This window comes from Streptomyces sp. B6B3 (genome assembly GCF_039871525.1).
Classification (GTDB): Bacteria; Actinomycetota; Actinomycetes; order Streptomycetales; family Streptomycetaceae; genus Streptomyces.
The window spans coordinates 113,847-168,477 of sequence record NZ_JBDPLU010000011.1 but is presented as its reverse complement, the minus strand read 5'-3'; the positions used below and the strand labels follow the sequence as shown (position 1 = coordinate 168,477).

55 protein-coding genes and 2 pseudogenes (2 of these 57 only partly in view) are annotated in these 54,631 nt (G+C 73.4%); 26 read left to right on the top strand and 31 right to left on the bottom strand.

Annotation, left to right across the window (positions count from 1 at the left end):
• Positions 1 to 1,778 carry the 3' portion of an MMPL family transporter gene (locus ABGB06_RS22975; protein ID WP_347592355.1) on the top strand. 421 nt of this gene lie to the left of the window's left edge, so the window shows 1,778 of its 2,199 coding nt (coding positions 422-2,199); its start codon lies off the left edge, out of view; it ends in the stop codon at positions 1,776 to 1,778.
• A gap of 109 nt (positions 1,779 to 1,887) precedes the next feature.
• Here the strand turns inward: ABGB06_RS22975 and ABGB06_RS22970 are convergent, their stop codons facing one another.
• From ABGB06_RS22970 to ABGB06_RS22960, 3 genes are all read right to left on the bottom strand, one after another.
• Positions 1,888 to 3,024 (bottom strand): aminoglycoside phosphotransferase family protein, encoded by a 1,137-nt coding sequence (locus ABGB06_RS22970; protein WP_347592353.1) that lies wholly within the window; start codon positions 3,022 to 3,024, stop codon positions 1,888 to 1,890.
• A 119-nt stretch (positions 3,025 to 3,143) separates the two neighbouring features.
• On the bottom strand, positions 3,144 to 3,848 hold the full coding sequence (locus ABGB06_RS22965; RefSeq protein ID WP_347592351.1) for an HAD-IA family hydrolase: 705 nt from the start codon (positions 3,846 to 3,848) through the stop codon (positions 3,144 to 3,146).
• Complete coding sequence (locus ABGB06_RS22960) at positions 3,849 to 4,685, bottom strand: winged helix-turn-helix domain-containing protein (protein ID WP_347592350.1); 837 nt, start codon at positions 4,683 to 4,685, stop codon at positions 3,849 to 3,851.
• Between the two features lie 175 nt (positions 4,686 to 4,860).
• Here ABGB06_RS22960 and ABGB06_RS22955 point away from each other — a divergent pair, with 175 nt between their 5' ends.
• Positions 4,861 to 5,046, top strand: a complete 186-nt coding sequence (locus ABGB06_RS22955; protein WP_347592348.1) for a hypothetical protein — start codon at positions 4,861 to 4,863, stop codon at positions 5,044 to 5,046.
• 120 nt (positions 5,047 to 5,166) lie between these two features.
• Here the strand turns inward: ABGB06_RS22955 and ABGB06_RS22950 are convergent, their stop codons facing one another.
• From ABGB06_RS22950 to ABGB06_RS22940, 3 genes are all read right to left on the bottom strand, one after another.
• Entirely contained in the window at positions 5,167 to 6,420 is a 1,254-nt protein-coding gene (locus ABGB06_RS22950) for a GNAT family N-acetyltransferase (RefSeq protein ID WP_347592347.1), read from the bottom strand.
• A 159-nt stretch (positions 6,421 to 6,579) separates the two neighbouring features.
• Positions 6,580 to 7,689: an asparaginase gene (locus ABGB06_RS22945; protein ID WP_347592346.1), complete on the bottom strand. Its 1,110-nt coding sequence runs from the start codon at positions 7,687 to 7,689 to the stop codon at positions 6,580 to 6,582.
• A 41-nt stretch (positions 7,690 to 7,730) separates the two neighbouring features.
• Positions 7,731 to 8,288, bottom strand: a complete 558-nt coding sequence (locus tag ABGB06_RS22940) for an ABC transporter substrate-binding protein (RefSeq protein ID WP_347592344.1) — start codon at positions 8,286 to 8,288, stop codon at positions 7,731 to 7,733.
• Between the two features lie 207 nt (positions 8,289 to 8,495).
• Between ABGB06_RS22940 and dtd the strand changes: the two genes are divergently transcribed.
• A complete protein-coding gene (gene dtd, locus ABGB06_RS22935) occupies positions 8,496 to 8,921 on the top strand; it encodes a D-aminoacyl-tRNA deacylase (RefSeq protein WP_347592342.1) in 426 nt (141 codons plus the stop codon).
• Between the two features lie 29 nt (positions 8,922 to 8,950).
• Here the strand turns inward: dtd and ABGB06_RS22930 are convergent, their stop codons facing one another.
• Entirely contained in the window at positions 8,951 to 9,577 is a 627-nt protein-coding gene (locus ABGB06_RS22930) for a TetR/AcrR family transcriptional regulator (protein ID WP_347592340.1), read from the bottom strand.
• A gap of 123 nt (positions 9,578 to 9,700) precedes the next feature.
• Here ABGB06_RS22930 and ABGB06_RS22925 point away from each other — a divergent pair, with 123 nt between their 5' ends.
• Positions 9,701 to 10,735: an aldo/keto reductase gene (locus ABGB06_RS22925; RefSeq protein ID WP_347592533.1), complete on the top strand. Its 1,035-nt coding sequence runs from the start codon at positions 9,701 to 9,703 to the stop codon at positions 10,733 to 10,735.
• 22 nt (positions 10,736 to 10,757) lie between these two features.
• On the opposite strand, the gene ABGB06_RS22920 is transcribed toward ABGB06_RS22925, so the two are convergent.
• The 3 genes from ABGB06_RS22920 to ABGB06_RS22910 form a co-directional block, all read right to left on the bottom strand.
• A complete protein-coding gene (locus tag ABGB06_RS22920) occupies positions 10,758 to 11,996 on the bottom strand; it encodes an endonuclease/exonuclease/phosphatase family protein (protein WP_347592338.1) in 1,239 nt (412 codons plus the stop codon).
• A gap of 96 nt (positions 11,997 to 12,092) precedes the next feature.
• On the bottom strand, positions 12,093 to 13,364 hold the full coding sequence (locus ABGB06_RS22915) for a phospholipase D-like domain-containing protein (RefSeq protein ID WP_347592336.1): 1,272 nt from the start codon (positions 13,362 to 13,364) through the stop codon (positions 12,093 to 12,095).
• 63 nt (positions 13,365 to 13,427) lie between these two features.
• Positions 13,428 to 14,426 (bottom strand): hypothetical protein, encoded by a 999-nt coding sequence (locus tag ABGB06_RS22910; protein WP_347592334.1) that lies wholly within the window; start codon positions 14,424 to 14,426, stop codon positions 13,428 to 13,430.
• Between the two features lie 215 nt (positions 14,427 to 14,641).
• On the opposite strand from ABGB06_RS22910, the gene ABGB06_RS22905 reads away from it, so the two are divergent.
• Together ABGB06_RS22905 and ABGB06_RS22900 are read left to right on the top strand one after the other, a co-directional pair.
• The gene (locus ABGB06_RS22905; RefSeq protein ID WP_347592332.1) at positions 14,642 to 15,394 is read left to right on the top strand and encodes a PIG-L family deacetylase; all 753 of its coding nucleotides are present in this window, start codon (positions 14,642 to 14,644) and stop codon (positions 15,392 to 15,394) included.
• Positions 15,387 to 15,986, top strand: a complete 600-nt coding sequence (locus tag ABGB06_RS22900; RefSeq protein ID WP_347592330.1) for an AAA family ATPase — start codon at positions 15,387 to 15,389, stop codon at positions 15,984 to 15,986. The genes ABGB06_RS22905 and ABGB06_RS22900 overlap by 8 nt, the downstream gene beginning before the upstream one ends.
• Before the next feature lie 224 nt (positions 15,987 to 16,210).
• Here ABGB06_RS22900 and ABGB06_RS22895 read toward each other — a convergent pair whose 3' ends face one another.
• The gene (locus tag ABGB06_RS22895) at positions 16,211 to 17,233 is read right to left on the bottom strand and encodes a glycine cleavage T C-terminal barrel domain-containing protein (protein WP_347592328.1); all 1,023 of its coding nucleotides are present in this window, start codon (positions 17,231 to 17,233) and stop codon (positions 16,211 to 16,213) included.
• 174 nt (positions 17,234 to 17,407) lie between these two features.
• On the opposite strand from ABGB06_RS22895, the gene lanL reads away from it, so the two are divergent.
• Both lanL and ABGB06_RS22885 read left to right on the top strand, forming a co-directional pair.
• On the top strand, positions 17,408 to 20,281 hold the full coding sequence (gene lanL, locus ABGB06_RS22890) for a class IV lanthionine synthetase LanL (protein ID WP_347592326.1): 2,874 nt from the start codon (positions 17,408 to 17,410) through the stop codon (positions 20,279 to 20,281).
• Complete coding sequence (locus ABGB06_RS22885; RefSeq protein ID WP_347592324.1) at positions 20,278 to 20,418, top strand: hypothetical protein; 141 nt, start codon at positions 20,278 to 20,280, stop codon at positions 20,416 to 20,418. The genes lanL and ABGB06_RS22885 overlap by 4 nt, the downstream gene beginning before the upstream one ends.
• A gap of 91 nt (positions 20,419 to 20,509) precedes the next feature.
• Here ABGB06_RS22885 and ABGB06_RS22880 read toward each other — a convergent pair whose 3' ends face one another.
• The 5 genes from ABGB06_RS22880 to ABGB06_RS22860 all read right to left on the bottom strand — a co-directional run bounded on the left by ABGB06_RS22880 (position 20,510) and on the right by ABGB06_RS22860 (position 25,050).
• Entirely contained in the window at positions 20,510 to 20,971 is a 462-nt protein-coding gene (locus ABGB06_RS22880) for a Fur family transcriptional regulator (protein WP_347592322.1), read from the bottom strand.
• Positions 20,972 to 21,072: 101 nt separating this feature from the next.
• Complete coding sequence (locus ABGB06_RS22875; RefSeq protein WP_347592531.1) at positions 21,073 to 22,194, bottom strand: ABC transporter permease; 1,122 nt, start codon at positions 22,192 to 22,194, stop codon at positions 21,073 to 21,075.
• 446 nt (positions 22,195 to 22,640) lie between these two features.
• Positions 22,641 to 23,405, bottom strand: a complete 765-nt coding sequence (locus ABGB06_RS22870) for an ABC transporter ATP-binding protein (RefSeq protein WP_347592320.1) — start codon at positions 23,403 to 23,405, stop codon at positions 22,641 to 22,643.
• Positions 23,402 to 24,523, bottom strand: a complete 1,122-nt coding sequence (locus ABGB06_RS22865) for a peptidoglycan-binding protein (protein WP_347592318.1) — start codon at positions 24,521 to 24,523, stop codon at positions 23,402 to 23,404. Before ABGB06_RS22865 ends, ABGB06_RS22870 begins: the two co-directional genes overlap by 4 nt.
• Entirely contained in the window at positions 24,520 to 25,050 is a 531-nt protein-coding gene (locus ABGB06_RS22860) for a hypothetical protein (RefSeq protein ID WP_347592316.1), read from the bottom strand. The genes ABGB06_RS22865 and ABGB06_RS22860 overlap by 4 nt, the downstream gene beginning before the upstream one ends.
• Positions 25,051 to 25,226: 176 nt before the next feature.
• On the opposite strand from ABGB06_RS22860, the gene ABGB06_RS22855 reads away from it, so the two are divergent.
• Complete coding sequence (locus ABGB06_RS22855; protein ID WP_347592314.1) at positions 25,227 to 25,991, top strand: SDR family oxidoreductase; 765 nt, start codon at positions 25,227 to 25,229, stop codon at positions 25,989 to 25,991.
• 16 nt (positions 25,992 to 26,007) lie between these two features.
• On the opposite strand, the gene ABGB06_RS22850 is transcribed toward ABGB06_RS22855, so the two are convergent.
• The 3 genes from ABGB06_RS22850 to ABGB06_RS22840 form a co-directional block, all read right to left on the bottom strand.
• The gene (locus ABGB06_RS22850) at positions 26,008 to 27,585 is read right to left on the bottom strand and encodes a HAMP domain-containing sensor histidine kinase (RefSeq protein ID WP_347592312.1); all 1,578 of its coding nucleotides are present in this window, start codon (positions 27,583 to 27,585) and stop codon (positions 26,008 to 26,010) included.
• A complete protein-coding gene (locus ABGB06_RS22845) occupies positions 27,582 to 28,301 on the bottom strand; it encodes a response regulator transcription factor (protein ID WP_347592310.1) in 720 nt (239 codons plus the stop codon). Before ABGB06_RS22845 ends, ABGB06_RS22850 begins: the two co-directional genes overlap by 4 nt.
• A gap of 100 nt (positions 28,302 to 28,401) precedes the next feature.
• Positions 28,402 to 28,962: an FABP family protein gene (locus ABGB06_RS22840; protein WP_347592308.1), complete on the bottom strand. Its 561-nt coding sequence runs from the start codon at positions 28,960 to 28,962 to the stop codon at positions 28,402 to 28,404.
• 349 nt (positions 28,963 to 29,311) lie between these two features.
• Here ABGB06_RS22840 and ABGB06_RS22835 point away from each other — a divergent pair, with 349 nt between their 5' ends.
• Positions 29,312 to 29,674: a DsrE family protein gene (locus ABGB06_RS22835; RefSeq protein WP_347592306.1), complete on the top strand. Its 363-nt coding sequence runs from the start codon at positions 29,312 to 29,314 to the stop codon at positions 29,672 to 29,674.
• 209 nt (positions 29,675 to 29,883) lie between these two features.
• Here the strand turns inward: ABGB06_RS22835 and ABGB06_RS22830 are convergent, their stop codons facing one another.
• The 6 genes from ABGB06_RS22830 to ABGB06_RS22805 form a co-directional block, all read right to left on the bottom strand.
• Positions 29,884 to 30,171: a DUF1416 domain-containing protein gene (locus ABGB06_RS22830; protein ID WP_347592304.1), complete on the bottom strand. Its 288-nt coding sequence runs from the start codon at positions 30,169 to 30,171 to the stop codon at positions 29,884 to 29,886.
• Between the two features lie 31 nt (positions 30,172 to 30,202).
• Positions 30,203 to 31,042, bottom strand: coding sequence for a sulfurtransferase (locus ABGB06_RS22825; protein ID WP_347592302.1), 840 nt, complete (start codon positions 31,040 to 31,042; stop codon positions 30,203 to 30,205).
• Positions 31,043 to 31,169: 127 nt separating this feature from the next.
• Entirely contained in the window at positions 31,170 to 31,277 is a 108-nt protein-coding gene (locus ABGB06_RS22820; RefSeq protein WP_347592300.1) for a putative leader peptide, read from the bottom strand.
• Positions 31,278 to 31,448: 171 nt separating this feature from the next.
• Entirely contained in the window at positions 31,449 to 32,162 is a 714-nt protein-coding gene (locus tag ABGB06_RS22815; RefSeq protein WP_347592298.1) for a DUF2993 domain-containing protein, read from the bottom strand.
• Positions 32,163 to 32,287: 125 nt separating this feature from the next.
• Positions 32,288 to 33,244, bottom strand: a complete 957-nt coding sequence (locus tag ABGB06_RS22810; RefSeq protein WP_347592296.1) for a hypothetical protein — start codon at positions 33,242 to 33,244, stop codon at positions 32,288 to 32,290.
• Between the two features lie 102 nt (positions 33,245 to 33,346).
• A complete protein-coding gene (locus ABGB06_RS22805) occupies positions 33,347 to 33,658 on the bottom strand; it encodes a MoaD/ThiS family protein (RefSeq protein WP_347592294.1) in 312 nt (103 codons plus the stop codon).
• A gap of 237 nt (positions 33,659 to 33,895) precedes the next feature.
• Here ABGB06_RS22805 and ABGB06_RS22800 point away from each other — a divergent pair, with 237 nt between their 5' ends.
• The 5 genes from ABGB06_RS22800 (at position 33,896) to ABGB06_RS22780 (ending at position 39,293) form a co-directional block, all read left to right on the top strand.
• Positions 33,896 to 34,648 carry a response regulator transcription factor gene (locus ABGB06_RS22800; protein ID WP_347592292.1) on the top strand — a complete coding sequence of 251 codons (753 nt, stop codon included), beginning with the start codon at positions 33,896 to 33,898 and terminating at the stop codon, positions 34,646 to 34,648.
• A 145-nt stretch (positions 34,649 to 34,793) separates the two neighbouring features.
• Positions 34,794 to 35,852 carry a LacI family DNA-binding transcriptional regulator gene (locus ABGB06_RS22795; RefSeq protein WP_347592290.1) on the top strand — a complete coding sequence of 353 codons (1,059 nt, stop codon included), beginning with the start codon at positions 34,794 to 34,796 and terminating at the stop codon, positions 35,850 to 35,852.
• Positions 35,853 to 36,086: 234 nt separating this feature from the next.
• Positions 36,087 to 37,058 (top strand): trypsin-like peptidase domain-containing protein, encoded by a 972-nt coding sequence (locus tag ABGB06_RS22790; protein ID WP_347592288.1) that lies wholly within the window; start codon positions 36,087 to 36,089, stop codon positions 37,056 to 37,058.
• A 22-nt stretch (positions 37,059 to 37,080) separates the two neighbouring features.
• Positions 37,081 to 37,794 carry a response regulator transcription factor gene (locus tag ABGB06_RS22785; RefSeq protein WP_347592285.1) on the top strand — a complete coding sequence of 238 codons (714 nt, stop codon included), beginning with the start codon at positions 37,081 to 37,083 and terminating at the stop codon, positions 37,792 to 37,794.
• Positions 37,791 to 39,293, top strand: a complete 1,503-nt coding sequence (locus ABGB06_RS22780; protein ID WP_347592283.1) for a HAMP domain-containing sensor histidine kinase — start codon at positions 37,791 to 37,793, stop codon at positions 39,291 to 39,293. Before ABGB06_RS22785 ends, ABGB06_RS22780 begins: the two co-directional genes overlap by 4 nt.
• A 26-nt stretch (positions 39,294 to 39,319) precedes the next feature.
• Here the strand turns inward: ABGB06_RS22780 and soxR are convergent, their stop codons facing one another.
• Positions 39,320 to 39,856, bottom strand: a complete 537-nt coding sequence (gene soxR / locus ABGB06_RS22775; protein WP_347592281.1) for a redox-sensitive transcriptional activator SoxR — start codon at positions 39,854 to 39,856, stop codon at positions 39,320 to 39,322.
• Positions 39,857 to 39,952: 96 nt separating this feature from the next.
• Between soxR and ABGB06_RS22770 the strand changes: the two genes are divergently transcribed.
• From ABGB06_RS22770 to ABGB06_RS22750, 5 genes are all read left to right on the top strand, one after another.
• Entirely contained in the window at positions 39,953 to 40,804 is an 852-nt protein-coding gene (locus ABGB06_RS22770) for a metallophosphoesterase (RefSeq protein ID WP_347592278.1), read from the top strand.
• Positions 40,805 to 41,094: 290 nt separating this feature from the next.
• On the top strand, positions 41,095 to 41,874 hold the full coding sequence (locus ABGB06_RS22765; RefSeq protein WP_347592276.1) for a 4'-phosphopantetheinyl transferase superfamily protein: 780 nt from the start codon (positions 41,095 to 41,097) through the stop codon (positions 41,872 to 41,874).
• A gap of 13 nt (positions 41,875 to 41,887) precedes the next feature.
• Complete coding sequence (locus ABGB06_RS22760; protein ID WP_347592274.1) at positions 41,888 to 42,889, top strand: DJ-1/PfpI family protein; 1,002 nt, start codon at positions 41,888 to 41,890, stop codon at positions 42,887 to 42,889.
• The gene (locus ABGB06_RS22755) at positions 42,886 to 43,635 is read left to right on the top strand and encodes a DJ-1/PfpI family protein (RefSeq protein ID WP_347592272.1); all 750 of its coding nucleotides are present in this window, start codon (positions 42,886 to 42,888) and stop codon (positions 43,633 to 43,635) included. The genes ABGB06_RS22760 and ABGB06_RS22755 overlap by 4 nt, the downstream gene beginning before the upstream one ends.
• Positions 43,636 to 43,650: 15 nt before the next feature.
• Positions 43,651 to 43,836: a hypothetical protein gene (locus ABGB06_RS22750; protein ID WP_347592270.1), complete on the top strand. Its 186-nt coding sequence runs from the start codon at positions 43,651 to 43,653 to the stop codon at positions 43,834 to 43,836.
• Positions 43,837 to 43,878: 42 nt separating this feature from the next.
• Here the strand turns inward: ABGB06_RS22750 and ABGB06_RS22745 are convergent, their stop codons facing one another.
• From ABGB06_RS22745 to ABGB06_RS22735, 3 genes and pseudogenes are all read right to left on the bottom strand, one after another.
• Positions 43,879 to 44,577, bottom strand: a complete 699-nt coding sequence (locus ABGB06_RS22745; protein ID WP_347592268.1) for an Abi family protein — start codon at positions 44,575 to 44,577, stop codon at positions 43,879 to 43,881.
• Positions 44,578 to 44,741: 164 nt separating this feature from the next.
• Positions 44,742 to 44,930 carry a DUF397 domain-containing protein gene (locus ABGB06_RS22740; RefSeq protein WP_347592266.1) on the bottom strand — a complete coding sequence of 63 codons (189 nt, stop codon included), beginning with the start codon at positions 44,928 to 44,930 and terminating at the stop codon, positions 44,742 to 44,744.
• Positions 44,927 to 45,768 (bottom strand): annotated as a pseudogene (locus ABGB06_RS22735) (helix-turn-helix transcriptional regulator). Before ABGB06_RS22735 ends, ABGB06_RS22740 begins: the two are co-directional and overlap by 4 nt.
• 130 nt (positions 45,769 to 45,898) lie before the next feature.
• Here ABGB06_RS22735 and ABGB06_RS22730 point away from each other — a divergent pair.
• From ABGB06_RS22730 to ABGB06_RS22720, 3 genes are all read left to right on the top strand, one after another.
• Positions 45,899 to 46,147 carry a hypothetical protein gene (locus ABGB06_RS22730; protein WP_347592264.1) on the top strand — a complete coding sequence of 83 codons (249 nt, stop codon included), beginning with the start codon at positions 45,899 to 45,901 and terminating at the stop codon, positions 46,145 to 46,147.
• 89 nt (positions 46,148 to 46,236) lie between these two features.
• On the top strand, positions 46,237 to 47,913 hold the full coding sequence (locus ABGB06_RS22725; RefSeq protein ID WP_347592262.1) for a serine/threonine-protein kinase: 1,677 nt from the start codon (positions 46,237 to 46,239) through the stop codon (positions 47,911 to 47,913).
• A gap of 2 nt (positions 47,914 to 47,915) precedes the next feature.
• Entirely contained in the window at positions 47,916 to 49,082 is a 1,167-nt protein-coding gene (locus ABGB06_RS22720; RefSeq protein WP_347592260.1) for an FHA domain-containing protein, read from the top strand.
• On the opposite strand, the gene ABGB06_RS22715 is transcribed toward ABGB06_RS22720, so the two are convergent.
• Positions 49,039 to 49,797 (bottom strand): aminoglycoside adenylyltransferase domain-containing protein, encoded by a 759-nt coding sequence (locus ABGB06_RS22715; RefSeq protein WP_347592258.1) that lies wholly within the window; start codon positions 49,795 to 49,797, stop codon positions 49,039 to 49,041. The two genes, ABGB06_RS22720 and ABGB06_RS22715, sit on opposite strands and share 44 nt — an antisense overlap.
• Before the next feature lie 89 nt (positions 49,798 to 49,886).
• Entirely contained in the window at positions 49,887 to 51,671 is a 1,785-nt protein-coding gene (locus ABGB06_RS22710; RefSeq protein ID WP_347592256.1) for a bifunctional metallophosphatase/5'-nucleotidase, read from the bottom strand.
• A 158-nt stretch (positions 51,672 to 51,829) separates the two neighbouring features.
• Between ABGB06_RS22710 and mshD the strand changes: the two genes are divergently transcribed.
• The 3 genes and pseudogenes from mshD to ABGB06_RS22695 form a co-directional block, all read left to right on the top strand.
• On the top strand, positions 51,830 to 52,729 hold the full coding sequence (gene mshD, locus ABGB06_RS22705) for a mycothiol synthase (RefSeq protein ID WP_347592254.1): 900 nt from the start codon (positions 51,830 to 51,832) through the stop codon (positions 52,727 to 52,729).
• A gap of 72 nt (positions 52,730 to 52,801) precedes the next feature.
• A pseudogene (locus ABGB06_RS22700) lies at positions 52,802 to 52,951 on the top strand (helix-turn-helix domain-containing protein); the annotation flags it as partial.
• On the top strand, positions 52,937 to 54,631 hold the 5' portion of the coding sequence (locus ABGB06_RS22695) for an RNA degradosome polyphosphate kinase (RefSeq protein WP_347592529.1). 735 nt of this gene lie beyond the right edge of the window; only the first 1,695 of its 2,430 coding nucleotides appear in the window; its start codon is at positions 52,937 to 52,939; the stop codon falls past the right edge of the window. The pseudogene ABGB06_RS22700 and the gene ABGB06_RS22695, both read left to right, overlap by 15 nt.

Sequence of the window (54,631 nt, the reverse complement as noted above, 5' to 3'; positions counted from 1 at the left end):
ACGCCACGGTCGTGCTGGACGTGCCGGCCGAGCAGATGGCGCTGGAGGAGACGCAGCGGATCCACGACACCGCGCGCGAGGCGGCCGGCGACGGGCTCGACGTGCAGCTGGGCGGCGACGCGGCCCGCAGCCTCGCCGAGGACGAGGGCGGCGCCGCCGAGGGCATCGGCGTGCTCGCCGCGCTGGTGGTGCTCGTGCTGATGTTCGGCACCCTGATAGCCGCCGGGCTGCCGGTGATCACCGCGATCTTCGCGGTCGGCGGGGCGATCTCGCTCACCGTGCTGGCGTCCCACGTCTTCACCATCGCCGACTACACGCCGTACGTGATGACCCTGGTCGGGCTCGGCGTGGGCATCGACTACGCGCTGCTGATCTTCGCCCGCTACCGCTCGGAACTGGTCGCGGGCGCGGCCCCGGAGCAGGCCACCCGGGCGGCGCTGGACGCCGCGGGGCGCACGGTGTTCTTCTCCGGGTGCACGGTGATCGTCGCGCTCCTCGGCCTGGTGGCGCTGGGCATCGGCGCGCTCCAGGGCATGGCCGTCGCGGTCGCCGTGACGGTGCTGGTGACCATGGTCGCCACGCTCACCCTGCTGCCCGCCCTGCTCGGGCTGTTCGGCCGGCGCTTCGCGCGTCAGTTCACCGCCAGGGCGGCGAAGCGGGCGGCGAAGGGCCGGGCGCCGGCGGGCGAGGTGTGGCGGCGCTGGGGCGGCGTGGTGCAGCGGCACCCGCTGGCCGCGCTGGTGGTGTCGGTGGTCGCGCTGCTCGCGCTGGCCGCGCCGGCGCTCGGCATGCGGCTCGGGTTCGCCGACGCGGGCAACGACCCGGCCGATTCCACCAGCCGGCAGGCGTACGACCTGCTGGCCGAGGGCTTCGGGCCCGGCTTCAACGGCCCGCTGGTCGTCGTCGCCGACGGCGGGGACAGCGGCGCCGAGGGGGCGGCCGCCGCGGCCGCCGGGACACTGAACGGCACGCCGGGCGTGGCCGCGGCCACCGAGCCGATTCCGACCGAGGGCGGCGAGATCGCCACGGTCATCGTCTTCCCCGAGTCCGCCCCGCAGGACGAGGCCACCTCCGACCTGGTCGCCTCGCTGCGCGACGACGTGCTGCCCGGGCTGTCGGAGCAGACCGGTGCCGAGTACCTGGTCGGCGGCTCGACGGCGGCGTCGCAGGACTTCGCCGACACGGTCGCCGAGCGGATGCCGCTCTTCGTGATCCTGGTCGTCGGCGTGTCGATGCTGCTGCTGGTCCTGGTGTTCCGCTCGGTGCTGATCCCGCTGAAGGCGGCGGCGTTGAACCTGCTGAGCATCGGTGCCGCGCTGGGCGCCATGACCCTGGTGTTCCAGGAGGGGCTGTTCGGGGTGCAGGCCGGGCCCGTCGAGTCGTTCCTGCCGGTGATGATCTTCGCCATCGTGTTCGGGCTGTCCATGGACTACGAGATCTTCCTGGTCTCCCGGATCCACGAGGAGTGGTCGCGGACCAGGGACCACGCGCTGGCGGTGCGCGAGGGCCTCGGGCACACGGGGTCGGTGATCACCGCGGCGGGCGCGATCATGGTGATGGTCTTCGGGGCGTTCATGATGAGCAGCGAGCGGATGCTGCAGCAGATGGGCTTCGGCATGGCGGTCGCGATCTTCGTGGACGCGGTGGTGATCCGCTGCCTGATCGTGCCGGCGGCGATGCAGCTGATGGGACGCCGCGCCTGGTGGCTGCCGGGCTGGCTCGGCCGGCTGCTGCCCAGGGTGGAACTGGAACGCCACGAACGCCACGAACGCCGCTGACGCGGCGAGTCTCACGGGGCGGCTCCCGTCGACGCGGAGCCGGCCCGTGCGGGCCGTGGTCGTTCTGGTTCCGGGGCCGGGCATCGGCCGGGGTGCCCGGCCCCGGTCGTCAGTCCCTGGCGGCCCGTGGGTGGGGCATCGGCGGCAACCCGCGGGACCTGGACAGCCGCTCGGGCCTCTTCCGCACGGTGTACGTGGGGTGTTCGCGGTGTAGCGCCGCGTAGGCCCGTTCAACGGATCTGGGGCTGGGCATTCGGCCCAGCCCCAGAGGTTCCGCCGCCGCCCGGAGTACCGAGCAGACGACCCGCGCCGTGCGCGCCAGCTGCTCCGGCAAGCGCGCGGGCGGGGTCCTGCGTACCTCGAACCCCTGCCGGATGACGTCGGTGAACACCGACTGCACCCGCTTGTACGCCAGATACCGTGGCAGGTCGCGGTCGAGGCCGCGGGCGGCGCCGGGCAGCCGCTGGTCCATCATCTCGGCCCAGCGGGTCACCATCCGGAACTCCTGCGCCCGCGGATAGCGCATCAGGTGCAGGTGGGTCGCCAGGTCGTAGACCGGGTCCCCCAGCATGGCCAGCTCCCAGTCGATCGTCCACAGCGCGCCGTCCGTCTGCGCGACGATCAGGTTGTCCCGGTGCAGGTCGCCGTGCAGCAGGCAGAACGGGCGGTCGGTCAGCCGGTCGGCCGCCCGGGCCAGCACGCCGTCCGCGGCCAGCACGCCCGGGTCGATCCGCAGCGCGGCGAACAGGCGGTGCAACTCCGGCCGGTGCACCGCGTAGACGTGCCGCCGGGTGAAGCGCACCAGGCCGTGCATGAACTCCCCGCCGTGCCGCGGCCGGCCGGGCCGCGGACAGCTGTGGACCAGCTCCAGCGCGGACGGCGGTATCGTCGCCAACCCGCCGAAGCGCTCGACGAGCTGGTCCAGATGGAGGTCGCTCAGCGGGGCACCGGGGGGTCGGAGCGCGGAGAGCACCTCGCCCTCGATGTAGCCGTGCACCAGTAAGTCCTCGGTACCCAGCCGGTAGACGGGGGGAATGCGGTCGACGCCCAGCAGGGCGAGTTCAACGAGCAGGTCCTCCTCACTGTCGAAACAACGCGGGTCGAAGCGGTGGACGCCGGACCGGGGACGACCTGCCTTCAGCGGCCCCAGGGCCGCGAGGTCGCCGGTCGGACGCAGGATGTGCCAGACGCGATGGTTCCCGCGCAGAGTCGGGGCGGTCGTCGTCCGGGTTCGCAGTTGGCTCATGGCGGTAGGCTCCCGGGCAGCGGTGGAATGAACGATGGACGTGGGCGAGTGGGGATCGCGCGGGTAGGAGCACGGTAACGCCCCATTCGCCCGTCTGCCGATGGCTCATTTGGTTCATTTCACTCGGGAGCCGGCGTGACGAGCGCGGTGAGCACCTCCTCCAGGGAGCGCACGAGATGCTCCGCGCCGGCCGCGCGGAAGGCGTCGGCGCCGGCCTGGTTCGGCGCGTAGCCGAGAAAGGCGACCCCCGCGGCGCGTGCCGCGACGAAGTCGGTGGTCGCGTCCCCGATCATCAGGGCGCGTTCCGCCGGCGTGCGCGTCGAGCGCAGGGCGCGCAACACGCAGTCGGGATTCGGCTTGAGTTGGGACAGGTCGCCGGTGCGGCCGTGGATGCGCCCGCCGACGAAGCCGGCGAGCTGGTGCTGGTTGAGGTAGCGCTCCACGGCCTGGGGCGAGTTGTTGGTGACGACGGCGACCTGCCGGCCGCGCGCGGTCAGGGAGGCGATGAGCGCGGCGGCGTACGGGGTTGGCTGCGCGGTGGTGGCGGCGGCGATCTCCTCGCGGGTGAGCGCCGCCTCCAGCCGTTGCACGACGCCCCAGCCGGGGCGTCTCGCCGCGATGCCGAGCAGCACCCGCTGCGGGTCGGGTGAGGCCTGTAACTCCTCGTTCATCAACCGCGACAGCCCGAGATCCGCCTCGAGGCCGGTGGCCAACTGGCGCAGCCGGCCCGCCACCGCGTCCGCGGGGCGCGCCGCGAACAGGTGGCAGACCGGGCCGTCGAAGTCGAAGAGAACACAGTGGGCGTTACCGATGAGTCCCCTCATCTAACCGAGTGTGAGCGGTTCCGCGAGCGTTGACCAGAGGGACTCGAACCAGGCCTGGGTCTCCTCGACGAACGCGGCCCCCTGATCCTGGAAGATCTTCGAGCTCAGGCCGAGCACGTCGTAGATCTCCAGCTGCTCCTGCTCGTACTCCACGGTGCGCGGCACGACCTGGTAGTACGCCGTCAGCACCTCGCTCCCGTTGAGCAGGTAGAGCTTCTGCACCGGGGTGATCGGGACGCAGCGGATCTCCACGTGCACCTTGGGCACGAGGCGCATCTCGGCGAGCGACGTCAGCTGGTGGCGCAGTGAGGTGGCGAACGTGCGGATGAGCTGCCGCAGGCGTGCGCGGGGGCGGTTGTCGTCGGGGTCCGAGACGAGGCGGGGGAAGGCGAGCGGCGCGTCCGGGCTGGGGAGCAGCAGCCGGACGGTGATGGAACGCGGGGTCAGCTCGCCCGCCGAGATGGCTATCAGCGGGCCCGCCAGGGCCGAGGCCAGCGTCTCGGTGGTGAGGGTGAAGGCGTCGATGGACACGTCCGCGGCCTGGAAGGCCACGGCGATCCGGTCGGCGACCTCCAACCCCGCCGGGCGTGGTCCCTCCTGCGCGGGGTGGGTCACCACGGCCGGGGCACCGCGGCCGCGAGCGCTGAGATAGCCCTCGCGCTCCAGGATGCCCAGCGCCTGCCGTACCACGGTGCGATTGACCCCGAACTGCTCCGCCAGCACGCGTTGGGTGGGCAGCTTGCCGTGTCGTGGCAGCTCACCGGAGCGTATCCGGCCGCGCAGCACCCCCGCGATGCGGTCGGGAGAGGGTGGTTCCGGTGCGGTCTCCTGACTCACGGCTCAACACCCTACAACTTTCGGCCAGATGCGGAAGTTTAGTGTCCGGGCGTTTGCCCACCGTAGCCAACTGGGGATGACCGTCATATAGTTGGTGAACAACTTGGCCAACTACGAGGAAGTTCTAAAAGTTGACCGAGGCGCCACAGCGAGAGGGGAGAGGAGGAGAAGGACCATGCTGGTTTCCACGATCGTCATCGCCGCCCTGGGCATCACGGTGGAGCGAGCGGTGGAAATCCAGTTCGGGCTGCCGGGCCTCATAGGCCTGCTGATCCTGCGCATCGGCATGCGCAAGCGCAACACCAGTTGCACCTGCGTGGGGGCTACGGTGCTGGTGATGCTTGCGCTCAGCGTCATCTGACGCCGAGCGCACTGCGGAGAAGCGAGAACAGCTGACGGAGCTGAGCACCCCTGACTGGGGCTGACAGGGCGAACAGCGGAGAACGGCGGGAGAACAGCGCGGAACGGGCGGAACCAGGGCCTAGAACATGTCGGGGCACCACGGTCGGCGCCCGGTGTGCAGCAGCAGGTCGGCGCGGGCGATCGCGCCGGCGGTCTCCTCGTCCAGCGCACCGAGTGCCGCCAACCGTGCGGCGGAGACGTCGCCAAGGTAGAGCCGACCGAGCATGCCGGTGTCCAGCGTGAGATCGGCGCTCCGGGTGGAGGTCGGCGTACAACTCGCGCCCTCGGGGGAGGCGGCCAGCAGGTAGCGGCCGCCGGCCAGACCCAGTGGATCGCGCACCTCGAGCACCAACTCCCCGGCGGCGGCGTAGCCCCGGGCGGACAGCATCCGGGGCACGTCCAGCGGACGCAGCCAGAGGAAGTCCGCCTGGTCGGTCAACGCCGCCGCCCGGGGATTCGGCAACAGCTCGGGCAGCAGGTCGTCGGGGGCCCGGCGGCCTGACCGGACGGCGGTCACCCAGTCGATGGAGCACAGGAAACACCACAGCGCCCGCTCGGCGGCGGGGCCGGTCGCCACGAGGTCGTGCACCGTCGCGGTGCCGGCCGGCTGGTGGTGCTCCCAGGCCCCGTCCGAGGTGAACATCGCCAGGCCCTGCGGGACGCCGTCCGCGTCCCGGTAGAGCACGTGGAACCCCTCCTCCGTCCCCGGGGCGTTCGGGGGGATGCGCGTCGCGCCCGTCGCCTGCTCCCACCACAGCGTGTTGCGGTCGATCACGCCGGGCCGCAGCCGCCGGAACCGGTCGTGCAGTTCGGGCCCCACCTTGCGCGCCTCGGCGCCGTCCACGAACTCCAGACTGCCCTCCTCGGGTGCCGCCCAGCGCGGGTCCAGACCGGTCCGGGGGATGTCCACCCGCCACTGGCTGAACGAGGTGGCGGCCCCGAACCCGTACCGCGAGTAGATCCGGTACTCGGCGGCCAGCAGCGTGGACACCACGTCGCCGCGCTCCCTGGCCTCGGTGAGGTCGGCGGTGATCAGCCGGGTGAGCAGCCCGCGCCGGCGGTGCGTCGCCGCGACCGACACGTTGGCCACCGCGTTCGACGGCAGCAGCGCCCCGCCGACCGCGGTCACCTCCTGGTCGAAGCTGCGGTAGTTGGCGACGCAGCGGTCACCCTCGAAGATCCCCCGGGCGCGCCGCAGGTCCACCTTGGCGCGGCGCAGCTCCAACTCCTCCTCGGAGAGGTCGGGCGGGCGCAGGAACCCGATGGCGGAGCCGCGGAGCCACGCCTCGGTGGCCGCGGGATCGTCGGAGACGAGACGCATCTGCAAGACCATGACCAGAGGCTAACCACGGGCCGTGACGAGGGGCCAGAGATTTTCCCTTTTATTCCTGCGGAACACCGCATGCTGTCACGCTCGGTCAGATCAGGGCCAGCGCGTGGCCGGAATAGGACCCCGTTCGGTCGCCGCCCGCGCGCGGTCAGGTCGGGCCGATCAGATCGTGGCCCGGACCTCGCCGACCCGGGCGGCGCCGCCGCCGGGACCGGCGGCCGGAGAAGCGCCGGAACTGCCCCCGTACACCGGAACGTCGGCGAGCGGCGCGAGCGCCGCGGGCGCCACGCCCAGGGCGGTCAACGCCGCCGCCACCACCGGCCCCCTGGCCCGTGCCGAGCCGTCCTCCAGCTTGAACGCCACGGCCCGCCCGTCCGGCAGGGCCACCGCCTGCACGCCCTCCGCGCCGGCCTTGGACAGCGCGCCGGGCACGGCCCGCATCAGCAGCGTGTCCGGCTGCCCGGTGCCGGCCACGTACTCCGGGTGCGCGCGCATCGCGTCGGCCACCCGGCGCGCCGGGCTGCCGGGCGCCGCCCGTACCAGCCCACGGAAGGCGCGCGCGAGCCCGGTCAACGAGAACCCGAGGAGGGGCGCGCCGCAGCCGTCCACGCCGATGTGCGCCACCGGCTCGCCGGTGGCCGCCTCGACGGTCGCCAGGACGAGCCGCTGGAACGGATGCCCGGGGTCGGTGTAGCCCGCGGTGGGCCAGCCGCCGGCGACGCAGGCGGCCAGCATGCCGGCGTGCTTCCCTGAGCAGTTCATCGCGATCCGGGTGCGGCCCCGGCCCGACGCGAGCTGCGCCTCCAGCGTCGCGCCGTCCAGGGGCAGCGCCGGCGGGCACACCAGGTCCTCCTCGCCGAGCCCGTGCGCGGCCAGCACCTCGGCCACCAGACCCTGGTGGAACGGCTCCCCGCTGTGGCTCGCCGAGGCCAGCGCCAGCCGCTCGTCGGCGAGCCGCGCGCCGGCCGCGAGCATCGCGGCGGCCTGCATCGGCTTGTTGCTGGAGCGCGGGAAGACCGGCGAGACGACGTCGCCCAGCGCGCGTTCCACCGAGCCGTCCGGGCCCAGCACCACGAGCGAGCCGCGGTGCCGGCTCTCCACGAAGCCGGAGCGCACCACCTCCGCGAGCACCGGCGGCGCCGCGCCCGGCGTCTCCCGGGCCTCGGCGGGCGTCTCGGCGGGCGTCTCGGTGGTGATCTCGGTGGTGATCTGGGTGGTGATCTGGGTGGGCCCGCCGGTCTCGGGCGTCGGGGGTATCCGCGCGTCTGGCATGGGTGGTGCCTCTTCCGTTCGCTGCCCGGCAGGGCCGTCGGTCAGGTCAGCAGGTCGTCGACCTGGGCCTCGCCCTCACGGTACCGGCGGGCGATCTCCGTGCCGCAGCCGTCCGCCGTCCGGTGCAGCGCCTGCCGGCTGCGGGAGACCTGCGCCTCGTAGCGCGCCAGCCGGGCCAGCGCGGCGCGCAACTCGTCGTCGTCCAGCGCGGTGAGGTCCGACAGCTCGACCTTGGCGAGCATCTCCTCGCCCAGCCGCCGGTACTCCTCGCTCACCGGCGGCCGGAGGGTCACGTGGCGGGCCGAGGAACGGCGCCGCGAGGGCCCGTCGGCGAGGATGAGCGGCAGTTGGTCGAGCAGTCCGGCGTCCGGCGCGGCCCGCCGGCGCCGCTCGGCCTCCAGGATGTCGATGCGTCCCTGGAGCAGTCGCCGCAGGTAGCTGAGGTCGGCCTCCTCGCGCTGCGCGGACTGGTGCAACGCGCGCAGCTCCGGCAGGCTCAGTGACCGGAGCTCGGGCCCCGACGCGTCGGTCGGTGGCGTGTCCCCGCGACGAGCGCCGACGCGGGCGGGCGTGCCTGGGCCGGAACTCGGTGTGATCATGCGGTTTTTGTCCCCTCATCCCCTGATCGATGGCCGTTCAGCACGGTTCGCGCGCTTCGGCCGGATTCTGAGTCGTGGCCAGGTACGTACCCCGTGCCACGCATCGTGTCACTGCGCGATGGGGGCGCGCAGCGGCTTCGCCCCCATCCGGCGGCCCGCCGGCTCCCGCCTCCCGGGCTGGGCAAACGTTCCGGCATGATGGCCGGCATGCGAGCGGTGGTGCAGCGGGTGGACGGCGCGGCCGTCACGGTCGGGGGCGAAACGGTCGGGGAGATCGTGGGCCAAGGCTTGTGTGTGCTGGTAGGGGCCACGCACACCGACACGGAGGAGACCGCCGCCCGGCTGGCGCGCAAGCTGTGGTCCCTGCGGGTGCTGGAGGGTGAGAAGTCGTGCTCGGACGTGGGCGCGCCGCTCCTCGTCGTCTCGCAGTTCACTCTCTACGGTGACGCCCGCAAGGGTCGCCGGCCCACCTGGAACGCCGCGGCCCCCGGCGAGATCGCCGAACCGCTCGTGGAGGCGGTGTGCCGGCACCTGCGCGCGCTGGGGGCACGCGTCGAGACGGGGCGCTTCGGCGCCAGCATGCGGGTGAGCCTCACCAACGACGGCCCGTTCACGGTGCTGCTGGAGGTCTGACCTGGCGCCGGCGACCCCGGCGACGGGTTTCACGCCGCGGGGTCGCCGTCCCGCACGTACGCGCCCGCGCGGGCCGCGGCCACCGCGGCCGCGGCGGCGCGGTCGGCGGCCGCTTCGTCCAGCGGGTCGCCGCTGACCAGTAGTCGGTAGTAGAGCGGCGCCGAGACGGCCCTGACCACCTCGTGCGGATCGGTGCCCGCGGGCAGTTCGCCGCGCTCCACGGCCTCCGTCACGCACGGCGCCCACTCCCGGATGCGGACGTCGTAGAAGCGGCGCAGCGCCTCGGCGGTGCGGTCGTCGCAGGTGGCCGCGGCGATCACCGCCAGGAACAGCGGTCCCTGGCGCCGGTCGGTCAGGGTGCGCTGGACGAGCCGGGCGTTCTCCCCGAGGTCGCCGAGCAGCGTTCCGGTCCTGGCGCGGGGCAGGGACTGCTCCGCCATGTCGTCGAGCAGGTCCGCGACCAGCTGCGTCGTGGTGCCCCACCGGCGGTAGACGGTGGTCCTGCCGACCTCGGCGCGGCGCGCGACGTCGGCCAGGTCGAGCCCGCCGAACCCCCGTTCGGCCAGCGCGTCGCCGGCCGCCCGCAGCACGGCCGCCCGCACCCGAGCGGTGCGCCCGCCGGGCCGCGTCATCCCGTAAGGGGACTCTGGTTCCATTAACGGCTCCTCCTCATGCTACGCTCGCCATCATCTTAACGGAACATCCGTACCGTTAGTGGTCTTCCTGGGGAGACCGGAAGCGGCACCGGAAGAAGCAGAAGGGGACCCCTCATGGAACAGATGGAGTACCGCAGGCTGGGCGCCTCCGGCCTCCGCGTGCCGGCGCTGAGCTTCGGCGCCGGCACCTTCGGCGGCCGCGGCCCGCTCTTCGGGGCCTGGGGGAACACGGACGCGGCCGAGGCGCGCCGCCTGGTGGACGTCTGCCTGGACGCCGGGGTGACGCTCTTCGACACCGCGGACGTCTACTCGGACGGCGCCTCCGAGGAGGTGCTGGGCCAGGCGATCAGGGGCCGTCGGGACCGGGTGCTGCTGTCCACGAAGGCGGGCCTGCCGACCGGCGAGGGACCGGGCGACGCCGGCACCTCGCGGGCCCGGCTGATCGCCGCGACCGAGGCCGCGCTGCGCCGGCTCGGCACCGACCGCATCGACCTCTTCCAACTGCACGCCTTCGACGCGGGCACCCCGGTCGAGGAGGCGCTGGCCACCCTCGACGACCTGGTGCGGGCGGGGAAGATCCGTTACGTCGGCGTCTCCAACTTCGCCGGCTGGCAGCTGATGAAGTCGCTGGCCGTCGCCGAGCGCTACGGCCACCCGCGGTACGTCGCGCACCAGGTGTACTACTCGCTGGTCGGCCGGGACTACGAGTGGGAGCTGATGCCGCTCGGCCTGGACCAGGGCGTCGGCGCGCTCGTCTGGAGCCCCCTGGGCTGGGGCCGGCTCACCGGCCGGCTGGGGCGCGGGCGCCCGGCCCCGGCCGGCAGCCGGCTGCGCCGGACCGCCGACTTCGGACCGCCCGTCGCCGACGAGGACCTGTTCCGGGTGACCGACGCCCTGGCGGAGATCGCCGCCGAGACCGGCCGGACCGTGCCGCAGATCGCGCTCAACTGGCTGCTGCGGCGGCCCACCGTGTCCTCCGTCATCGTCGGCGCCAGGAACGAGGAGCAGCTCCGGCAGAACCTCGGCGCCGTCGGCTGGTCGCTGACCGACGAGCAGGCCGCCCGGCTCGACGCGGCCAGCGCCCGCACGCCGCCGTACCCGTACTTCCCCTACGCCCGCCAGGAGGGTTTCGCCCGGCTGAACCCGGCCGCGGTCTGACGCCGCGGCCGGGGCCGGCCGGTCACCAGTCGCGCTGCCGGCAGTCCTTCTCCTCGCCGCCCGCGTACAGGCAGACCCGCACGCTGGGTGGCTGGGACAGGGTGCCGGCCGGCACCGTGAAGGTGCCGCACTGGTCGGCGTAGGCCGGGTCCGCGCCGGTGACCGCCAGGTCGCCGCCGGCCCCGTCGCGGAGGTAGGCGCGCACGCCCCAGCCGTCCGGCTTGTTGTCGCAGACCCGGAGCGTGGCGCCGCCGTCGTCGAAGGCGGAGAGGTGCGCCCAGCCGGCGAGCCCTTCGGCGCCGGCCAGCACGGACCCGGTCTCCACGGGCGTCGCGTCCGGGATGGCGAGGTCGACGACGACCGGCAGATGGTCGGACGCGCCGGTCCGCACGGTGTGCGCCGCGGTGACGTCGAATCCCGAGGTGGCGTAGACGTAGTCGATGCGCGCGTCCTCGGTGTCGCCCGGGTACGTGATCGCGTCCTCGCCGATGTTCGGCGCCACCTCGGTCCAGGCGTCGTACCAGCCCTCCCCGGCGGTCCAGAACCGGATCTCGTCGTCGGGCCGGAGGTTGAAGTCGCCGGTGAGGAGCATCGGCGTGGTCAGCAGCGAGGCCGGCAGCTTGTCCAGCGCGTTCCGCGCCTGCTCCTGCCGGCGGTCCACGGACGGTTCGCTGAGCCCCGGGGACAGGTGCGTGGTGTAGACCCGCACGTCGGTGCCGCCGACGTCGATCCGCGCGCCGCCCATGCTGCGGCGCACCGGCGAGGCCGCGGTGTCCAGCGGGCAGTCGCGGTCGGCCGGGCTGGCCGCGTCGTACGGCGGCAGCGGGTGGGTGAGCCGCTCCTCGATCGGGAACCGGCTGAGGATCAGGTTCCCGGCCACGCCGCCGTAGGCGTTCCGGTCGCTGCAGGCGAAGTGCGCGTCCCAGCCCGGAAGCGCGTCCAGCAGCAGCTGCCACTGGTTCTCCCCGCCGACGTCGGTGTTGTCGTGCAGCTCCTGGAGGGTCACGACGTCGGGGTCCTCCGCCTGGATCACCTCGATGATCCGGTCGAAGTCGATGACCCCGTCGGTGCCCTGGCCGCCCTGCACGTTCCAGTCGAGCACCCGCAGCGGCGTCGCCAGCGCCGCCGGCCCGGATGCCGCCGCCCGGGGCGCCGCCGCCGATGTCGGCGCCGCACCGCCCGCGTCGCCCGCTCCCGCCGCCAGCACCGCCAGCGTGCCCGCCAGCGCGGTCAGCAACGCCCTGCCCCGCCTGCCTGCCATGGGTTCCCCTTACCGCCTCGTGTCCTGGTGCTGCGTCCGGTCAACTCGTCGGTACCGACGGCAGCGTGGGGCAGGGCGCCGTGCCGGTCAAGGGCGTCAGGCGGCCCCGCACGAATCACGCAGGTCGTAGAACCACGCCAGGTAGGTGTCGTGGAAGTCCCGTCCGATGATGCGCAGTTGCGAGTCGTCGGAGTTCTCGAGGGTGGTGAGGTTGGCGCTGCCCGTGTAGACCCGGGGGTCGAAGTCGTCGCCGTACCAGCCGTCGGTCAGCATGACCTTGGCGTGCGGGCGCACCTGGTGGCCGGCCGCCACCTCGTGGGTGCACGGCGTGAGCTGCAGGGACTTGCCGTTGCTCGCGGTGTTGTCGAGCACGCCGAGCACCTCGGACTCGATGCCGCTGGAGGCGTACACGACGTCGATCCAGCAGTTCTCGCCGCGCAGCCTGATGAGCTCCTCGGCGACCTGCTGCCGGTTCTTGGTCCACGAGGAGATGACCAGCCGGATGTCCGTCTGGCGCGTGGTGCCCGTCTCGTCCTGGTACGAGCAGTCGATGTCGCGCAGCACGTTGACGATCGGATCACCCGTGTCCCGGTCCCGCGGGTAGAACAGGCCCTTGTAGGCGCCGCCGGTCTCCGAGGCCCAGAAGTAGTCGGGGTCGACGCCGGTCTTCCGGCCGGCGTTCAGGTCGGCGAAGTAGGTGCGGTAGTCGTCGTAGATCGCCGCGTCGGTGAGGGTGAAGGCGTCGTTGTAGGAGTTGAAGAGGTACCAGTCCGTCAGGTTCGACGAGCTCTGATAGACGACGTCCTGGTAGCTCGACCCGTCGGCGAACTCGACGGCGGAGAACGTCGCGAACTTGTTGTGCGAGTAGTTGTTCGCGATGCAGCCGCGGTCCGTGCCGCACCGCACCACCCACGAGGCGGCGGAGTCGGAGTCGCCCAGCGCGGCGTCGAGGCGCTCGTGCACCGGCTCGTTCTTCGACGTGGAGTCCAGGATGATCCGCACGTCCACCCCGCGGTCGTGGGCCGCGAGCAGGCTGTTCACCACCTGCTGCGGCACGCCGCTCGCGCCGTCCACGAACTCGAACATGGCGAACTCGATCAGCTCGCCGGACGGCGTCGCGTCGATCAGGCCGATCAACTGGTCGAAGACGGCGCGCTGGGCCGCCGTCGGCGCGCCGCTCGCCGGCCCGGCGGACGGATCGTTGAACACGGCGCCGTTCATTACGGGTTGGGCGAGCGTCTCCGGTTGGGCGGCCGGGGCCCGGTCGGGGGTGTCCCCGGCCGCGGGCCGGCCCGCGGCCAGGCCGGCGAGGAGCAGGCAGAGCGCGAGCAGCACGGGCGGCAGCGCCCTTCGTGCGGTCGTCGTCACGGGCGGACTCCGTTCGAAGTGGGGGTGTGGGGTGGTTCGTTCGGAGTGGTGCGAGGGCTTCGGTCAGCCGAGGATCCGGAAGACGCCGATGTCGTCGGCGAGCGCGCCCTCGGACGTGGTCTGGTTCAGCGACGCCTCCACGCCCACCCAGCCGTGGAAGTCGCCGTTGTCGTCGATCACCTGGATCATCGGCTTGACGTGCGAGTTGCCGGTGTAGCACCACTCGTCGCGGCCGTCGGCCAGCGCCCGCACCCAGTGCCACAGCGTGTCCCTGCGGTGCCCGGTGGGCTCCCTTGCCGGCGCCACGTAGTACTGGCTCGGGTTGGCGGACTCGGCGCCGAGGCACTGCCCGCCGTCGCAGACGTTCCAGTCCTGGATCCAGAACGGGTTGCCGTCGCCGTGGTCGATGTACGGCTCCGACTGCTCGGTCGTGGTCTTCCAGAGGTCGTAGCGGTGCACGAGCGCGGAGTGGTCGAGGGCCGCGATCTCGGACATCGGCACCCGGGCGCTCCAGGCGGCGTTGCTGCCGTTGCCGTAGCCGTGGGTGGCGCCGAAGTTGTTGTCGCCCAGCTCCGTGGTGACCAGCGCGCCGTCGGCGGACGGGGTCAGCGTCCACTCCTCGTACAGGCCGCCGTCCCAGGTGATCCGGACGGTGTCGCCGGTCACGGTGTACTCGCCGTGCAGCGTTTCGGAGGCGCCGGTCGACTGGTAGCCGTTCGCGGTCTGCACGACGCAGTCGCGCGAGGTGCACCCGGCGGCCTGGATGCCGATGGACGAGCGGGTGACCCGCTCCCGTTGGGTCCAGTGCCAGTGCTGCTCGCTGACCGTGCCGTCGGTGGCGAAGGTGTACTGGCCGAGCCTCCCCCAGTTCTGCGTGGACGTGGTCCGCAGGCCGCCCACCGCCATGGCGTAGTTGGCCTTGCCGAGGGGGAGTTCCGCGGCGCTCGCGGCCGGGACGGCGCCCGGCGCCAGCGGCATCAGCAGCAGGGCGGCCAGCAGCGGAACGAGGATTCGGAGGGAAGGCGGAAGCGACCGGAACGAGCAGACGTGCAACAAACGCATGCTTCCTCCCGCGAGTTGCAAAGAAAAGGCGCGCCGAACCTACGGCGTGCGCCGGCGTGGCGCAACGGTGCCGAACGCTCCGCCTTGTTCCCGACACCCGCGCGTGGCTGGTTGTTCAACCGGCGCTCGTGCAGGTCCACGCGCCGCTCCGGCCAGCCGCCGCTCGACCCAGTTGACTATTCCTTGACTCTCGTGCGAGAACGAAGGGCGTGACGGTGACCGACATGAGTCTGCTGTGCGTGCACGCGCATCCGGACGACGAGGCGTTGTGGACGGGCGGGTTGCTGGCCAGGTCCGCGGAGGCCGGCGGCCGGACCGGGGTGGTGACCTGCACCTGGGCCGAGGGCACCCGGCGGGCCGCCGAGCTGGAGCGATCGCTGGACATCCTCGGCGCGGGGAAGCCGCGGCTGCTCGGCTACGCGGACGCCCGGGTGCCGGAGTCGGCGCCCGGCAGCCCGCGGTTCTGCGACGCGCCGTTGGAGGAGTCGGTCGGCCGGCTGGTCGCGCACCTCAGGGAGTTCCGCCCGGACGCGGTGATCACCTATGACGGGTACGGCGGTTACGGCCATCCCGATCACGTGCACGCGCACCGGGTGACGCTGGCCGCGGTGGAGGCGGCCGGGTACGCGCAGCTCTACCCCGAGGCGGGCGCGCCCTGGCGGCCGCGCGCGCTGTACCTGGCGACCGTGCCCCGCTCCGCCGTGCTGGCGCTGTGGCCGCAGGTCTTCGGCGGGCAGCCGGATCCGGACCAGCCGCTGCCCGGCGTGCCGGACGCGGAGATCAGCACCACGGTGGACGTGCGGAGGTGGCACGAGCGCAAGTGGGCGGCGTTCGCGGCCCACGAGTCCGAGGCCGAACGCGGTGCCGGACCCGCGGTGTTCGCGTCGCTGCCGGAGGAGACCAGACAACGGCTGCTCGGCACCGAGTGGTACATCCGCAGGGGGCATGCTGACGAGCTGCTTGCGTGACCTCAGAGGCACCGCTGCCGGCCCTCCGGTGCCGCCACCGGTGCTGCGCTTCCCCGCCGGCCATCGGGTGGTGATATCCGGGCTGCCGGGCAGCGGCAAGTCCACCCTGATGCGGCGGACCACGGCCAAGGAGGGCGTGTTAACGCTGCTCGACTCCCAGGAGGTGCGGGACGGCTTCGCCCGCCGGCTGCCGCGCTGGCTGCCGTACGCCGCCTACCGCCCCGCCGTGCGGTTCGCCCACTACGCGCGGCTGCGGCGGGCGCTGCGCTCGACCGCCGGGGTGCTGCTGCACGACTCGGGTCGGACCGGGGTGGTGCGCCGCTGGCTGGCCAGGGACGCCAGGCGCCGCGGACTGGGTTACCACCTGGTGTTGCTGGACGTGCCGGCGGCGACCGCGCTGGCCGGGCAGACGGAGCGCGGGCGTGGGGTGTCCCGGTACGCCTTCGGCCGGCACCAGCGGGCGCTGGTGCTGCTGCTCGGCGAGGTGGCCGCCGGCCGACTGCCGGCCGGCTGCGCCTCCGTCACCCTGCTCGACCGGGACGCGGCCGAGGCGCTCGGCGAGATCGTCTTCGGCGGGGAACCGCCCGACTGAAGGCGGTCAGCCGGGCGGCGTCGAGGAGTCGACGGGCCCGATTTCCGGAACTTTTCGGCGAACTTCCAAACGCTACGGGCAGGCTAAAAGGACGCCATGAGCACGTCAAGAGCGCTCTCGTCGGTCCCGTCGTCACGACCGGCGGATCCCGTGGCTGACCGGCCCAGACGGGCCACCAGATTCTTCCGGAAGTTCTCCGAAATCTTTCCGGACCGCCGGGTCCGCTACGGGGCGACCACGATCTCCTGAGCCGCCACCGTCTGACCGGCGAGCAGGTCGGCGTCCGCCGGCACGTTGCGCTTCACCAACGCCAGGGCGATCGGCCCGAGCTCGTGGTGCCGGGCGGCCGTGGTGACGAAGCCGAGCTGCCGGCCCTCGGCGCCGTCCGCGGCGAGCCTGACCGGCTCGCCGTGCTCGGGCAGCCGCACCTCGCTGCCGTCCAGGTGCAGGAACACCAGCCGGCGCGGCGGCCGGCCCAGGTTGTGCACCCGGGCCACCGTCTCCTGCCCGCGGTAGCACCCCTTGTGCAGGTGCACGGCGGTGTCCAGCCAGCCCAGCTCGTGCGGGATGGTGCGGTGGTCGGTCTCCCGGCCCAGGCGCGGGCGGCGCGCCTCGACCCGCAGCGCCTCCAGCGCCAGCACCCCGGCGGGGGGCCCGGCCGTCGCCGCGAACGCGGGCAGCTCGGCGCGGGCCAGGAAGGCGTCCCGGCCGTACGGCGTCTCCAGCACGCCTGTGCCGGGCGGCAGCTCGGTGATGGCGCCCGCCGGCAGGTGCACCACGGCGACGTCGGCCGTGCGGTCGGCGACCTCGACGCGGTAGAAGAACCGCATCGACTCCAGGTATCCGATGAGCGGCCCGGCCTGGCCCGGCTCGGTGTGCAGCCACGTCGTCTCGCCGTCGTCGACCAGATGGACGGCGTGCTCGATATGCCCCTTGGCGGAGAGGACCAGCGCCTCGGTGGCCTGCCCGGGCGGCAGCTCCGAGACGTGCTGGGTGAGCAGCAGGTGCAGCCAGGACAGCCGGTCCTGGCCGGTGACGGTGACCACGTCGCGGTGCGACAGGTCCACGAAGCCCTCGCCGCGGGCCAGTGCCCGCTGCTCCCGGAACAGCTCGCCGTAGTGTGCGGCGACGCCCGCGTCCGGTGCCTCGGCGGCGACGGCGCCGGGCAGGAGGTCGAGCAGCGGGCTCACGTAACCGCCGGACGTGCTGTCGGCGGAGCTGCTGGTGTCGCTGGTGTGCGCGGCCATGCGGTCCAGCGTACGTCGGGACCCGGACGGGTCCGATGTCGGTGGGTTTCGGCCGGTGGCGCGCGCCCGACGGGAGGTAGTACGTTCGCGTCGGCCCAGCCCACGCGGCGCCGCCACCTGCCGCGATCCAGATGTCCGGGTGCGTTTGCTCCACTCCTCCACAACGGATCGGCGATGAACCTGCCCAGCGTGTTCGGCACCTGGCGGCGCGACTCCGGGCCGCCCTCGCTCGACGACGACTCCGACCTGATGACGGTGCTCCGCCGGAAGCTCACCGAATGCGACGCGGAGTCCGCCGCCGTGTCGTTCGACGCGATGTGGTGCCACGTGCGTCCCAAGGGCGCCCAGCACCCGGACCAGGGCTGGAAGCTCCACGTGTCCGCCACCGCCGAGGCCGCGCCCGGCACGCTCGAACGCGTCGTCGACGTGCTCCTGCGGGCCTGCTGCGCCTTCAAGTTCGCGAGCACCCTGGACCGGCTGCGCACCCTCAACGCGGCCCACTACCCCCGCGCCGGCGCCGGGAAGTTCGTCACCGTCTACCCCTCGGACGACGCCGAGTTCACGCGGCTGGCCGGGCTGCTGCACGAGGCGACCCTGGGGCGTGCGGGACCGGCCGTCCTGTCCGACCGGCCGTTCGCCGAACGGTCCGTGGTGCACTACCGGTACGGCGGTTTCTCCCCGGCGCGGGTGCTCACCAACGACGGCGAGTACGTCGGCGCGCTCAGCGTCGCGGAATCGTCGGCGGAGTCGGCGGAGTCGGCGGAGTCGGCGGCGTCGGGACATCTCGTCCCGGACGAGCGCAATCCCTGGTTCTCGCCGCCGAGCTGGGCGCGCGATCCCCTGGAGCGGCGGACCGGGCCGGCCACCACCGACGCCGCGCGACCGGCGACCGGGCGGGGCGCGGCCGAGGTCCTGCTCGGCGGCCGGTTCGTCGCCACGGCCGCGATCCGGCAGTCCAACCGGGGCGGCGTCTACCAGGCGTCCGACCGACGCACCGGACACGACGTCGTGGTCAAACAGGCCCGCCGGCACGTGCTGGGGAACTCGGGCACCGACGCCCAGGCGGCGCTGCGACACGAGGCACGGGTGCTCGGCGAGCTCCGCCCCCTGGGGCACACCCCGGCCGTGCTCGCCCTGTTCGAGCAGGGAGACGACCTCTTCCTCGCCCAGCAGCGGATGGCGGGGGTCGTGCTGCGGCGCTGGGTACGGGAGCGCGCGGGCTCCATCGGCCGCACCACCCGGGCCGAACCGGGCGTGCCGCTCGGCGAGGCCCGCGCCGTGCTGGCCCGGCTGGTGGCCCTGCTGCGCGACGTGCACGCCACCGGCTGGGTGTTACGCGACCTGTCGCCCAACAACGTGCTGGTCGAACCCGACGGCATACCGCGCCTCGTCGACCTGGAGTTCGCGGGACGCTCCGGCGGCACGGGCCCGCCGGGCGGCACCCCGGGATACGCGGCGCCGGAGCAGCTCGCCGCCGGGCACGTCTCCCGCGAGGCCGACCTGTTCAGCCTCGGCGGCATCGCGTTCATGCTGGTCACCGGCGTCGACCCGGTGTTCCCACCGGACGCGCCGGTGGCGCGCACCGACGCGGACAAGCGGGCGGCGTGGCTCACCGAGGCGGCCCGCCACGGCGCCGCCGCGGCCGCGCTGGCCGCGCTGGTCACGGGCCTCACCGCCACCGAACCCGGCCGGCGCTGGACCCTCGACCGGGCTGAGGCGTTCCTCGGGGAGACCGCGGCCACGCCGCCGACACGAGCCGCACAGCCGGCACGACCGGCACGACCGGCACAGCCGGCACCGGTGGCGGCGCACCGGCACCAGGACGCGGAACCGGCGCGGTGGTCGGACGCCCTCGCCGACCGCCTGCTGGCGGACGGCCTCGCCCATCTGTGCGCGGAGTTCGACCCGGCGAACCCGGCGACGCAGGGGCTGTGGCCCCGGGCGTGCAGCACCGGGTCGACGGACCCGGCCAACGTGCAGCACGGAGCGGCCGGGGTGCTGAGCGTGCTGGTGCGCGCCCACGGACGCGTCCCGGAACCGCGCCTCACCGAGGTGATCGCGTCGGCGACCGGGTGGCTGCGCCGGCACGTACGGACGGAGCGCACGGTGCTGCCCGGGCTGTACTTCGGACGGTCCGGCACCGCGTGGGCGATGTTCGAGGCCGCCGAACTGCTCGGCGATGCCCGACTCGCCGACGACGCCGTCGCCCTGGCCCTCCGCACCCCGCTGCGCTGGGGCAATCCGGACGTCGCGCACGGGGTGGCGGGCAACGGCCTGGCCCAGCTGCACCTCTGGCGACGGACCGGCGACGCCGCCTTCGCGACCCGCTACCTGGCGTGCGCCGAGGAGCTGGCGGACCGGGCGGTGCGCTCCGGCGGGGCCGTGCACTGGCCGATCCCCGCCGACCTCGACTCGCGGCTGGCCGGCCTCACCCACCTCGGCTTCGCGCACGGCAGCGCCGGAATCGCCGCCTTCCTGCTGGAGGCCGGCCTCGACGGTGGACGGGAGGACTGGCTGGCGCTGGCCGCCGAGACCAGCCGCTACCTGGTGTCCGTTGCGGTCGGCGACACCCCGGAGGCCGCGCTGTGGCCGACGTCGGCGGACGAGGACAACCCCATGGAGCACTGGTGCAGCGGCTCGACCGGCGTCGGCCGCCTGCTGCTGCGGCACTGGGAGGTCAGCGGCGACGCCGCCGCGCTCGACCTCGCCGCCCGGGCCGGCGAGGCGGCCTACCGCCGCCGCTGGCAGGCCGCCCCGGTGCAGTGCCACGGCCTGGCGGGAAACGGCGAGTACCTGCTCGACCTGGCCGCGGCCACCGGCGACGCGCGGCACCGGCGGGCCGCCGAGGAGGTGGCCTGGACGGCCTCCCTGCGCTCCGCCACCCGGGCCGGCCGCACCGTCACCCCCGACGAGACCATGGCCGGCTTCGGCGCCGAGTACGGCGTGGGCCTGGCGGGACAGCTCGACTTCCTGCTGCGCCTGCGCCACGGACTGGACCGGCAGTGGTCGGTTCCGATCGATTCCCCTCGGAGAAAGGAACGCACATGAGCGAGAGCACCCTCGACCTCCAGCTGCTGCCGGAGCTGGAGCCCGCGGTGGACGGCGCCCACATGGCGGTGTCCTGCAACGTGACCTGCCCGTGGGACACCAGCGACTCGATCCCCAGCATGTGCTGCGCCGACTGACCCACGCGGCGCGGAGCCACGACAACGACGGCGTGCGCCCGGACCGCCCGGGCGCACCCCGTTCCGTCCGGCCCGTCCGGCGAGCGGCGGCTCAGGAGTGACCCGGGACGCCCTCGGTGTCGGCGGTGTCCGCGGCGCCGGCGGCGCACTCGCGGCAGCGGCCGTAGATCGCGAAATGCTTCAGGTCGGTGTCGAAGCCGAACGTCTCGCGCAGCCGGGCCGCGAACGGCTCGGCCACGTCCACGTCGGCCTCCAGCACCTTCTCGCAGTCCCGACACATCAGGTGCAGGTGGTGGTGGCGCTCCGCCAGGTGGTACGTGGGCGCGCCGTGGCCGAGGTGGGTGTGCGAGACGAGGCCCAGCTCCTGCAGCAGGTCGAGCGTGCGGTACACCGTCGAGATGTTCACCCCGCCCGCGGTGCGGCGCACCTCGGCGAGCACCGCGTCGGGCGTGGCGTGACCCAGCTTGTCCACAGCCTCAAGCACCAGCTGACGCTGAGGAGTCAGCCGGTAGCCACGGTTGCGCAGATCGGTCTGCCAGTCGGTGCTTACCACACACACAGTGTAGGCGGGCCGCCGGGGACACGGACCCCGTCCGAGGGGAGTGGCGGGGTCCGTGCCGTTGGGAGGCGGCTCCCATCCTGGAGGTCGGGGCGTCAAGCCGCCGTAAGTGCCTCCGTGGGCGACAGCCGGGCGGCGCGCACGGCGGGATAGAAACCCGCCAGCGCCCCGATCGCCGCGGTGGCGCCCAGACCGCCGCCCATCGCCCAGCCGGGCACCATCGTCGGCCAGCCCTGGACGGCCGCGTAGCCGCTGGTCACGCCGATGCCGAGGAGCACGCCGCCGGCGCCGCCGAGCGCGGACAGCAGCAGCGACTCCAGCAGGAACTGCAGGCGGATCTGGCTGCGGGTGGCGCCCAGCGAGCGGCGCAACCCGATCTCGGCGCGGCGCTCCAGCACCGAGATCACCATGGTGTTGGCCACACCGACGCCGCCGACCAGCAGGGCGACCGCGCCGAGCCCGAGCAGCAGCGCGCCCAGCGTGGCGTCCGCCGCCTCCTGCGCCTGGAGCGCGTCGGACGGGCGGGAGACCACGACCTCGTTCGGCGCCGCCGGATTGGCCGTCGGCGCCAGCACCGCCTGCACGTCGGTGACCGAGGGCTCCTCGGCGCGGGCGTAGATCGTGGTCGGATAGCCGTCGAAGCCCAGCAGCTGCTCGGCCACGTCCCAGCCGACCAGCGCGGCGTTGTCCAGTTCGGGGGCCAGCGGGGTGGTGGCGAGGATGCCGACCACCGTGAACCAGCCCTCGCCCAGCCACACCTGGGTGTCCGGGCCCGGCTCGTGCACCCCGAGCCCGGCGGCGGCGTCCGGGCCCAGCACCACGGTGGGGTAGCCGGCGGTGGCCGCGTTCAGCCACTCGCCCTCGGCCGGCGCCACGCCGACGGTGCCGGGCAGGCCGAGCTGGGCGGCGTAGACGCCGATGCCGCCGGTCTCCGTCTCCGGCACCCGGTCGGTGCGGAACACGTGGGTGTCGCCCAGCAGCGCGGTGGCGCTGGCGGACTCCACGGGCGAGATCCGCCCGATCATCTCCAACGCCTCGTCCGGCAGGTGCGCCTCGCCGCCGCCGATGGTCTCGCCGGGGGCGACGGTCAGCAGGTTGGTGCCCAGCGCGTCCAGCTGGCGGTTCAGGTCCTCCCGGCTGGACGTCGAGATGCCGACCACCGCGATCATGGCCGCGATGCCGATGGCGATGCCCAGCGCGGACAGGAACACCCGCATCGGCCGGGCCCGCAGCCCCGAGGCCCCGACCCGCACCGCGTCCCCGGGCCGCAACGCGTGCGCCTTCGGCGGCGCGGACCGGCCCGGAGCCGCGCGCCGCGCCCGGCGCCGCCCCGGCGCGGCGGCGCGGCGGCGCGCCCCGCCCGCCGCGCCCCGGCCCCGCGGCCCGTCCCCTTCCGGCCCGGCCGGCCCGCCAGCCGGACGGGCCCCGCGGTCGTCCCGCGGCTCCGCCGCCATGGGGCCGGCTGGCCCGGCGGCCGGGACTTCGGCCCGCGGAGTCGCACCGTGAGAAGCCGGGCTGTCGCCGGCGGCGCCCGGTTCGGGCGCCGGCGTTCCGGCCGGCGGGGCGTCGTCCTCGGCCGCCTGGCCATCCCGGTGCTGGCCGCCGGGTGCGGCCGCGGGGTCTGGCGCGGCACCGCGCCGGAGGCGCCTGCGGGGGTGGGGCGTCACGACGCGCCTCCCGACCGCTCGCCGGCCCCGACGGCCGTCGGGGCCGGCGCCGCCGAGTCCTCGATGATGCGGCCGTCGCGTAGCCGGACCTGGCGGGGGAGCGCGGCGGCGATGTCCTGGTCGTGGGTGATCACGACCACGGTCGTGCCGGCCGCGTTCAGCTCGTGCAGCAGCCGCATCACCGAGGCGCCGGAGACCGAGTCCAGCGCGCCGGTCGGCTCGTCGGCCAGCAGCAGCGCGGGGTCGCCCAGCACCGCGCGGGCGATCGCGGCGCGTTGCTTCTCGCCGCCCGACAGCTCGTGCGGCCGGTGCCCGAGGCGGTGCCCCAGGCCGACCCGGCGCAGCGCTGCCTCGGCCAGCCGACGCCGCTCCGCGCGGGTGGTGCCGCCGTACAGCAGTCCGTCCGCGACGCTGTCCCGCACCGGGACGCCGGCGGCCAGGTGGAACTGCTGGAAGACGAAGCCGATGGTGGTCGCGCGGACCGCGGACAGCTGCTTGTCGGTCAGCTCGGCCACCTCCCATCCGTCGATCCGGACCGTGCCGGAGGTGGGCCGGTCGAGCGTGCCCATCACGTTCAGCAGCGTGGACTTCCCGGAGCCCGAGGGGCCGACGACAGCCAGCAGCTCGCCGCGCTGGACGGTGAGCGCGGCGTCGGTCAGCGCGGTGACGGCGCCGTAGGAGCGGCCGACGCCGTGCAGTTCGAGCACGGGGAACGCGTCGGTCGTCGATGCGGTCGTCGCGTCGGTCGTCGGGGCGGTCACTCGGGCACCCCCACGACCGTGCCGGCCTCGATGCCGGGCCCCGACACCTCGACCAGGCCGCCGGCGAACATGCCGGTCTCCACCGGGACGTACTCGGTGCCGCCGCCCTCGACGACCTCCAGGCCGTAGCCGCCCTCGCGCAGCGCGACCAGCGCGTTGACCGGAACGGCCAGCACGTCCTCGCGCTCCTCGGCCGCCAGCCGGACCGTGACCGGGGCGGCCTGGTAGTCGCCGAGCGCCTGCTGGTCGGCCACGGAGAGGGTGAGCGGGATGGTGACGGGGGCGGCCTCGCCGCCCTGGGTCGCGTCCTGACCGGTCTCCTCCGCGGTGGCGGCGCCGATCTCGGCGATCACCGCGTCCAGCCGGGTGCCGTCGGGCAGCTCCACCTCGGCCTCCGCGTCCTGGGCCACCAGATGCTCCAGTTCGGCGTCGAGGTCCACGTGGATCCGCCGCTGGGTGCCGGTGACGTCGAGCACCGGACCGGTGGCCGGCGCGCCGGGCGCGATGTGCGCCTGCTGCACCCGCACCGCGCCGTCGGTGACCGCCACCTCCGCCGGGCTCACCGTGCCGGTGGCGACCCGCCCGACGTCCTCCTGCCAGTCCCACACGGCCTCCGCCGTGGCGTCGGTGTACTCGTCGTCCGCGGTGAAGCCGGAGTAGCCGAGCTCGACGAGGTTGTGCTCCAGCAGCTCCACGTCCGTGCCCTCGGCGCCCGGCTCCAGCGTGCGGTAGAACGGCTGCTCGCCGTAGAGCAGGGTCACCGGCCGGGCGTTGACGGTGTAGAGCGGCTCGCCGCGTTTCACCGTGCTGCCGGGGGCCGGCAGCCAGGTGACGGTGCCGCCGCCGGCGCCCGCGGAGTCCCCGGTGGCGTCCGGCTCCGCGGGCGCCGTGGGCGCCTCGACGGTGACCGGGTCGCCGTAGCCGAGCGATCCGGTCACCTCCTCGGTCTGGGTGAGGGTGGTGGTCTGCACCTCCGCGGTGGCGGGTGGCCCCTCCGGCGTCTCGGTGGCCGCGCCGGCGTCGCCGCCGCCGACCCCGCCGAAGCCCTCGGTGGCGAACCCGGCGACGCCGACCGCGGCGATCGCGGCGATCGCGGCCAGGACGACGCGGGTCCTCACTGGCTCCCCCTGCCCATCGAGCCGAGCTCGTCCTGGCAGACCTCCATGGCGTCCTCCGTCGCCGGGTCGTTCAGGTCGAGCGCGTCCGGGCCGAAGCCCTCGGGCCCCGGATCCGGCACGTCGACGCCCTCGGCCCGCATGCACTCGGCGAAGCTCTGCATCGCCGCCAGCTGCTCCTCGGTGGGCTCCTCCTGATCGCTGTACTGCTCGGGCGCCAGGTCGCGGCACGCCTCGAAGCCCTCCATCACCGCCTCGCGGCCCTCCTCGGCGACCACGTCCTCGAACGCGATGGCCCCGGTCTCCGGGTCGGGGTCCGGCACCTCGAGGCCGTTCTCGCGCAGGCAGTCGGCGAACAGCTCGCCCTGCGCCACCGGATCCTCCGCCTCGGCGGACGGATCGGCCGCCTCGCCGCCGTCGACCGACGCCACCTCGTTGCCGCCGTCCGAACCGCCGCAGGCGGTCAGCGTCGCCAGCCCGAGGGCCAGCGGGAGCGCGAGCGCCAGGGCGTGCGCGCGGGTAACCGACATGCGCCGGTGGCGCGTTCTGTTCGCTCCGGTCGCGGGCGCCGGGATGCACGAAGTCGTTGTCCTCATGCCGGGGATGCTGCTGCCCCGACCTCCGGATTCCGTGCATGCCACCTCAAGGGCAGCTGGGAGTCCCGGGGCGCGACGAGCCCCGGCGCACTCTGGGACACAATGGGGCCATGGATCTGGGACTGGCTGAACGGGTGTATGTCGTCACGGGCGGCAGCAAGGGTTTGGGTTTCGCCACGGCCGCCGCGTTGGTGGCCGATGGCGCGCGCGTGGTGCTCGCCTCACGCGACGAGAAGAACATGGCCGAGGCGGTCACCCGCCTCGAGGAGCAGGGTGCGGCCGGGCGCGCCATCGGCATCGCCGCCGACCTGTCCGACCCGGAGGCGGCGGGTCGGCTGGCGGAGGCCACCCTGGCCCGGCACGGGCGGCTGGACGGCGCGCTCATCTCGGTCGGCGGCCCGCCGCCGGCCCGGGCGGCCGACGCCACGGATGAGCAGTGGCGCGACGCGTTCGAGACCGTCTTCCTCGGCGCGGTGCGCGCGGTGCGCACCCTGATCGACTCGATGACCGGCGAGGGCGCCATCGGGCTCGTGCTCTCCACCTCGGTGCGCTCGCCGATCGCCGGCCTCGGCATCTCGAACGGGCTGCGCCCCGGGCTCGCCATGGTCGCCAAGGACATGGCGGACGAGTTCGGGCCGCGCGGCATCCGGGTGTTCGGCCTGATGCCCGGGCGGATCGCCACCGACCGGATGCGGGAGCTGGACGAGGTCGGCGAACCGGCGGCGGTGGCACAGGCGTTGAACTCCATCCCGCTGGGACGGTACGGCGACCCGACCGAGTTCGGGCGCACCGCGGCGTTCATGCTCTCGCCGGCCGCCGGGTACGTCACCGGCTCGGTCATCGCGGTGGACGGCGGCGCGCTGCGCTCGCTGTGAACCGCGCCGTCCGGCGTCAGGGCGCGGCGCCCGCCGCGTCCGCCGCCGGACGCGGGCGGGCGCCGGCGTCCGGCTCCGGCGGGCCGGCGGGCAGCCACACGCGGAACGTGGCGCCGCGCCCCGGCGCGGTGTCCAGCTCGATCCGCCCGCCGTGGGCGGCGGTCAGGGCGGACGCGATGGACAGGCCGAGCCCCAGGCCGGCACCCAGCTCCGCCTCCGGCGCCTCGCGCGCCTCCCGCGCCGTCGCTTCGTGGCCGTCGCCGGCGGCACCGCCGGCCCGGGGCACCCGGTAGCGGCGGTCGAAGACGTGCGGCACGTGCTCCGGCGGGATGCCGGGGCCGGTGTCGCTGACCTCCACCACCGCTCCGGAGGGCGCCGCGCCGGCAGCGGCGGCGGCGCGTCCCACCCGGACCGTGATCGACGCGTCCGGCGGGGTGTGGCGCAGCGCGTTGGCCAGCAGGTTGCTCACCACCTGGCGCAGCCGCAGCGCGTCCCCGAGCACGGTCACCGGCTCGGGCGGCCCGTCGCGTCCGGTCAGCGAGACATCGCGGTCCGGGGCCTGGACGCGCACGGCGCCCACCACGTCGGCGGCGAGCTCCAGCAGGTCCACCGGACCGCGGTCGAGCCGCGGCCGCTGGTCGAGCCGGGCGAGCAGCAGCAGGTCCTCGACCAGCACTCCCATCCGGCGCGCCTCGGCCTCGATGCGGACCAGCGCCTCGTCCCGGTCGCCGCCCCGCCGGCTCAGCTCCGCGAACCCGCGGATCGAGGTCAGCGGCGTGCGCAGCTCGTGCGAGGCGTCGGAGAGGAACCGCCGCAGCCGCCGCTCCGAACGACGCCGGGCGGTCACCTCCGCCTCGACCCGGTCCAGCATCGCGTTCATCGCCTGCCCGAGCCGCCCCGACTCGGTGCGCGGATCGCTGTCGGCGCCCGGCACCCGGCGGGCGAGGTCGCCGGCGGTGATCTCGCCGGCGGTGGCCTCCATCCGGGTCAGCGGCCGCAGCCCCAGCCGGATCATCCAGGCACCCGCCAGGCCGAGCAGCAGCACCACCACGCCGGTCACGACGGCGTCGATGACCAGCAGCCGGTTGAGTGTGCTGTCCACCTCGGCCAGCGAGGCGGCGCTGACCACCAGGCCGCCGTCCGAGCTCTCCCGCACGTGCACCCGCCAGTCGTGCCCACCCACGCCCCGGCCGCCCACCGTGAACGGTCCCTCACCCACCCGGTCGGCGAGCTCCTCGGGGCCGGGCAGCTCCGGATCCGGGGTGGTCGGGGTGGCCGGCAGCGAGGCCAGCAGCTCTCCGGCGTCGTCGAACAGGTACAGCCGGACCTCCTGGCCGAACCGCTCGTTGAGCAGCAGGTTGTCCGCCAGGTCGGTGCGGATCAGATCCGCCAGCTCCGCCGCGTTCAGCCCGTCCCCGGAACCCAGCCGGCCGGCCTCCGACCCGTCCGTGAACTGCGCGTCCACCCGGTCCATCAGGTAGGTGCGCAGCAGCACCAGGCCCGCGGCGTTGGCGGCCAGCAGCCCCAACGAGCAGAGCACCGCGGTGATCAGCACCAGCCGGGTGCGCAGCGTCAGCCGGCGCAGCCCGGTCACCGGGGCGCCGTCCGCAGCACGTAGCCGACGCCGCGCACCGTGTGGATCAGCGGCTCGCGGCCGTCGTCGAGCTTCCGGCGCAGGTAGTACACGTAGCTCTCGACGATGCGCGCGTCCCCGCCGAAGTCGTACGACCAGACCTGGTCCAGGATCTGCGCCTTGCTGAGCACCCGCCCCGCGTTGACCAGCAGGTAGTCGAGCAGCCGGAACTCGGTCGGCGACAGCTCCACCAGCTCCCCGCCGCGCCGCACCTCGTGGGCGTCCTCGTCCAGCTCCAGGTCCGCGTAGCGGAGCACGGTGTCGGGGACCTCGTCTGGCGCGTCCTCGGGCGCCGGCGCGCTGCGGCGCAGGATGGCGCGCACCCGCAGCACGACCTCCTCCAGGCTGAACGGCTTCGTGACGTAGTCGTCGCCGCCCACGCTCAGCCCGGCGATGCGGTCGCTGACCTCGTCCCTGGCGGTCAGGAACAGCACGGGGACGCGGCAGCCGTCGCGGCGCAGCGTGCGGGCCACCTCGAAGCCGTCGAGGTCCTGCAGCATGACGTCGAGCACGATCAGGTCAGGCGCCCGCGCGGCCACCGCGTTCAGCGCGGCCACCCCGCTGGCGGCGCAGCTGACGTCGAAGCCGGTCAGCCGGAAGGTCTGCGCCAGCAGGTCGCGGATGTTGGGCTCGTCATCGACCACCAGCACCCTGGCGGCGGCATCGGCGGGAATCACCCCTCCGTGTCTACCCCGGCAACCTCAAAGTTTCCTGAGAACCCGGAAACCCTGCCACCCGGCAACCCCGCCACCCGGAAACCCCGTCGGCGGGACCTGGTCAGCGGAAGAACGCGATGCCGTCGTCCGGGAGGTCCTTGAGGTCGGCGATCCACTCCCGGGGGTCGACGGCCTTCTTCAGGTGCGCGGACATGTACGGGCGGAGCGGGACGGACGGGGTGGCCTTCTCGCCGACCCACATCAGGTCGCCGTTGACGTAGCCGTAGAGCCGCTTGCCGCCGGTGTACTCGGGGGAGGCGGCGGTGCGGGCCACCGCGTCGGTGGCGAGGTCGAGCTGGGGCTTGCCCTCGGCCAGCTCGCCGTACCAGATTTCGGCCACCCCCTGGTCCCGGATCATCACGGCCTCGATCTGCCGGTCGGCGATGCGCCAGTACCCGACCTCGGACTCCAGCGGACGGACCCGCTCGCCCTCGTCATCCAGCAGCCAGGTGCGCGAGGCGTACTCCAGGAAGTCGCGGCCGTCGTGGCCGAAGGTGACCTGCTGGCCGAAGTTGCACGCCTCCTGGCCCGGAAACTCGGCGACGCCCGCGCCCTGCCAGGTGCCCAGCAGAAACACCAGCGGGGTGAGGCTCGGATGCAGGTCGGACGGGATCTCGATCACCGGCGCCGACCTCCGGCGAAGAAAGCCTCGTGCACGTGGGCGCCTCCAAAACGATGGCTGGGATTGGTTGTGAATTTCGTCCGTGACTGAGTTTAGTCAGCCACCTCGGGGGAGGCTCCCCTGAGGGTGAGTCGCGTGGCCTGCGACTTGCGTCCGGTGTTTGACCGTTTTGTGATCACGGGGACTGAACGCGAAGGGCGCCGCGTGCGTCTAAGCGCGTGGAGAGGAAGTGATCATGAATTGTCCGAATTGTGGTGGGACAATGCTCCAGGGGCCACAGGGCGACTGGGTGTGCGGAAATTGCGGCACCGTTCGTTAGCCCGGTAGCCCGGCCGGTTACGGTGGCGCCATGGCGCAGAAGTTGGTGGTCAAGGTGACGGCGGGGGCGGATGCTCCCGAGCGGTGCTCGCAGGCATTCACGGTGGCGGCGGTCGCCGCCGCGAGTGGTGTGGAGGTCTCGCTGTGGCTGACGGGGGAGTCGGCCTGGTTCGCCCTTCCCGGCCGTGCGGAGGAGTTCGAGTTGCCGCACGCCGCTCCGTTGCCCGAGCTGATCGACGGCATTCTGGCCGGCGGTCGGATCACCCTCTGCACCCAGTGCGCCGCTCGCCGGGGGATCGAGAAGGAGGATGTGACGGACGGGATCCGCATCGCCGGAGCGCAGGTCTTCGTCAGCGAGATCATGCCGGACGGGGTGCGGGCGCTCGTCTACTGAGAGCATCGGCACGGCACAGCCCACGCGTTCGATCGGGGGCGGTCAGGGAAAGCCAGGGGAGACGGCGTTCCGGGGGGCAACGGGGAGAACGGGGAACCCCCAGCACGGCAAGGGGAAAACGCAGGCCGCGCCCCACCGGCGTCGGTCGGGGCGCGGCCTGCGTGCCACTTCGGGCGCGGCCCCCGGGAGTCCGGGGGCCGGCGCCATGCTCACACCGCGATGGTGACCTCGGTCAGCCCACCCTGCTCGGCGACGACCTTGCGGTCCGCGCTGCCGCCGGGCACCAGGGCCCGCACGGTCCAGGTGCCCTCGGCCGCGTAGAAACGGAACTGGCCGGTCGCGGAGGTCGGCACCTCGGCGGTGAACTCGCCGCTGCTGTCCAGCAGCCGGACGTAGCCGGTCACCGGCTCGCCACCCCGGGTCACAGAGCCCTGGATCGTGGTCTCACCGGGCTTGATGGAGGCGGCGTCCGGGCCGCCGGGCTTCGCTCCGCACATGTCGGACTTCCCTCTCTTCGCTGCTGGAGGACTACTTGGCCGGGCCGGTCTCGACCGGCACGCCCACCAGGGAGCCGTACTCGGTCCAGGAACCGTCGTAGTTCTTGACGTTGGGCTGGCCGAGCAGCTCGTGCAGCACGAACCAGGTGTGCGCGGACCGCTCGCCGATCCGGCAGTAGGCGATGGTGTCCTTGCTCAGGTCCACGCCCTCCTCCTGGTACAGCTCCGTGAGCTCCTCGTCGGAGCGGAAGGTGCCGTCGTCGTTCGCCGACTTGGACCAGGGGATGTTCCGGGCGCTCGGCACGTGCCCCGCGACCTGGGACTGCTCCTGCGGCAGGTGCGCCGGGGCGAGCAGCTTGCCGCTGAACTCGTCGGGGGAGCGCACGTCCACCAGGTTCTTCACGCCGATGGCGGCGACGACCTCGTCGCGGAAGGCGCGGATCGAGGTGTCCTGCGGGCTGGCCTGGTACTGGGTCTCGGCGCGGGCCGGCACCTCCTCGACCAGCTCCCGGGCGTCCAGCTCCCACTTCTTCCGGCCGCCGTCGAGCAGCCGCACGTCGGAGTGGCCGTAGAGCTTGAAGTACCAGTAGGCGTAGGCCGCGAACCAGTTGTTGTTGCCGCCGTAGAGGACGACCGTGTCGTCGTTGCCGATGCCCTTGGCGGACAGCAGGCTCTCGAAGCCGGCCTGGTCGATGAAGTCGCGCCGGACCGGGTCCTGCAGCTCCTTCTTCCAGTCGATGCGAACGGCGTTCCTGATGTGGTTCTTCTCGTAGGCGCTGGTGTCCTCGTCGACCTCGACGAGCACCACCTTGTCGTCGTCGAGGTGGTCCTGGACCCAGTCGGCGTCCACCAGGACGTCACTGCGGCTCATGCTGTCTCTCCTTCAGCGATTGGCAGGGGGAAGGGCGTACCGAGGGAAACCGGGCGGGCCGGGGCGACCCGGCGCGCGGGGCGCAGGGTGGTGCCCGCGTGGTGCGCGCGGGGCGGGAGCACGGTCGTCAGCCGCCGCCGTGGCGGCGACAGCGCATGGCGGTGACGCGGCACAGGTCGATGGCCCGCCGCTTGGTCAGTCCCCCGGTGGGGATGCCCGTGGCCCGTCGCATCATGCCGCGATCGTACGGAGACGTGTCCGTTGTGTCATCGGCGTTCCGGGACCTGAGACGCCAGTGTCCGGCATATGAGATCGGCCGCTGATCGGGGCCGAGGGGGGTGCAGGGAGAGGAAGACTGGGGTGCGGAGAGAGGAAAGATGAGGAAAGAGAGGAAGACGAGTGGGGACTAGCCGAGGCCCACGTCCGTGCCGCGGATGTGCACGGTCACCCCGTCCTCGCCCGGCACCAGCGACTCCAGCTCAAGGCCGTCGGGCAGCCCGCTGATCGTCCGGCCCTGCCCCAGCTGGTCCTCGACCATCGCGTCGCCGCCGGGTATCGAGTCCGGCACGTTCTCCTCGATGATCTCCATCCGCACCTGGTCGCCCTCCACCACCAGCTCGCCGGTCACGTCGCCGACGTCGACGTTCTGGCCCATCACGGCGGCCTGCAGGTTGACCCGCAGCAGGTTGTCCCCGGCGTACTCGAAGGTGGCGCCGAAGCCGTTCGCCTCGCTGCCGAGCAGCTCCCCGTACGCCCGGGTCATCTCCTCGTAGTCGATCAGACCGGTGCCGTCGGCCTCGGACGCGACGGCCGAGGAGAAGCCCTCCAGTTCCGTGTCGCGGACCTCGATGTCCAGATCGTGGAGCGTGATGCTCTGGCCGTCCACCTGCGCCTGGTAGCTGTCCACGCCGAGCTGCACCTTGTCGAGGTGCTGGCCCGCCATCTGGGTCAGGAACGGGAAGCCCTCGATCGACACGGAGGGCTCCTCGCTCAGGCCGAGGCTGTCCCGCGCCTTGCTGGCCACCTCGCCCTCGGCGACCCAGACGGCCACCCGGTCCGCGACGATGAGAAGCACGACGAGGACGCCGAAGATGATCAGGCTGATCCGCAGAGCGCGCATAGGACTCAGGTCCCCCCTGGTGAAACGTTCACAATGCGGTGAGAGTAACCCGAGGGTGCCCCGGGCCCCGGCGTGGGAGGGCGGTTGCAGCACGCCCGTTACGCCCGTGACACTCCGGGGGCAGGCTACGCGAGCAGCCGGGCCAGCGGGTAGACGGCCGGTGCGGCGGCGGTCAGCGGCAGCGCGACCCCCGCCGTGAAGTGCACGAACCGGGACGGGAAGTCGTAGCTGGCCACCCGCAGGCCGATCAGCGCGCAGCAGCCGCCGGCCGCGCCCAGCCCCGCGCCCCAGGCGCCGGTCAGCTCGTCCGCGCCCACCGCCTGCGCCGCGACGCCCGCGCCCGCGGCGGCCAGCAGCGCCAGCAGGGTGGACACGCCCGGATCCGGCAGCACTCGGAACACCACCGCGGCCACCACGCACAGCGCCGCCACACCCCAGGCCCCGGTCAACGCGCCCGCGCCCGTCTCCTGCGCGGCGACGCCCACGCCCGCGACCGCCACCAGCGCCAGCAGTGCCCTGGCCATGCCGGGCCAGGGCAGCGCGCGGAACAGCACCGCCGCCGCCACGCCCAGCGCCGTGACCAGCACCGCGGTCTCGGACACCGAGACCGCCGCGAGATGCCCCGCGGCCAGCACGGTCAGCAGGCTGGCGGCGGCCGTCGCGGTCAGCGAGTCGAGCCGCTCGTCGGCCGAGCCGCGGTGCCGCAGCTGGAGCAGCAGCACCAGCAGGAACCACACGCCGAGGGCGCCCAGCAGCGCCTGGCCCACCCGGACCGGGGAGTCCTCGGGCGCCAGCAGCAGCGCGGCGTCCGCGGCCAGGCCGCCCGCGAAGGCCAGCGCGATGCCCTGCCGGGCCGGCCACATGCCGTTCAGCCGGAACCAGCCGGCCGCGGTCACCGCCTGCAGCAGCACGACGCACGGCAGCACGCCCACCCGTCCGAACGGCGCGGTGGCGGCGACCAGCCCGGCCAGGGCGGCGGTGAGCAGGGCGGGCAACGGACCCGGCGGGATGATCGGCGACCGCGCCCGGTGCCGAGCCCTCGGGCCGGGCTGGCCGTTCGCCGCCACCTGCGCGCTACTCATCGCACCCCTCCGTTCCGCACCCACCCACCGTCGCCGGCCTACGCCCGGCCGGCACCCCGGCCGACACGGCGGCAGCCGGCGTCGCGCCGGCGCGTCCGGGGATCACCGGACCCGCCGGGGACGTGCCGCCGCGGCAGCGGCGATCGCGGTTCCCGAGCCGCCCGCGAACGGGGGCAGCACCTCGACCATGCCGCCGTCCGGGAGCTCGACCGTCCCGTGCGGCCGCGAGCCCACCTGCTGGCCGTCGACCAGCAGCGAACAGCGGTCCAGCACCCGCGCGAAGTCGGGCCGGTCGGCGTGCCGCGCCCGCGCGGCGTCCAGCGCCTCGGCCAGCGTGGCGGCGTCGTACGCCTCCTCCGCCGTGCCCGCGGCGGCCTTCGCCGCCGCCCAGTAGCGGATCGTTCCGCCCGCCATCCCGCCAGCCCTTTCGATCAACGGTGTCCCCGGCCTGTCCCCGGCTGTCTCAGGCCGGCCCTAGCCTGCCACGGAACGAGCACGGGCCGCCCCGCTGCGCGAGCCGTAGTGTTTCGGCTATGCTTCTGTGGTTGTAAGGATCCGGGCACAGATGCCACCCCGGGTCCTTTCGTGCTTTCTGGGCAGAGCCGCTCGAAGAGTCCCCCGCGCCAGGACCGAGGAAGGAACGCCCCTCATATGAGCTCGCTGCTTCTCCTGACCAACGCCCTCCAACCGTCGTCGCAGGTGCTGCCCGCACTGGAACTGCTGCTGCACAACGTCCGGGTGGCCCCGGCCGAGGGGCCGGCCCTGGTCGACGCTCCGAGCGCTGACGTCATCCTCATCGACGGCCGCAAGGACCTGCCCCAGGTCCGCTCGCTCTGCCAACTGCTGCGCTCGACCGGTCCCGGCTGCCCGCTGGTCCTCATCGTCACGGAGGGCGGCCTCGCCGCGGTGACCGCCGACTGGGGCGTGGACGACGTGGTGCTGGACACCGCGGGCCCCGCCGAGGTCGAGGCCCGGCTGCGGCTGGCCACCGGCCGCCAGCAGCTGGTCACGGACGACTCGCCGATGGAGATCCGCAACGGCGACCTCTCGGTCGACGAGGCCACCTACAGCGCCAAGCTCAAGGGCCGGGTGCTGGACCTCACCTTCAAGGAGTTCGAGCTGCTGAAGTACCTGGCGCAGCACCCGGGCCGGGTGTTCACCCGGGCGCAGCTGCTCCAGGAGGTCTGGGGCTACGACTACTTCGGCGGCACCCGCACCGTGGACGTCCACGTGCGGCGGCTGCGCGCGAAGCTCGGCCCGGAGCACGAGTCGCTCATCGGCACCGTGCGCAACGTGGGCTACCGCTTCGTGGTGCCAGAGAAGGAGAGGGTCGAGGACGAGCAGGCCCGGGCGATCACCCGCGAGGCCGAGCAGGTGGTCAAGGAGGCCGCGCGCCGCAACTGACCGGTGTGGCCGGGACCTCCGGCCACACCGGAGCGACCACCGGCCGCCCCCGTGCGCCGGTCGGATCCGGCGGATCCCACGGAACGCGTGTCCGGATACCGGTCGGCGTATCCCAGCGGGTGGTTGCGCGCGTAGACTGCGGTCTGTGGCCAAGGTGACGCGGGATGACGTGGCGCGACTGGCGGGTACTTCGACCGCCGTCGTCAGCTATGTCATCAACAACGGCCCGCGCCCGGTCGCCGCGAGCACCCGGGAGCGGGTGCTGGCCGCGATCAAGGAGCTGGGATACCGCCCGGACCGGGTGGCGCAGGCGATGGCCTCGCAGCGGACGGACCTGATAGGGCTGATCGTGCCGGACGCGCGGCAGCCGTTCTTCGCCGAGATGGCGCACGCCGTGGAACAGGCGGCGGCGGAGCGCGGCAAGATGGTCCTCGTTGGGAACTCGGACTACGTCGACGAGCGCGAGGTGCACTACCTGCGCGCCTTCCTCGGCATGCGGGTGTCGGGTCTGGTGCTGATCAGCTCGGGCCCCAGCGAGCACGCCGCCGCCGAGATCGACGTCTGGGACGCGCGGGTGGTGCTGCTGCACCGGCGGCCCGAGGCGGTGAACGACGTCGCGGTCGTCGTCGACGACATCGGCGGCGCCCAGCTCGCCACCCGCCATCTGCTGGACCACGGGCACGCGTACGTGGCCTGTCTGGGCGGCATGGACTCCACGCCCGAGTCGGGCGACCCGGTCACCGACCACGTCACCGGCTGGCGCCGGGCGATGGCGGAGGCCGGGATCGACACCGAGGGCCGGCTCTTCCAGTGCGCCTACAACCGGTACGACGCCTACCGCGTCGCGCTGCGGCTGCTGTCGGGCCCCGACCGGCCGCCGGCCCTGGTGTGCGCGACCGACGACCAGGCGATCGGCGTGCTGCGGGCCGCGCGCGAGCTGCGCATCGACGTGCCGGGGGAGCTGGCGGTGGCCGGTTTCGACGACGTGAAGGAGGCGGCGCTCACCGATCCGCCGCTGACCACGGTCGCCTCGGACCGGGAGGCCCTGGCGCACGCCGCCGTGGACCTGGCGGTCGGCGAGGCGCACGGCGGGCCGGTCGAGCGGGTGCGGCAGTTCCCGGTGACGCTGAAGATCCGCCGCTCCTGCGGCTGCCAGCCGGACAGCTCCGACGTGCCGGCCGGCCACCGCGTCGCCCGGGCCTGAGCCCGCACCCCCGGTCCACCCCTGGCCTCCGGGCCGCGCCCGCATTCGAGCCCCGCCGTCCACACCGTCCCCGCCGTGCACCCTCCTGACCTGCGCCTGGCGTGGATTCTGAGAGGTTTCTGAGAAGCCTGTGCGAGGGCTCATCCGATCGGCCGGGTCGGACCCCACGGTTTTCCACGGGATTCTGAGACGCGTCTCAGACTCCTCTCATCTTCCGAGCCCACAGTCAGTGACATGAGCGAACACCAGGGAGAACACCAGGGATACGCCGGGTTCGACGAACCCCAGCGTCCCCACGGTCAGGTGTACGGGTCCCCGACCCTCGCCGCCGACCCGGTGCCGCCGGTCCCCGCGAGCGCCCCGAGGTCGCACGCCAGGGTCCGGGCGCTCCGGCCGGGGGTGCTGCTCGTCGGAGTGGGTCTGGTCAGCGCCCTCGTGGGCGGCGGCACCGCGGCCCTGCTCGACGAGACGCCGATCAGCGGCGACGCGGACAGCGCCGTCCAGGGCACCAACGCCGCGCTGGGCACCGACGGGACCGTGGCCTCCGTGGCCGCCGCCGTCAGCCCCAGCGTCGTCGAGATCACCACGCCCAACGCCACCGGGTCCGGCGTGGTCCTCAGCGAGGACGGCGACATCCTCACCAACAGCCACGTCGTCTCCGGCGCCGACACCGTCAGGGTGACCTTCAGCGACGGCAGCACGGCGGACGCCACCGTCCAGGGCACCGATCCCGAATCGGACCTGGCGGTGATCGACGCCGAGGGCGTCGACGGGCTGACCCCGGCCACCTTCGGCGACTCCGACGACGTCGTGGTCGGCGACGAGGTCGTGGCCATCGGCTCGCCCGAGGGCCTCACCGGCACCGTGACCAGCGGCATCGTCTCCGCGCTCGACCGGGACGTGACCGTCGACGTCAACCAGGAGCAGAACAGCGGCGGCAACTGGCCGTTCGAGTTCGGCGGCGGGCGCTACAACGGCGACGTCGGCTCCGAGACCACCACCTACCAGGCCATCCAGACCGACGCCTCCCTCAACCCGGGCAACTCCGGGGGCGCGCTGGTCAACATGGACGGCGAGATCATCGGCATCAACTCCGCGATGTACAACCCGACCGACACCGGCAGCAACGGGCTGGGCTTCGCGATCCCCAGCAACACGGTGGCCGACGTGCTGGACGACCTCGGCGCCCAGGCCTCGTGGGCCTGATCCCGGGTGCGAGACTGGCCGCATGACTGACGGCTCGCGGGTGTTGATCGTGGACGACGACCCCGCCGTGCGCGAGGCCCTGCAGCGCAGTCTCGCCTTCGAGGGATACGCCACCGAGACGGCCTCCGACGGCGCCGACGCCCTGGAGCGGATGGCGGCGCACCCCCCGGACGCCGTGGTGCTGGACGTGCTGATGCCCCGGATGGACGGCCTCACCACCGCGCGGCGGGTGCGCGCCGCCGGGAACCGGGTGCCGATCCTCATGCTGACCGCGCGAGACACGGTCGGCGACCGGGTCAGCGGACTGGACGCGGGGGCGGACGACTATCTCGTCAAGCCGTTCGAGCTGGACGAGTTGCTCGCCCGCCTCCGCGCCCTGCTGCGCCGCAGCGGCTACGCCCCCGAGGGCCCCGCGTCCGCCGAGGAGCCGGCCGAGTGGCTGGTCTTCGCCGACCTGCGGATGAACCCCACCACCCGCGAGGTGACCCGCGGCGAGCGCGTCGTGGAGCTCACCAGGACCGAGTTCACGCTGCTCGAGCTGCTCCTCACCCACCCGCGGCAGGTGCTCACCCGCGAGCAGATCCTGCACACCGTCTGGGGCTTCGACTACGAGCCCGCGTCCAACTCCCTGGATGTCTACATCATGTATCTGCGCCGCAAGACCGAGGCGGGCGGCGAGCCGCGGCTGGTCCAGACCGTGCGGGGCGTCGGTTACACGCTGCGCGAGGGCCGATGAGGGCGCCCGCAGTGGAGCGGTTGGGCGGGCGGCTGCCGCTGCGCGGGCGGCTGGCGCTGCTGACGGCGCTCGCCGTCACCGTGGCCGTGGCGGTGTGCGCGGTGGTCGCCTGGTTCCTCGTCCGGGACCAGCTGATCAACTCCCTCGACGAGCAGCTGCGCGAGACGCAGGTCAACGACGGCGACATCGCGGCCATGGTCAACGCGGGCAGGTGCACCGAGGAGCCGGAGGGGCCCGAGGACCAGCCGCAGGGCGCGCCTCCGGTGGTGTCGAACTACGTCATCCAGGTTGTGTTCGCGGACGGCAGCCACTGCGTCCTCCCGCTCTCCGAGACGACGCTGGACGTCACCGAAGCCGACCTGGAGATGACCCAGCAGGCCCAGCAGGCGCCGGTGCCCGGGCCCAGGCCGCACGTGCTGCACGACGCCACCGGGGCCAACGGCGAGGAGTACCGGGTGATGACCTCCCCGCTGCCGGGCAACAACGCGGCGGTGTCCGTCGCGCGCCCGCTGAGCGAGGTGGACGATCCGCTCAGCTCCCTGGCCGTCGTGCTGGCGCTCGTCGCCGCCGCGGGCGCGGTGGGCGCCGCCGGCGTGGGCGTGATGCTGGCGCGCGCTGGGCTGCGCCCGGTGAGCCGGCTCATCCAGACCGCGGAGCACATCGCCCGCACCGAGGACCTCAGCGTCCGGCTGCCGGTGCACGGCTCGGACACGGACGAGATCGCCCGGCTGTCCCGCTCGTTCAACTCCATGACCGCCGCGCTCGCCTCCTCCCGCGACCTCCAGCAGCAGCTGATCGCGGACGCCGGGCACGAGCTGCGCACGCCGCTCACCTCGCTCCGCACCAACATCGAGCTGCTCACCCGCAGCGAGGAGACCGGCCGGCCGCTGCCCGCACAGGACCGGGCGGAGCTGCTCGCCTCGGTGAAGGAGCAGCTGACCGAGCTCGCCGCGCTCATCGGCGACCTCCAGGAGCTGTCCCGCCCGGAGCAGGCCGGCGGCCATCCGGTGGTGGTCGGGCTGCACGAGGTGACCGAGCGGGCGCTGCGCCGGGCCGGACTGCGGGCCCGGGAGCTGCGGATCGACTCGGACCTGGAGCCCTGGTACGTGCGGGCCGAGCCCGCCGCCCTGGAACGCGCGGTGGTGAACCTGCTCGACAACGCGATCAAGTTCAGCCGGGTGGGCGGCGCCGAGGACTCGGCGGTGGCGACGAAACAGCAGGTCGAGGTGGTGCTGCGGGACGGGGTGCTGCGGATCCGCGACCACGGCCCCGGCATCGACCCCGAGGAGCTGCCGCACGTCTTCGAACGCTTCTGGCGTTCGCCCGGCGCGCGCGCCCTGCCGGGCTCCGGGCTCGGCCTGTCCATCGTGGCCAGGACCGTGCGGGCTTGCGGCGGCGACATCGCGCTGCGGCCGGCGGAGGGCGGCGGCACCGAGGCGGTGCTGACCCTGCCGGGCGCCCCCGCACCACCGGCCGAGCCGCCGACCGGCGCCGCGTAGGCGGCCACGCCGACTCCGCTACTCCGCTACTCCGCGCAGTCCTCCAGCAGCCGGCGCGGGCCGCAGCCGTGGTCGCCGCAGATGTCGTAGGGGTTGGCCAGCATGCAGGTGTCCAGCGAGAGGCAGCCGCAGCCGATGCACTCGGTGAGGTTGTCGCGCAGCCGGACCAGCTGGCGGATTCGCGCGTCCAGGTCGCTCTGCCAGGACGCGGAGACCACCGCCCAGTCCTCCCGGTTCGGGGTGCGGCCCTCGGGGAGCCGGTCGAGCGCCGCGCGGATCGCGTTCAGCGGCATGCCGACGTTCTGCGAGACCCGGATGAACGCCACCCGGCGCAGCATGTCGCGCCGGTAGCGGCGCTGGTTGCCCGTGGTGCGGCGGCTGCTGATCAGGCCCTGCTCCTCGTAGAAGCGGAGCGCCGAGGTGGCCACGCCGCTGCGCTGGGCGAGCTGGCCGATGGTGAGCTCCTTGGCGATCTGCCGCGACCCCGTGGTCTGGGTCGCGGTCGAGGTCTGGTTCGAGTTCTCGGTCGATGTCTGGGGCGCGACGGCAGGGGTGCTGTGCATGACCGCCAGCGTAGCCAGAGTTCAAGCTTTCTCGAAGTTGTCGGCCCGAGGTGCGTCCTGAGGTACGTTGAATGCGCCGACGAGAGGGGGAGTTGGGTGCGGACCGGGGGAAGGCTCGTCGCCATCAGCGACCTGCACGTGCGCCACGCGGAGAACCGCCGGATCGTCGAGCGGCTGTATCCGGAGTCGGACGAGGACTGGCTGCTGGTTCCCGGGGACGTCGGCGAGTTCGTCGCGGACGTCGAATGGGCGCTCGGACTGCTCGCCGAGCGGTTCGCCAGGGTGATCTGGGTCCCGGGGAACCACGAGCTGTGGACCGCTCCGGACGATCCCGTCCAACTGCGCGGCGAGCAGCGCTACCGGCATCTGGTGGAGCGCTGCCGGGCGCTCGGCGTGCTGACGCCCGAGGACCCCTACCCGGTCTGGGAGGGGGAGGGCGGCCCCGCCGTCATCGCCCCGCTCTTCGTGCTCTACGACTACACCTTCCGGCCGGCCGGGACGACGACCAAGCGCGAGGCGCTGGCGGTGGCGGAGGAGGCGGGGGTGATGGGGACGGACGAGGTTCTGCTGCACCCCGACCCGTACCCGAGCCGTGACGCCTGGTGCCGGGCCCGCGTCGAGCTGACCGAGAAGCGGCTCGCCGCCGAGCTGCCCGCCGACCTGCCCAGCGTCCTGGTGAACCACTTCCCGCTGGTCCGCGAGCCCACCCGGGTGCTGCGCTATCCGGAGTTCGCGCTGTGGTGCGGCACCGAGGCCACGGCCGACTGGCCGCGCCGCTTCCGGGCCACCTCGGTCGTCTACGGCCACCTGCACATCCCGCGGCTGATGTGGCTCGACGGCATACCGCACGTGGAGGTGTCGCTCGGCTACCCCCGCGAATGGCAGCCCCGCCAACTCCCCCCGGGCCGCCTCGTCCCCATCCTCCCCCGACCGGAGGCCCCCCGATGAGCCCCTCTTCCGAGACACCGGAGCCTCTGGTCCGACCAGCCGCCGGCCGGTCGGACCAGCCCGCCGCCGCGGGGGGAGCCGCGGAGACGGCGCGTCCCCCGGCCGCGCCGAGCGAGGCGACCGGCGACGGCGCCGAGCCGGACCGGCCGGCCTCCTCCGGCCCTCGCGTGGCGGTGGGAAGCGGGGGTGTGTCGCCCGTGGTGCGCGACGTCCGACCGGACGTGCCCGGCGCACCCGTGTCGGCGGGCTCGATGTGGAGGGCCGAGCGTGACGTGCACGGTGGGCCCCCGATGCCCGGCGAGGCGGCCGGCGGCGCCGAGAACGAGAGCGGTGCGGCCTACGCCGTCCTGCCGGACCCGCCGGACCCGCCGGACCCGCCGGACCCGCCCGGCAAGGGCGTCCGCGTCCTCGCCCGGCTGCTGCCCGAGACCGTGGTGGTGGGGGAGGCGTTCGGGGATCCGGCGGAGCCGGTCGTGCTGTTTCCGGAGGAGGAGGCGCACGTGGCGCGGGCGGTCCCGGTGCGCCGGCGGGAGTTCGGCACCGTGCGCGCGCTGGCGCGCACCGCGCTCGCGCGGCTCGGCGGCCCGCGGGTGCCGATGCTGCCGGGGGAGCGCGGCGCGCCGAGCTGGCCGGACGGGTTCGTCGGCAGCCTGACCCACTGCCGCGGGTACCGCGGGGCCGCCGTGGCGCGCGCGGCCGAGATCGCGTCCGTCGGCATCGACGCCGAGCCGAACGAGCCGCTGCCCGATCCGGGCATCCTCGACATGATCTCGTTGCCCCAGGAGCGCCCCCGGCTCGCCGAACTGGCCGCGGCGCGACCCGACGTGTCGTGGGAGCGCCTGCTGTTCAGCGCCAAGGAGAGCGTCTACAAGACGTGGTTCCCGCTCACCCGGCGCTGGTTGGGCTTCGAGGAGGCGGAGCTCGACCTCCGCCCGGACGGCACCTTCACCGCCCGGCTGCTGGTGGCCGGGCCGGTCGTGGACGACGTCCGCGTCGACGCGTTCAGCGGCCGCTGGCTGACCCACGAGGGACTGGTCCTCACGGCGATCGCCCTGCCGCGCGCCGGCTGAGGCGGCCTCGGCCATGGCGGACCGTCGGGTGGTGATCGTCGCCTACCACGACGCGCAGATCCTCGACATCGCCTGCCCCAGCGGCACCCTGGACATCGCCAACCGCTACGGCGCGACGCCCCGTTACGCCATCGAGCTGGCCAGCCTCGACGGCCGGCCGGTGCTCAGCTCCGCCGGCATCGGCCTGGCCGGGGGAAAGCGCCTCGGCGGCATCACGGGCGCGGTGGACACGCTGCTGGTGGTCGGCGGGATCGGGTACGACGGCGCGGCCGTGGAACCACGCCTCCTCGCCCAGGTGCGACGGCTGGCCGAGCGCAGCCGTAGGGTCGCGTCGGTCTGCACCGGCACGTACGTGCTCGCCGCCGCCGGGCTGCTCGACCACCGGCGGGTGACCACGCACTGGCGCTACGCCGACGATCTGGCCGCCCGGCACCCCACCGTGGCCGTCGACCCGGCCCCGCTGTACGTCCGCGACGGGCACGTCTACACGTCGGCCGGGGTGACCAGCGCGCTGGACCTCACGCTGGCGCTGATCGAGGACGACCACGGCCCGACGCTGGCCCGGCGGGTGGCCCGCGAACTGGTCACCTACCTGCACCGGCCGGCGGACCAGGCGCAGATCAGCATGTTCCTGGCCGCCCCGCCGCCCGGCGACCGGCTGGTGCGGGACCTGCTGGGCCACGTCGCCGCGCATCTGGGCGACGACCTCTCGCCGCGCGCGCTGGCCGCCCGGGCCGGCGTGAGCCCGCGGCACCTCACCCGCCTCTTCGCCACCCACCTCGGCACCACACCGGGGCGGGCGGTACGGGCGGCGCGCGCCGAGGGGGCCGCACACCTGGTGCGCGCCAGCGCACTGCCACTGGCCGCGATCGCCCGCCGCTGCGGCTTCGGCTCGGCCGAGACGCTGCGCCAGGCCCTGCTCGACCACTACGGCGTCACCGGGGACACACTCCGCAGGATGCCGGACATGCCCCGGCCGTGGGGTCGGCCGCCCCGGCAGACTCCGCGGGCATGACCACCACCAACGGGACCACCCGCCGCACCGTGCTGGCCGGCGCCGTGGCCGGTGCCGCGCTGGGCGCCGCCGCCGGGGCCGCCCACGCCGCCGAACCCGCCGGCCCGCACGTCGGGATCCTCCTCTACGACCGGTTCAGCCTGCTCGACCCGACCGGGCCCGCCGAGGTGCTCAGCCGGCTGCCCGGCGCCACGGTCACGATGATCGGCGAGCGGCGCGGGCCCGTCCGCACCGACACCGGCGACGTGTCCCTGCTGGCCGACCGGGCCGTGGACGAGGTGCGGCGGCTCGACGTGCTGCTGGTGCCCGGGGGCAGCGAGCGCGGCACGGTCGCCGCCATGGAGAACCCCGTGCTGCTGGACTTCGTCCGCCGGATCGACCGGCACACCCGCTGGACGACGTCCGTCTGCACCGGCTCGCTGGTGCTGGGCGCGGCGGGCCTGCTCCGGGACCGGGCCACCACGTACTGGGCGTCGGCCGGCTACCTGGAGTCGGCCTTCGGCGTGACGTACGTGCCCGAGCGCTACGTCGTCTCCGGCAAGGTCGTCACCAGCGCCGGCGTGTCCGCCGGCATCGACCTGGCCCTGTTCCTGGCCGCCGAACTGTCCGACGAGACGACGGCCCGCGGCATCCAGCTCGCCGTCGAGTACGACCCGCACCCTCCGTTCGACTCCGGCAACGCCGCCGACGCCACCCCCGAACTCAAGGCCCTGGCCCTCCGCCTCCTCGCCGACTCCCAGACCTGAGCCCGCGGATGCGGAATGCTGAAGGCCGTGAACCACATCACCATCGAGGACGAGAACCCGCCGCCTCGCCGCCGCTTCCACTCGACGGGCGCGGGCGACAGCGGCCGCACGGACATCGCGGAGCGTATGGAGGAACTCCTCGCCGGCCTAGCCGAGGGCCGGGACGTTCTCGCCGAGGAGGCCGAGAGGCCCCGAGGGTGAAGGACGCGGCAACCAACGCCGGGATGGCGGGGTCGGCCACGCTCACGGCCGCTCATCCAGCAGAGCCGCGACCCGGCTGTGGTACCGGATGTACCCGGCCAGGTCCGCACTGAGCAGCCCTGCGACCCACACCAGCTCCTCCATCCGCCGCTTCACCGGGGTGGCCAGCAGCGGCTCCCAGTGCGCCGCCCGGTTGCGGAGCTGGTGCAGCTTGCCGATGGCCCTGTCGACCATTGCCCGGTCGGTGCCGGGTGGAAAAGCCTTGTGGAGATGGGGAATCCAAAGTGTCTTCTCGTGTGCGGACGACGACAGGTAACGCCACTGTCCCAGTGACAGGTCGGCGATGATCTTTCCCGGTGGAGCCTGCGTGCCGTGCCGGTCTCGGGCGGCGTCGATCGCTTGTCGCACCTTGTGGTTGATGTCCCTGTGCTGCGTAGAGTGTGGGCCGACCTTCTTGGCGCGCAGCAGCGGCGCCCGCAGGGGGCTGGCGGGATCGTCCAACCAGTGCGCCGCACCGCGCCAGGTGGCGTCCAGCGCCGCAGCGTAGGCGTTGCGGAGGGCCACCTCCAGGTGCCCGAGATCATGGAGCACGGCACAGGTCAGGCTGGTATTCCACTGGTACAGCTCAAGAGCCCGTTCACGGTCGCCGCTGGCCTCGGCCAGGTACACCCCATAGCGCGCCGGGCTGAGCCAGACCTCTACCCAGGGTCCAGCACCAAAAGACCGGAGAGCCTGTGTCATGTGGTCCCGCTCCAGATTGGGGTATAGTCGTTGTTGAAAGCCCCGGTGGACCGCTGATCCTCGTGATCATGTCGCCGGGGCCAAGATGTTTTCGAGGGGCCTACGACGGTGAAGCGCTGCGGGTGGGTGCTCTGACCCCGCCCGCAGCAGGGAGATCGTCAGTCCTATAGCCGCGCCACGAACACCTGCCAGGCGGCCGTGGGGATGATGAGGGCGGGCCCTGGGTTCTTGCTGTCGCGGACGGGGACGGCGTCGGGGGTGTGGTCGGCCACCTCGACGCATGAGCCGTTGCTGCCGCCGCTGTAGCTGCTCTTGCGCCACCGAGCGGTCGACAGGTCATGCTGAGTGGTCATTTCCTGTATTCCTCTGCCACTGATTCGATCAGGGATAGGGACTCCTCGGGCGACAACGCGGTAGCCCTGGCCAGATCGTAATACATCTCGCAGCGAGTGATCAGGGCCGGATCGTCGAGCAGTTGACCGACGTGCGGGCTTTCCACATACGCCACGGGAGGCGCGTCCGTGAACGTCATCAACGTCAGGAATCCCTCCATCAGCGCGTACGCCCCGGCGGCGTACGGGAGAACCTGCACGAGCGCGCGGCGGTCCCGCACGACGCGTGCGATATGGGTGAGCTGCTCGCTCATCGCCGCGCGCCCGCCCACCGGCCGCCGAATCACCGCCTCGTCCAGCACCGCCCAGTACGTCGGCGGTTGGTTTCCGTCCGCCGGTCGGAGAACGCGGGCGCGCGCGACGCGGTTCGCGACCCGTTGTTGATCTCCTCGTCGGCCGTCAGCGGTTCGGCCGCGTGGAACACCGCACGGGCGTACGCCTCGGTCTGCAGCAGCCCCGGTACCAGCAGGGGCGCGAAGTCGCAGATGGTCCGGGCGTGGGTCTCCAACTCGTAGGCGTCGGAGAAGTAGTGGACGTACGGGCTCTTGTTGATCAGCTCGTTCCACATGCGTTCGAAAAAGCCGTCGGTTTGCAGAGCCTGGTCGAAACGCTGCGAGTGGTCCAACTGCGGTTTGCGCGTGGCCTGCTCGAACTGGCTGACGTATCCGGCCGAACAGAAGGCCATCTTGCCCAGCTCGTCCTGGGTGAGACCCGCCGACTCGCGGCGGCGCTTGAGTTCCGCGCCGAAGAAGGGCCAGCCGAGCCGCCAGGGGCCGAAATGGGCGCGCGTATTGGCCATGGAATGACTCCCTGCAACGAAGTTCTTTCACACTCGTGTTGCTTTGCGCATCCCCCTGGTGAGGCTAACGCCCGGTGCCGACGCTGGGGGTGGAAACCGAGAAAGCGATCCGAGAGAGGCGTTTCCCGCCATGGAATTCCAACCCGGAAACGATCCGGAGCCCGCGCCACGGCCCGCGGTGGGCAGCCTCGTCCACGACGGCCGCCGGCAGGCGATCGGCGTCGTCATGGGCCACGTCGGCCCCAACTACCAGCTGCGCCCGCCGAGCGGCGGTCGCGAGTGGGACGCCGCCCCCGGCGATCTCCGCCCGCTCTCGCCCGCGGAGGCGCTCGCCGCCAAGGTCGCCGAGGCCAACCGGCAGAGCCGGCAACCCAGATGACCAGAACACCGGTGGCGCCGGTGACCCGTCACGGAGCAACGATCTGAGTACACTGCCCTGTTGTTCCGGAGCCGGGGGAGGGGCTGTCCATGAGCACGCACGTCGGTTCGGCCTTCGCGTCGCTCGCGCCGGAGGATCCGCCCGAGATCGCGGACTACCGGCTGCTCGCCCGGCTCGGCGAGGGCGGCATGGGCACCGTCTACCTCTCGCACACCCGTGGCGGCCAGCCCGTGGCGCTGAAGCTGATCCGGCGTGAGTACGCCCAGGACGCGGCGTTCCGACGCCGGTTCGCCCAGGAGGTGGCGGCGGCCCGGCGCGTGAAGGGCTACCACCTGGTGCCCGTCGTCGACCACGACACCACCGGTGAACTGCCGTGGCTGGCATCCGAGTTCATACCCGGCGTCACCCTGGCCGAGGCGTTGGAGACGTTCGGGCCGTTGCCGGTTCCCGCCGTGTTCCAGCTCGTGGGCTGCGCGGCCCGGGCGCTGACCGCGATCCACTCGGCCGGGGTGGTGCACCGCGACCTGAAGCCCAGCAACGTCATGCTCGCCGCCGCCGGCCCGTACGTCATCGACTTCGGCATCGCCCGCGCGACCGAGTCCACCGCGCTCACCACCACAGGCGGGCTGATCGGCACGCCGCAGTACATGTCGCCCGAGCACGCGCTCGGCCAGCCGGTGGGCCCGGCCAGCGACCTCTTCTCGCTCGGCCTGATCGCCGCGATCGCCGCGACCGGGCGGCACCCGTACGGCGAGGGCGGCGGGCTGACGGTCGCCACGCAGATCGCCAACACCGCCATGCGGCCCCCCGACCTGTCGGGCTACCCGGAGCGGCTGCGGCCGTTGCTGGAGCGATGCCTGACGGCCGAGCCCTTCGAGCGGATCGCGCCGGTGGAGGCCGCCGAATGGTGCGAGGAGGCGGCCGGGCGCCCGTTGCGCGATGTCGCGGGCTGGCTGCCGGAGCCGCTGAGCGACGCCGTCGCCCAGCGCACCGCGGAGCCCCGCACCCCGCCGACAACGGCACCGCGCGGGACGGACCCGGTTCCGCCGCCGCCCTCCCTTACCCCGCCCCCCGCCGCGCCGCCGGGCCCGACGCGCCAGCAGCCGCCGCCCGAGGCGTCGTCGAACAGGAGGTTCGTGGTGGCGGTCTCGGTGGCGGCGGTCCTCGCGGTGCTGCTCGTCGGCTCCGTCGCGACCGACTGGTTCTCGCCGAACGACTCCGGCGGGGATTCCGAGGCGTCCGACGGCTCGGGCGCGGGCGACGGTGGCGGGGAAGGGGATGAGGACGCGCAGGACACCGGGGACGCGCGGGACACGGAACAGCCCGACGCGTCCTCGTCGCCGAGCGCCGAACCTCCCGAGCCCGAGTACCGGCCCCGTATCGAGAACGAGCCGTTGGAGATCCGCGCCAACCCGTTGGACATTTCTTTTGTGGACTTGGACGTCCCGCAGATGGGTGGGGAGAGCGAGGACAGCGAGGTGTACATCGACACCTACGGCAGCCCCCGTTGGGGCTTCAGCACCCAGACCGGCATCAGCACGTCACGGACGCCCGAGGACTGTCTGCGGGCCTCGCGGACGAACGCGCTGCCCGAGGAGGTGACCTTCGACGAGTTCGAGAACGTGCTCCCCGTCGGGACCCTGCTGTGCACCGAGACCACCGAGGGCGACGTCGCCATGCTGGAGATCACCGACATCTCGCCGGCCATCAGCGAGGACTACCTGCGCGACGTCTCCACCCTCGTCACGGTGTGGGAACAGGGCTGATCATGTCCGCGGACCGGATCGACGGGCTCGACCGGATCGAGGAGCATCTGGCCGGCCCGGAGGAGGCCGACGCGCTGGTGGACCTCTCCAACGTGGTCCGCGACGTCCGGCTCGGGGATCGCCGTCAGCAGCGCTCGCTCGACCGGCTGCGGCTGGTCATCGAGGCGCTCGCGCGCCGCGTCGGCGACCGGGACGTGAAGGTCTACGCGATCGCCGACGGCAGCCTGCGTGCGCCCGCCGGCTATCCCGACCGCGCGCAGCCGCGGTGGCTGGCGCGCTGGATCGACCGAGGGCTGGTGGAACAGGCCGAGGACGCGGACCCGCCGCTGCTGGAACTCGCCGACGTGACCGGGCTGCCGGTCGTCTCCAACGACGACTTCGCCGACTTCCGCGTCGACCACCCGTGGATCCAGGGCGACACCACGCAGTTCCTCGGCTTCGTGCCCATCCTCAAGGGCGCCGGCGTGCTGCTGCGCGAGCGGGACATGGGCGTGCGCTCCCCGGCGCAGATCTCGCGGAAGCTGGAGGAGTCCGACCTCAAGCGCCACGGGCTGCTCGTCGGCCGGAACCGGAGGCCGTTGACCGAGGTCGTGAAGCGCGCCTGGCGCTGCCCCGAGCGCGGCTGTTCGCTGTACGACAGCCGCCGGGGCATCGCCGTGCGCCTGCCGTACGTGCGTCAGGGCGTCCCGTTGTGTGAGCTCCACCGTGCCCCGCTCGTCGACGACGGCCCGCGCACCGGCATCGTGCAGCTGAAGCTGCTCGTGGACGGCGCGTGCGTGCACCGGTTCACGCTCGAAGCGGACGCGACCGTGGAGCTGGGGCGTTCCCCCGACCCGGACGGCATCGCGCTGTACGGCCTGCTCCCGGAGGGCGTGCGGGGGCGGGTGAGCCGGCGACACCTCGCGGCCCGGGTCGAGGAGAACGTCCTCCTCGTGCGGAACCTCAGCGCCGGCGGCACGCGGCTGCGGCACCACGGCGCGCCGGAGTGGAAGCCGCTGGCCGAGGAGTTCGTGCCCTTCCACGTCAACGACGTCGTGGAACTGGTCCCCGGCGTCACCGTGACCCGCAGTGCCCGCCGCTACCCGCCCGAGATCGCGGCTGCCTGGCGCGGCACCGCCCGCCGGCTCACCGGATCGGGCCCGGCCCAGGCGGCCACCGAGTCGTGGTGAGCGTCGCCTCGACGAACGCTGCTGCCTCGTCGGCGCCAGGGCCTGGGGCGCCGGTGCGATGGTGGGACAGGGCGGCGGTCACCGTGGCGTCGCCCGGGTGCCGGGCCAGATACCACGCCGCGCCGTCGATCTTCGAGCACAGCACGCCGTCCTCGGCGAACCGCGCCGCCCGGCAGGCGTTGAGCACGGCGTAGGCGGGGCGGCCGTGGTCGAGGCCCCAGCGCAGCTCGTCCGCCATCGCCGCCAGCACCCGGTCGCGCGGGACCGGGCCGAACACCCGGGCGGGCGGCGGGCCGAGGACCGCGACCGCGTGGGTTCGGCAGACGGCCGCGTGCAGGACGAGGTCGGGGTCGCCGGCGGCGTCCGCGCCGGGCACGATCACGGGCTCGGGCCCTGTCGTGTTGACGTGTACCTCGAACGGGCAGGCGCCGAGGTCGCGCGCGGTCGCCGCCGTGATGACGCTCAGCTCCAGGCCGGTGCCGGGGCAGCGTTCAGCCCGGGTCGCGGCCACGATCGCCTCGCCCAGCCGCCGTTGGTCGGCCGCCGTGCCGGGCTCGCCCACGGCGAGGACGTCCACGTCGCTGCGCGCCGGGTCGAAGCCGCCCAGGACCGCCGAGCCGTGCAGGTAGACGCCGACCAGGCCCCGGCCTGCGGCGGCGAGGGTGGCGGCCCAGCGGAACACCTCGGGCGGGACGTGCACGGGAGTGGCGCTCACGGCCCGGACGCTACAGCGGACACGACGCGGGCCGGGATCCACCCCGTGGGGTCCCGGCCCGCGTTGCTCGGTGTCTCAGCGCCGCGCGGTCATTCGACGACCGTGATGCGGTCCGCCGCCGGGGCCGCGATCGGCGCGTCGGGGGTGGAGTTGGCGCCCAGGTACTCCTCCAGGACGGCCATGTCGTCGGCGCCCACGACCGGGTTGGTGCCCTCGGCCAGGGTCGCGAAGCCGTCGCCGCCGCCGGCCAGGAAGGAGTTGACCGCGATCCGGTAGGTGGCCGCCGGGTCCAGCGGCTCGCCGCCGACCGTGACCGAGTCGGCCACGATCCGGTCCGCGCCGGACCGGGTGAGGTCGAGCGTGTAGTTCAGGCCCTCGGACGGCTGGAGGATCTTGGGCGCGGCCTCGTTGACCCCGCTGACCTGCTCCTGGAGCACGGTCAGCAGCTGTTCGCCGGTGAGGTCGAGCAGGTTCACGGTGTTGGAGAACGGCTGGACGGTGAAGCCCTCGCCGTAGGTCACGACGCCGTCGCCCTCCTCGCCGGAGGCCGCGTAGCTGAGGTCGGCGCGGACGCCGCCGGGGTTCATCAACGCCAGGTCCGTGGACTCGTCCAGGGTGCGGGCGTGGGCGAGTTGCGCGTCCGCGATGAGGTCGCCCAGCGGCGTCTCCGGGGTGCCGGCGCCGCGGCCGAGGATGTCCTCCGAGATGTAGCCGACGGGGGCGTTGGCGATCGGGGCGGCCAGCTCGTTCCAGTAGCCGATGAGGTCCGTCATGTCGGCGGCCTTCTCCTGCTCCCGGTCCACCACCCGGTTGGTGCCCTCGACCGAGGTGCGCACGATGTCCTGGCTGCGGCGGTCGTACTCCATGTTCAGCTCGGTGAACAGGCGCCCGTTGGAGGCCGCGGAGGTGACCAGGCGGTCGTTGCCCGCCGGGTCGGGGATGGTGCAGACGTACGGCTGGTGGGTGTGTCCGGTGACCAGCGCGTCCACGCCGGCGTCCGTGCGTTCGGCGATGTCCACGATCGGGCCCGAGATGCCGGAGCCGGGGCCGCCGGCGTCGCAGTCGTTGTTGTACGCGTCTGACTCGGGGAAGCCGCCCTCGTGGACCAGCGCGACGACCGCGTTGACGCCGCGCCGCTCCAACTCGGCGGTGTACCGGTTGATCGTCTCCACCTCGTCGAGGAACTCAAGGCCCTCGATGCCCTCCTGGGTGACGATGTCGGCGGTGCCCTCCAGGGTGACGCCGATGAAGCCGACCCGGACGCCGCCGAGGTTCTCGATCGTGTACGGGTCGAGGATCGGCTCGCCGGTGTCCTCGTGCACCACGTTGGCGGCCAGATAGGGGAACTCGCTGCCGGCGAACTCGCGGTCGTCGACGTAGCAGCCGTCCTCCGGGTGGCAGCCGCCCTCCTGGAGCCGGACCAACTCCTCCCAGCCCTCGTCGAACTCGTGGTTGCCCACGCCGGCGACGTCCATGCCCAGGCCGTTGAGCGCCTCGATGGTGGGCTCGTCATGGAACAGGCCGGAGAGCAGCGGGCTGGCGCCGATGAGGTCGCCGGCCGCCACCGTCACCGAACGCGGCTCGTCCTCCCGGGCCTCGCGGAGCCCGGTGGCCAGGTACTCGACGCCGCCCGCGTTGATCGTCTCGGTGGTGCCGTCCGCGTGTTCCTCGACCACCTGCCCGCTGGATCCGGTGGGCGGCTCCAACGCGCCGTGCAGGTCGTTGACGGCCAGCACCTGGAGGTCGACGGTGCGGCCGTGGCCGCCGCCCCCTCCGCCGCCGGATGCGTCGGGGGCGGCCTGGGCGGCGGTCAGGCCGATGCCGAGGGTCGTCGTCGCCGCGACGGCCGCGGCGATCGCGGTGGTTCGGGTCATCCGGAGAGCGCGCATGCGCGGCACCTTAATGGCTACGCGCGTAGCAAGGCAGGGGTGGCGACGTAACGAGCAGATGAAACGACCACGAACGACGGCCTGATCGCGATATCCCCTGCTCGTCGTCCCCCCTCACCGAGCCGGGCGCTTAGAGTCGGTGCATGAGCGACGTCGAGGTGCGGGACGAGGTAACGGCGGCGGATGTGCGGGACGCGGACGCGATCATCGACGCGGCGACCCGCGCCGACGGGCAGAGCGCCGTTTCCGAGCAGGGCCGGCTGCTGCTGCACGGGGGCCCCAGACCAGGCGTGAAGCATCTGCTGCTCCGCCAGCACGGCGAACTGGTCGCGTACGGCCAACTCGACGGCACCGACCCGGTCGAGGCCCCGTCCGCCGAGCTCGTGGTCGATCCGGCGCACCGCGCCAGGCGGCACGGGCGGGCGGTGGGCGAGGCGTTGCTCGCCGAGTCGGGCCACCGGCTGCGGATCTGGGCACACGGCGGCAGCCCGGCCGCGCGCCACCTCGCCCAGGCGCTCGGCCTCACGCTCTTCCGCGAGCTGCGGCAGCTGCGGCGCCCGCTGGGCGGGCTGCGGCTGACCGAGCCCCGGCTGCCCGAGGGCACCACGGTGCGGACGTTCGTGCCCGGCGAGGACGACGCCGCGTGGCTGTCGGTGAACGCCGCGGCCTTCGCCCACCATCCGGAACAGGGGGCGCTCACCCAGCGGGACCTCGACGCCAGGAAGGCCCAGGCGTGGTTCGACCCGGCCGGCTTCTTCCTCGCCTTCGACGCCGAGGGAAGGCTGGTGGGATTCCACTGGACCAAGGTGCACACCGCGGACAAGCTCGGCGAGATCTACGTGCTGGGCGTCGCGCCCGAGGCCCAGGGCACCGGCCTGGGCAAGGCGCTGACCACCATCGGCCTGCGCTATCTGGCCACCAGCCGCTCGCTGCCCACCGCGATGCTCTACGTGGACGCCGACAACACCGCGGCGGTTCGGCTGTACGAGGGGCTCGGCTTCCGCACCTTCGAGACGGATCTCATGTACCGCACGGAGACGTGACGCTCCCAGGGCCTGTCGTTCGGACCTCCGCGGGGCACGAAGATCCACACGACAGACCCTAGGCTCGGACGTATGAACGAAGCCGACCGCCTGCTGCTGGCCCGTCTGGTCGTCGAGGACGGCTGGTCGCTGCGCCGGGCCGCCCGTCACTTCCAGGTGTCGGCCACGACCGCCAAGAAGTGGGTGGACCGATTTCGCTCTGGCGACATGCCGCGTTTGCGTGGAGCGCGGGACAATAGAGGTATGACCCACGCAACGGAGTCGGCCGCGCCGACGACGCGCGATCCGGCGGCGCCGCGCCGCGCCGACGCGTCGTCCCGCGGCCCGGCGCGCGCGGGCAGCCCCACCCCGGACCGACGCCCCGCACCACCCCGGGACGACGCCGACGCCACGGAGCCGGAGGCGCCCGAGGCCCGGGAAACGACCGGAGAGCAGACCCAGGAGCGGACCCAGGAGCGGACCCGGGAGGCGTCCGCCGACGCGAACGGCTCCTCCGGCCTCGACGAGACCTCCGCCCTGGAGCCGGCCACCGCCGCGGACGAGGCCCTCACCCCGGAGCGGGCCCCGCTGGCGCCCGACCGGTTCCTCGACCGTGAGCGCAGCTGGCTGGCGTTCAACAAGCGGGTCCTCGAACTGGCCGAGGACCCCACCACCCCGCTACTCGAACGGGCCAACTTCCTCAGCATTTTCGCCAGCAACCTCGACGAGTTCTTCATGGTCCGGGTCGCCGGCCTGAAGCGGCGCATCGCCACCGGCGTGGCGACCCGGTCCGTCACCGGACAGCTGCCGCGCGACGTGCTGGAGGGCATCTGGACCGGCGCCCGCGAGCTGATGTCCCGGCAGGCCGCCTGCTACCAGAAGACCGTCGCGCCGCTGCTCGCCGAGCACGACATCCATCTGCTGCGCTGGCCCGAGCTCACCGAGCACGAGCAGACCGGGCTGTTCAGCCTCTTCCGGCAGCGGATCTTCCCGATCCTCACCCCGCTCGCCGTCGACCCGGCGCACCCCTTCCCGTACATCTCCGGGCTCTCGCTCAACCTGGCCGTCGTCGTGCGGAACCCGTCGAGCGGCCACAAGCACTTCGCGCGGGTGAAGGTGCCGCCGCTGCTGTCCCGTTTCCTGGAGGCCTCGCCGCAGCGTTACGTGCCGGTCGAGGACGTGATAGCGGCGCATCTGGAGGACCTCTTCCCCGGCATGGAGGTGCTCGCCCACCACGTCTTCCGGGTCACCAGGAACGAGGACCTGGAGGTCGAGGAGGACGACGCGGAGAACCTGCTGCAGGCCCTGGAGAAGGAGCTGCTGCGCCGCCGCTTCGGCCCGCCGGTGCGCCTGGAGGTGGAGGAGTCCATCGACGACGAGGTCCTCGACCTGCTGGTGCGCGAGCTGAAGATCAGCCGCGAGGAGGTCTTCTCGCTGCCGGGGCCGCTCGACCTCACCGGGCTCGGCGGAATAGCGGCGCTCGACCGTCCCGAGCTGAAGTACCCGAAGTTCGTGGCCGGCACCCACCGCGACCTGGCCGAGGTGGAGTCCGCCTCGGCGCCCGACATCTTCGCGGCGCTTCGCGAACGGGACGTGCTGCTGCACCACCCGTACGACTCGTTCTCCACCTCGGTCCAGTCGTTCCTCGAACAGGCCGCGGCCGACCCCGACGTGCTGGCCATCAAGCAGACCCTGTACCGCACCTCCGGCGACTCGCCGATCGTGGACGCGCTGATCGACGCGGCCGAGTCCGGCAAGCAGGTGCTGGTGCTGGTGGAGATCAAGGCCCGGTTCGACGAGCACGCGAACATCAAGTGGGCGCGCAAGCTGGAGGAGGCCGGCTGCCACGTCGTCTACGGCCTGATCGGGCTGAAGACGCACTGCAAGCTCTCCCTGGTGGTGCGCCAGGAGGGCGACACGCTG

Coding starts and splice junctions, on each gene's coding strand:
- ABGB06_RS22725 (WP_347592262.1), top strand. CDS start 46,237: ATGAGCACGCACGTCGGTTCGGCCTTCGCGTCGCTCGCGCCGGAGGAT.
- ABGB06_RS22825 (WP_347592302.1), bottom strand. CDS start 31,042: ATGAGCCGCAGTGACGTCCTGGTGGACGCCGACTGGGTCCAGGACCAC.
- ABGB06_RS22955 (WP_347592348.1), top strand. CDS start 4,861: ATGCTGGTTTCCACGATCGTCATCGCCGCCCTGGGCATCACGGTGGAG.
- ABGB06_RS22830 (WP_347592304.1), bottom strand. CDS start 30,171: ATGTGCGGAGCGAAGCCCGGCGGCCCGGACGCCGCCTCCATCAAGCCC.
- ABGB06_RS22810 (WP_347592296.1), bottom strand. CDS start 33,244: ATGAGTAGCGCGCAGGTGGCGGCGAACGGCCAGCCCGGCCCGAGGGCT.
- mshD (WP_347592254.1), top strand. CDS start 51,830: ATGAGCGACGTCGAGGTGCGGGACGAGGTAACGGCGGCGGATGTGCGG.
- ABGB06_RS22950 (WP_347592347.1), bottom strand. CDS start 6,420: ATGGTCTTGCAGATGCGTCTCGTCTCCGACGATCCCGCGGCCACCGAG.
- ABGB06_RS22745 (WP_347592268.1), bottom strand. CDS start 44,577: ATGACACAGGCTCTCCGGTCTTTTGGTGCTGGACCCTGGGTAGAGGTC.
- ABGB06_RS22790 (WP_347592288.1), top strand. CDS start 36,087: ATGAGCGAACACCAGGGAGAACACCAGGGATACGCCGGGTTCGACGAA.
- ABGB06_RS22940 (WP_347592344.1), bottom strand. CDS start 8,288: ATGATCACACCGAGTTCCGGCCCAGGCACGCCCGCCCGCGTCGGCGCT.
- ABGB06_RS22835 (WP_347592306.1), top strand. CDS start 29,312: ATGGCGCAGAAGTTGGTGGTCAAGGTGACGGCGGGGGCGGATGCTCCC.
- ABGB06_RS22945 (WP_347592346.1), bottom strand. CDS start 7,689: ATGCCAGACGCGCGGATACCCCCGACGCCCGAGACCGGCGGGCCCACC.
- ABGB06_RS22855 (WP_347592314.1), top strand. CDS start 25,227: ATGGATCTGGGACTGGCTGAACGGGTGTATGTCGTCACGGGCGGCAGC.
- ABGB06_RS22895 (WP_347592328.1), bottom strand. CDS start 17,233: ATGGCCGCGCACACCAGCGACACCAGCAGCTCCGCCGACAGCACGTCC.
- ABGB06_RS22815 (WP_347592298.1), bottom strand. CDS start 32,162: ATGCGCGCTCTGCGGATCAGCCTGATCATCTTCGGCGTCCTCGTCGTG.
- ABGB06_RS22885 (WP_347592324.1), top strand. CDS start 20,278: ATGAGCGAGAGCACCCTCGACCTCCAGCTGCTGCCGGAGCTGGAGCCC.
- ABGB06_RS22910 (WP_347592334.1), bottom strand. CDS start 14,426: ATGCGTTTGTTGCACGTCTGCTCGTTCCGGTCGCTTCCGCCTTCCCTC.
- ABGB06_RS22710 (WP_347592256.1), bottom strand. CDS start 51,671: ATGACCCGAACCACCGCGATCGCCGCGGCCGTCGCGGCGACGACGACC.
- ABGB06_RS22965 (WP_347592351.1), bottom strand. CDS start 3,848: ATGAGGGGACTCATCGGTAACGCCCACTGTGTTCTCTTCGACTTCGAC.
- ABGB06_RS22860 (WP_347592316.1), bottom strand. CDS start 25,050: ATGTCGGTTACCCGCGCGCACGCCCTGGCGCTCGCGCTCCCGCTGGCC.
- ABGB06_RS22720 (WP_347592260.1), top strand. CDS start 47,916: ATGTCCGCGGACCGGATCGACGGGCTCGACCGGATCGAGGAGCATCTG.
- ABGB06_RS22805 (WP_347592294.1), bottom strand. CDS start 33,658: ATGGCGGGCGGAACGATCCGCTACTGGGCGGCGGCGAAGGCCGCCGCG.
- ABGB06_RS22765 (WP_347592276.1), top strand. CDS start 41,095: ATGCCCGGCGAGGCGGCCGGCGGCGCCGAGAACGAGAGCGGTGCGGCC.
- ABGB06_RS22875 (WP_347592531.1), bottom strand. CDS start 22,194: ATGCGGGTGTTCCTGTCCGCGCTGGGCATCGCCATCGGCATCGCGGCC.
- ABGB06_RS22820 (WP_347592300.1), bottom strand. CDS start 31,277: ATGATGCGACGGGCCACGGGCATCCCCACCGGGGGACTGACCAAGCGG.
- ABGB06_RS22785 (WP_347592285.1), top strand. CDS start 37,081: ATGACTGACGGCTCGCGGGTGTTGATCGTGGACGACGACCCCGCCGTG.
- ABGB06_RS22760 (WP_347592274.1), top strand. CDS start 41,888: ATGGCGGACCGTCGGGTGGTGATCGTCGCCTACCACGACGCGCAGATC.
- ABGB06_RS22730 (WP_347592264.1), top strand. CDS start 45,899: ATGGAATTCCAACCCGGAAACGATCCGGAGCCCGCGCCACGGCCCGCG.
- ABGB06_RS22930 (WP_347592340.1), bottom strand. CDS start 9,577: ATGGAACCAGAGTCCCCTTACGGGATGACGCGGCCCGGCGGGCGCACC.
- ABGB06_RS22755 (WP_347592272.1), top strand. CDS start 42,886: ATGACCACCACCAACGGGACCACCCGCCGCACCGTGCTGGCCGGCGCC.
- ABGB06_RS22800 (WP_347592292.1), top strand. CDS start 33,896: ATGAGCTCGCTGCTTCTCCTGACCAACGCCCTCCAACCGTCGTCGCAG.
- lanL (WP_347592326.1), top strand. CDS start 17,408: ATGAACCTGCCCAGCGTGTTCGGCACCTGGCGGCGCGACTCCGGGCCG.
- ABGB06_RS22925 (WP_347592533.1), top strand. CDS start 9,701: ATGGAGTACCGCAGGCTGGGCGCCTCCGGCCTCCGCGTGCCGGCGCTG.
- ABGB06_RS22780 (WP_347592283.1), top strand. CDS start 37,791: ATGAGGGCGCCCGCAGTGGAGCGGTTGGGCGGGCGGCTGCCGCTGCGC.
- ABGB06_RS22750 (WP_347592270.1), top strand. CDS start 43,651: ATGCTGAAGGCCGTGAACCACATCACCATCGAGGACGAGAACCCGCCG.
- ABGB06_RS22920 (WP_347592338.1), bottom strand. CDS start 11,996: ATGGCAGGCAGGCGGGGCAGGGCGTTGCTGACCGCGCTGGCGGGCACG.
- soxR (WP_347592281.1), bottom strand. CDS start 39,856: ATGCACAGCACCCCTGCCGTCGCGCCCCAGACATCGACCGAGAACTCG.
- ABGB06_RS22970 (WP_347592353.1), bottom strand. CDS start 3,024: ATGAGCCAACTGCGAACCCGGACGACGACCGCCCCGACTCTGCGCGGG.
- ABGB06_RS22740 (WP_347592266.1), bottom strand. CDS start 44,930: ATGACCACTCAGCATGACCTGTCGACCGCTCGGTGGCGCAAGAGCAGC.
- dtd (WP_347592342.1), top strand. CDS start 8,496: ATGCGAGCGGTGGTGCAGCGGGTGGACGGCGCGGCCGTCACGGTCGGG.